The sequence below is a fragment of the Pseudalkalibacillus decolorationis genome (assembly GCF_024609785.1).
Taxonomy (GTDB): Bacteria; Bacillota; Bacilli; order Bacillales; family Fictibacillaceae; genus Pseudalkalibacillus; species Pseudalkalibacillus decolorationis.
Genome location: NZ_JANHJQ010000003.1, coordinates 115,344 through 173,014, shown reverse-complemented (window position 1 = coordinate 173,014; position 57,671 = coordinate 115,344). Strand labels below are relative to the sequence as shown.

Below are 57,671 nucleotides of genomic sequence, written 5' to 3'. Positions count from 1 at the left end.
TGTGATAATGTTTCAATAAATTGTTTAATCACGTTTATCCCTCAATTATTCTTATCATTTGTACATTCATCATACTCATTTTAACCATTTTGGTCAAAACCGTTTTAACATGTTTTTGAATACTAAAAACCACCAATAATTTGGCGGTTTCTCATAGATTAATATTGGAATGTTCACAATCAATGATTCACAATTACAGGTTTTTATTTTGAACAAGCAAGAAGGACGCTCTAATGGAACAATTATTAAATGACTTTTTCAACAGCTGTAATGGCGTCAGAAAAAATATTGATCATCTGATCGATTTCCTCTTTTTGAATAATGAGCGGAGGTGCAATTGCAATAATATTAGATCCGCCGAAAACAACTGGTCGTATGATCAATTTTCTATTTAAACATTCTTGAACAAGCTTTTGTGCCGCTTGGATCGACGGATCGAAAGGCTTTTCATTTTCCGGGTCTGCATATAATTCAAAAGCTCCTAATAACCCTGCAGATCTCTTTTTCGTTACAATGGAATGTTGTTCCTCTAGGTATTGAAGTCCATTCAAGAGCTCTGTTTCCATCCGATTTGCGTTTTCAACAAGCTTTTCATTTTCAATAATTTCAATATTTTTTATTGCGACGGCACATGCAACTGGATGGCCGCTATACGTAAATCCATGAAACAGAACATCATCTGACAATTCTGCTAGTTCATCTCTTAAACGTTCCGTTATAATAACTGCTCCGAGCTGAATATAAGCACTCGTTATCCCTTTTGCAACAGTCATAAGATCAGGTATAACATCCCAGTGATCAACCCCAAACATTTTTCCGGTACGTCCAAATCCACAGATGACTTCATCTGTAATCATGAGAATACCATATTCGTCACAAAGGGTTCGAATTGCCTGTAAATACCCATCTGGCGGAATATTAATCCCCCCGGCACCCTGTACTGGTTCGACAATAATAGCAGCAACCGTTTCCGGCCCTTCTTTCTCAACGATTCCTCTTATGCTGCTTTCATAATCAGGATCCGATTTATCTCCAAGCTCGCAATTCATTTTAAAAGGTTTTGCATGAAGAAAATCCGGCGCTTTTGCTGTAGCGAAGTTTTGGAATGGCATAATCCCTGTTGCGCTCGTAGCTCCCATCGTAATTCCGTGATATGCACGTTCCAAGCCAACGATTTTTGTTCGTTTTTCCTCCCCCTTTAGCTTCCAGTAATGGCGCACTAATTTAAAAGCCGTATCGTTTGATTCTGATCCACCTGATGTAAAAAAGCTTACATTTAAATCTCCAGGTGTTATGGAAGCGACTTTTTCCGATAACCGAATAACCGTTTCGTGAGAAAAATTTTGAAAAGATGAACTGAACGACAACCTTGCCATTTGCTGTTTTGCTACTTCTGCCATATCTTCCCGTCCGTGACCAATGTTTACATTCCATAATGACGATAATCCGTCAATATATCGATCACCATGAACGTCTGTTAAATAAATCCCCTTTCCTTCTTTGAAAATAAAAGAAGGACCGTTTTGTTGGTGCTGTTTAATAGACGTTGTAGGATGCAAGTAATGCTTTTTATCAAGTTCTTTCAATTGATTAATGCCTATTTCTTCTTTTAAAAAACTTTTTGTCATTCTTAAAACACCTTCCCTACACTATTTGGTTAATTTACTTTTCTAGTATTTAATAACTAATTGCGGGAACCTGTTGAAACCCTACTTTTTTGAGCCCGTAGTTTAGGCCATGTGATCGCCGCCGTTAACATCTAATGCCGTACCTGTAATGTAACCAGAGGAAGAATCAGCAAGAAATAGGAGCGCATTAGCGATATCATTTGGGCTACCTAATCGGCCGATTGGCACTTGCTCCATATGCTGAGATGTAAGCCCATCATTAACATCCCCCAGCATATCCGACTCGGTCAGCCCGGGACAGACGGCGTTAACGGTAATATCAAAAGATGCCAGCTCTACAGCAAGGCATCGTGTTAAACCTAAGATACCAGCCTTTGAAGCAACGTATTCCGCACCAATTATATTACCCGGTCGCTTCCTAGCAGCCTGTGAGGAGATGTTGATAATTCTTCCCCAGCGACGGGCTTTCATTTTTGGAATCACCGCTCGGCTAGTCAGGAATTGGCTTCGTAGATTGACAGCCATCACTCGCTCCCACTCTTCCAAAGTCATATCTTCAACTGTAACTTTGTTCCCATCCTTCCTCGGTGAGATGCCTGCATTATTTACTAGGAATATCAACCGGACCAATCTCTTCTTCAACAATCCGAATCATCTCAGCCACTGCTGCCTCATTTGATACATCTGCGGGAACCGCTAGCAATCGGTTTCCTATTTCGCCAGAATGGATGATAGTGTCCTTAAGTAAGCTTGAGTTGATGTCATTGAGTGCTACCGAAGCACCTTCAACAGCGAACTTTGTCGCTATTTCTTGGCCAATTCCTCGGGCGGCGCCTGTAACCAATACGACCTTGTCCTTGAATCTCATTGTAATTACCTCCTATGGTGATTATCCTGATTAAAAATCTCCCTCTGTTTTAGAGATGAGAATCTGCTTTGTTCGATCGCTCCGCATAATATACCGATTGTAATGAATCAGATTCAATGGTGCGTTCTTTGGGACGGACACCGATCCACAACAACCCGCCGAAAATGAGAAACATCAAAGCGACCAATTGAAACATATGACTGAATCCTTCTGCTTGATTCGCGGAGTTTTCAACGATCCATCCGGTGGCATAGGGTGCGATTATGCCTCCAAGCGTAACTAACGCCATTAACGTTCCTGTGACTTTCCCATGATGCTCTGGTGGTACGAGCTCCATCGCGATGTTAGGACCAACACTGAACCAAACCGCGTACAAGGCTGCCAGGGAAAGGAAGATAAGAGCTAACCACCCTGAATCAATTACAGCGGCTAAATAATAGCAAATACCAACCAGAATCATCAGCGGTCCTAACAAATGAACGCGGGATTTTCGAATACTTTGTGTTTTCTGGTAAATACGGTCAGAGAGTGCTCCGAATCCTACTTGTCCGAGTGCGGCAACGATCCATATCATCGCGACAAAACCGGCATTCACTCCGTGAACATTTACTAGGTAGTTCGGCACCCAGAACAAATTCAGAGCGACTCCGCAATAGGCAGCAAACCCACACAAGGTGATTAGGATAAAGTTTTTAGAACGAAAGGTTGGGAAAACTTCCGACCACGAAGCGGAGTGACTTTCCTTCTTTGCATTCGGTTTTAAGTCGCTCATATCTACCGATTCCGGCCTCTCTTTTGCCAACCACATCCATAGGACCAACCAAGTAACTCCAATGATCCCCATTGCCAGAAATGCGGAGCGCCAACCGTAGGACGAGATAAGGTGCGTAAACAGTGGAGCAAAAATAGCCGGGCCTAGGGAGCCAGCAACAACCAGCATAGCCAGACCAATTCCGACTCTGTGTCTTGGCAGCCATTTATTCGCTTGGGAGAACGCCACTGCAAGTGCAGGACCTTCCCCCGCTCCCAAAATGACTCTCGTAATCAGCAAATACGGGAAGCTGAAGGCGAACAACGTTGCGAATTGAATCACCGACCATACCGCCCCCATAACTGATAGAACACGCTTCGTTCCGGTATAGTCCGATAAAGCCCCTCCAATGATGGAAGAAACAGAAAATAACCAAAAAAACGCGCTGCCTATCAGTCCCCACTGAACCGAGGTTAGACCAAACTCTTTTATAATTGGAACCGATGCAAATCCGATGACAGCTTTATCCCCAAAATTGATAACCTGCAGGATAAACAAGAGTATCATCACTTTCCATCCGTCTTTCGACAATCGATTGTCATCCATACTTAGATTTGTATCTGTTTTCATATTAAACACTCCTAATAATGGACCGTATTGGTTTAAGCGTTTATTTTTGGCAGATTACATGTTTTCGTTTATGTCTGACAATGTAACTTGTTTCTTAAATACTCTTGTTTTAAGGATTAAATATAGAAAACCGATCAGCAACCAAGAAACACCGACAATTTTCCCAATGAATGGCATCCCGAATAAAATATAAACACATACTGCTGTTCCGGTTAGCGGTGATAAAAGATTTGAAAAGAAATAGATTCCTTTTCTCTCTTTACGTTTGATGAAGAATTCAACAATTACAGATATGTTCACTAAAATGAAGCCAATTAACGCTCCAAAAACTACGATTAAAAAGAATGCGCTTACAGGAATAAGAAGGGCTCCAATATAACCCGTTATAGCTAATATAAAAATACTGTACACAGGTGTCTTATGTTTCGGATGTAAATAACTTAGAAAAACGGGTAATACTTTATCGCGTCCCATTCCAAACAGAACCCGTGAACCAGATGCTTGCCCCGCCAATGCGGTTGCAGCACCTGTGACAATAAGCATTAAAGTAGTAGCAGCAGCTAAACCACTTCCTCCGGCCGCGATAGCAACCTCGTAAAATGCAGTATCGATGTTTTGAAACCCGTTAAAATCCGGCTTAATCAATGTCGCAAAATAGACCTGAATACCAATTAGAAAAGCGCTGATCAGACAAGTGATAATCGTTGCCCGTCCAACCGTTTTACCCGATACATTGGTATCTTCAGTTAAAGCGGTGATCGCATCAAAACCAATGTAAGATAGAACAGCGATGGAAGAACCAGCAACGAGAGCGTTTACGGAAAATGTTTCAGAATTATAAATACCATCTAAACTAATGATTTTTCCAGTTCCTACACCGTTTACAAGTGCATAGATGGCGAACCCTACGAACAGGAGCACACTTAATAATTTAATTATCAACATGACAAGATTAAGATGAGAAGTCAATTTCATTCCAAAATAATTAAAAAATGTCATCGGAATAATAAACAAGAATAACATGAGCCATAATGGAAAAAACGGAAGCAGTTCCATTGCAAAAGTTGAACTTAATTTATACACGAGCATCGGAAAAATCAAATAGTCTAAAAGAATTGCCCACCCTGCCATAAATCCAAGGCTCGGATTTAGCGAATGTGTAGCATAACTATAAGTCGAACCCGCTTTTGGGATTACACTTGCCATTTTTCCATAACTAAACGCGGTAAAAATCATCGCAAGCAGCCCCACAACAACAGCTAATACCCCGTGACCTTGGGAAGTATAGGTCAAACCGCCAAATAGAGACTGTGCCGAGTTCGGAGAGATAAAAATGATTCCAAATATGACCAAATCCCTTGTTTTTAACACCCTTTTTAATTCTTGCTTGTCACCTTTTGAACCTACATTGGAATCAGTATGATGGACCTGGTCAACGACTTCAGAATTGTTCTTACTCATTAACTGCCTCCTTGTCAAACCCATGATTATGGTCTCTTTTAAAAATCACACTCCAAAAGGATAATACCGTTACAATCGTTTAGACCAGGAACTTAGAGAAAAGGAGGTAGGCCCGCCCCTACACATCTAAAGCCCCACCATCCGCTTCCAAGCGGTAGCCTGTTCTTCTTCATCGTATAAGTCGATTTCCTTGAGGGCTGCCACAGCGTCATCCCCTACTGGGTAATGTACTGGAAACGGGCTCTTTTCGTTCGCTGCCTCTACAATGGCATCTGCAACAATCTGTGGATCAGCCGCTTTAGCCATATTTTTGGTTGCCGACGACTTTACTGCCTCTTCCAGCGTTCGATATGGAGAGTCGATACACTCCATCTCCCTTCGATCTTCTGAAACCCTACTTTCCCATACAACCCTGTTATCGCTGATCTTCGTTGCAAAAAAACCTGGCTCTATTAGCCTAACCTTGATCCCGAATGACTCCACTTCAAGAGCTAAAGCATCACTTAAAACGCCGAGAGAATGTTTTGTTGATGAGTAAGCCCAATTAATCGGCCTCCCAGGAATTCGCCCGTCGATAGACGAAACATTGACAACAACACCGGAATTCTGTTCTCTCATGGTAGGCAATACTGCCCTAAGCATACGCACGACACCGAAAAAATTGGTCTCGAAAACACTACGTAACATATCGTCGCTTAGAAACTCGACTGGACCGAGGCATCCCATTCCGGCGTTGTTCACGAGTACATCGATCCGCCCTTCAGATTTGAGCACATGTAAGACGGCCTGTTTGACAGACTCATCATCCGTAACATCAAGCTGTAGTGGCGTGATCGGAAGTCGTTCGGCCTCAATCACGGCCTTCAGATCTCCAGCTTTAGAGAGATTTCGCATTGACGCATATACTCGATCGCCTCGCCTTGCGAAGGCGAGTGCACTAACAAGCCCGAACCCGCTGCTGCATCCAGTGATAAGTACTACATTCAAAATATCTCCTCCTTCAAATTTAATGGTTTATCTTTTCGTATTGGAAACTCATTTAGGAAAACCCGTCATCCATCTGAATTCGCTTAGTTAGGCTAACTTTTCAATACACTCTCGGAAAGCCTCGGTATGCCGATTGACATCGTCCACGCTCGTATATGGGGACATCAATGCCATGCTGTGAAATGGCGTCAGCAGTACCCCCCTGTTAAGAAGAAAGAGGTGGATAGCAGCCTCCAATTCAGGCATGCGAACGGTTTTCGCCTCACCCCCGGTTGCCGGCGCCGTCTTGCTGAACATGTATTCAACTCGAGCACCAATCCGTGTGACGTGCCATGGAATTTGATAGTCTTGGATCACGGCAGCAACTCCCTGCACGAACTCCTTGGCTATCGAACACATATGTTCATAGTTTTCATCGGTCATCACCTTCTCCAATGTGGCGCGAATGGCTCGTAGTGTGAGAACGTTTCCGGCAAGTGTTCCACCAAATCCGCAATGACTGATACTGTAGCCGTCTTTCTGTGTGTACCTGCGCATCACTTCGGCCACCTCGGCGGTCATTCCGTAGACAGCCGCTGGGATCCCTCCTGCTATAGCCTTACCAAGAACAAAAAGGTCAGGTTCAAGTCCATAAGTTCCAGTGTACCCACGAGGGCTAGTTGAGATCGTGTGTGTCTCGTCCATAATTAAGAGGGTCCCCGTACGACGGGTTATATCCCGCAATGCTTCATGGAAGCCAGGTTTTGCTGGAACCATCCCTACGTTCGTCATGATCGGCTCAGTGAGCACGCACGCAACATCACCTGGTGCCAACGCCCGTTCTAATTCCTCCACGTCATTGAACTCAATTATCTTGGTCGTCCGTTCGAAATCAACAGCGTTTTGAGAAATACGAGGTTGTGGGATCATCCTGCCTTTATCAAGAGATACTTGTGTCTCATCAAGGGAACCGTGGTATTTACCATTAAACACAAGAACCTTTTCCCGTCCAGTCATGATCCGACTGAGCCGGATAGCAAACCGGTTTGCATCAGTTGCCGAAGTAGCAAGCTGCCAGTAGGGCAACCCAAAACGTTGCTGTAAATTCTCCGCGACCCAAATTGCGTCCTCGTTCGGTAACATCACCGTACTGCCGTTACCGACTTGCTCCCGAATATCTTCAGCAACATCCTCGTTACCATGCCCGAACATCGCACCGGTATCTCCAAGACAAAAATCAACGTATTCATGCCCATCCACGTCTTTCAACCGGGCACCCTTGGCCTTATCAAAGTAAATCGGATACGGAGAAGGCCAGTTATCCATCCAGTGCATTGGAGCACCACGAACGAGAGAGTGTTGAGCTCTCTCATATAGCGCACGTGACTCTGGATTCGCTCGGATAAACGCGGCCTCTTCACGGTCTAACATCTCAGCTACACTTTTCTCATTGATAAGATGTAACTTTTCCATAAGAATCACTCCTGTAGTAAAGGTTATTAGTCATCTGTTTGTTGTACTGAAATTGGAATACAATAAGAAAAGCGCAAGCGCCCTGTTCAGCCCCGAAGGTCACTGGAAGGCCAACGAGGAGGCTGTTGCCGCCGCAGGAGGACTGAAGTGAACCAAGGGGTTGGGCGCTGGAGCTAGACATTGCATCAATGCAGCTAAACTTTATACTTTCTTAACGTGTAAAGAAAACTTGGCAAAGCCAAGCCTTTGGCGCCGGCTGAGCTTTAGTTACGCTTATACTATAGAAAGTATTTTTATACTTTCTTACGTGTTAAATAACGGTCGAAATAAATTTCGTCTCAAGGAAATCTGCTAAACTATCGGGACCGCCTTCCCGTCCGATTCCACTCTCTTTTACACCGCCAAACGGACCTTGAACGGCTGCCAATGCATCATCATTGATTCCAACCATCCCGTATTCCAACGCTTCAGAAACACGAGTTGCCCGAGATAAATCTTGCGTGAAGAAGTAAGACGCTAATCCGTAATCTGTATCATTCGCTTTTTGAATCACTTCTTCTTCCGTCTGAAAACTGAATACAGGGGCAACCGGACCAAACGTTTCTTCATATGATATAAGCATGCTTTCCTTCACATCTGCCAAAATAGTTGGTTCATAGAAATAACCACATTCAAATCCTTTTACAACACATTTCTTTCCGCCAGTTACTAGAGTCGCACCTTTATGAACCGCATCTTCAACATGTTCTTTTATTTTTTGAAGACTACCCTCATTCACTACCGGACCTAGCTCTACATGTTCTTCCAATCCATTTCCGATTTTGATTGCTTCTACCTTCTCCTTAAAAAGGGCTAAAAACTTCTCTTTTATCGATTCCTGAACATACACCCTATTTGCACAAATGCACGTTTGCCCTGTGTTCCGAAATTTGTTCGCAATAACACCTGTCACAGCTTTCTCAAGATCGGCATCTTCAAAAACAATTAATGGTGCATGACCACCTAATTCCATTGAAACTCTCTTTACTTGATCTGCGGCTTTTCTTAATAGTTGCTTCCCAACCTCTGTTGATCCTGTAAACGTTACTTTGCGGATGCGTTTGTCCGTTAGTAAGGCATCTCCAATTTTTGAAGCACTTCCAGATACTAGATTAATAACTCCCTTTGGTAGACCAGCTTGTTCAGCAATCTTTAAAAACTGTACAGCACTTCCTGGCGTTTGACTTGCGGACTTCAGAACAACCGTACAACCAGCCGCAAGAGCAGGAGCTACTTTTCTAGTCACCATTGCGAGCGGAAAGTTCCATGTGCTAATTGCAGCGACAGGCCCGATCGGTTGTCGAATGGTTTTTAATCGTTTATTTTTAATGGAAGTAGGGATCGTTTCTCCATACGCCCTTTTTGCTTCTTCAGCATTCCAAAGCACATATTCCGCTGCTTGTCTCGCTTCCATGCGTGCCTCACGGATCGGTTTTCCCATTTCAGCTGAAATCTTCTGTGCTAACTCTTCTAAACGATCTTGCATGAGTTGATAAATTTTCATTAAAATGACTGCTCTGTCCCTCGCTGTCATTGCAGACCATTCCGAGAACGCGGCATAGCTTGCTTCAATCGCTCTTTTCGCATCGGATCCGTTTCCGTACGCAGCTTTTGCCACTACCTTACCGGTCACTGGACTAATCACCTCATAGTATTCTCCAGAGACTGGATCTACCCATTCCCCGTTGATGTACAACTGATGCTTTTCAATCGTTTGGACCATTGTCATTTATATCCCTTCCTTATCTTTTATTTCATTTCTCCTTGGACGTTTTAACTTTTTAAAGGTATGTATGGTAACTACCCGCTAATTCCCAAAATTGAGAATGAGTTTTCACCACCTTCTCCACAGCTTCTTTTTGATTCGAATACATCGGTGGTTCTGACACACCGGTTTTAAATGGGTCTTCAACCTCACTATTTACCCCGCTTAAAGATTCAATAATTCTTAACGTACAAAATGGTACATATGCAGCGCTATAACCGCCTTCATGAATTGCAATCAACTTTCCGTTACAATGTCGTTCAGCAATTTTTTTGACTACCGAAGCCATTTCACCGAAACCGTCTGCGCTCACTAACATTCGACCTAAAGGATCAAATTTACCAGGATCTTGTCCGGCTGAGATGAGTATAAGTTCAGGTTTAAATTGTTCGGCAATCGGTACTACAATCTTGTCTAGTGCATTGAAATAGCCTGCATTTCCGGTCCCAGCAGGTAAAGGAATGTTCACATTATACCCTCGTCCATCTCCTTCACCGATATCTTCTAAGGCCCCTCTACCGGCAGGAAACGTAAATTCTTGATGAAGTGAAATAAAAAGCACTTCCGGATCTGAGTAAAATGCGCTTTCAGTTCCATTGCCGTGATGAACGTCCCAGTCGATTATCATAATTCGTTTCAACCCATATTTTTCTCGTGCATATTTTGCGGCAATCGCAACATTATTAAATAAGCAAAAACCCAAGCCAAGCTCTTTTTCAGCATGATGTCCAGGTGGCCTCGTCAAGGCGTAAGCATTTTCAACCTCTCCACCCATTACGGCATCAACTGCCGTTATTGCACCTCCAGCGGACAACATTGCAATTTCATAGGAACCCTTTCCAACAATGGCTAGCTCCCCTGCATCGCCGCCTGAAGTATCACTTAATTCTTTAACCCGATTAACATATTTCGAGGTGTGATTTAATTCAATTTCATCACTGGTTGCCGACCTCGGGTGTATAGATTGTAGCTTTCTTATCATTCCACAACGCTCTAAAAGATTTTTTACCCGCCTTTTCGTTTCCGGGCTTTCAGAATGAGTGTCAGCCTCTATAAAACCCCCAATAGGCATCATCAAAGCTCCATTTCCAGTGTTGTGCCAAAAATAGCTTTCATCACACACAAATCCCGTTTTTAATTTCATTAGTAACCTCCTCACCTTTTTGGAAAACGCTTTCAATTTCTTTTTAAAGTGTACAAACAGGAAAACCCACTAAAAATCAGTGATCTTTTTTTGAATTAACATTCAGTAATCATATACCAAGTCATATATGATTGTGTTTATATTTTTAAATATTCAAAAAACAATATCCACCTAGAGTATACACATAAAACCCATTTTGGTCAAAACTTTTTTTTATTATTTAAATTTAATCAAGTAATACATATAATAAAATTAAAAAATAACAGTCTTATAACCATTTGGAATATAAGTGTTGAAGGCTCCTTTTATTGCTTGACGTAATCATTCTAAGAGTTAGCCAAAAATTATAAAATGAGAAACTGGTACGTGACGCAAAAGGATATATGTAGAATCAAGAAAGATTTAGCGAAGTCCTGAGATTATCAAGTAATTAAATCAAGGAGGAATTAAACATCCTGCAAGAGACTACGACAAAAATATAAAATTAACGTAAATAATTAGAAAAGCGCAAGCACCCTGCTTAGCCACGAAGGTCACTGGAAGACCGATGAGGAGGCTGTTGCCGCCGCAGGAGGTCTGAAGTGATCCAAGTGGCTGGGTGCTGGACTAGACATTACATCCATGCCGAAAACTTTTATACTTTCTTTACTAATAAAGAAAACTTGGCTCAGCCAAGCCTTTGGCGCCGGCTAAGCCTTAGCTGCGCTTATACTATAGAAAGTATTTTTATACTTTCTTAACGTGTAATAAAAAATGTACAATATCATATTCGATATTGTACATTTTTGATCGATTTTCGGTTTATAATTAGAGGCATAACTTCATTCGTTATGCCTCTATAAAAGGTAAAATTCACTCCCTTATTTTTTAGCGGGTTTTCTTCCAGTCGATTAACTTCACCCTATTCTATTTTTGTTTTTCGGCTTTGAAATGCACTTACCATATTCAGTTTATGCTGCCTCGCATATTCTTCGATTTTCGAAAAGTCCTCATGGTTTTTCATCATTTTGATGATAAGATCATGTTCCTTAACAGATTCCCTAATACGTTGTGGTACAAATGTAAACCCTGATTTACGAACCCTGTCCATTCGTTGCCAGATTTGTTTAATCTCTTTCTTTAAATAGGAATTTCCGCAGTTCTCATAAATCAACGTATGAAACTTGTTATTTAATTCCCCAAACTGCTCAAATTCAAAGTTAAATAGCGCTTCGTTCATACCGGTATTAAAATATTCCAATTTATTAATAGCTTCAACCGTGATTAATCTTGAACTTAAAGCTGTTGCATATCCTTCAAGTACAGCTAACACAGATAGCGTTTCCAGATATTCTTTTTCATTAATTTTGCTAACAATCGCTCCACTGTACCGCTTATATTGAATTAACCCATCAGCTTCAAGCTGTCGAATGGCCTCTCTAACAGGGATGATACTTAATTTTAGTTGTTTGGCTATTTGGTCGATTACAATTCGATAACCTGGACCATACGTTCCATCCACTATTCGGGAACGAATAAATTCGCGAGCATATTCCGTTTTAGACATCTTATCTTTTTGATTTTCCATATTTTTAATTATATATTTAATCGTATAGATTACAAGAGCATTTGTAGAATATTCGTATATGATAACAACAATAAATTTAATATGAAATAATATATGATTCGATTTATATAACAGCCTTTTTTATTTTCTACTCCCTACTAGTCATATGCTCAGTTTTTTAATAACTAAAAAACAGCTTAATTCCAACCCCAATTAAAAGAATAGAAAGCATTTGTATAATTAATTTTCCCGAAATCTTGTTCGATAAATAAACACCGAGTTGAGCACCGAATATCACACCTAGTCCGCCCCATAGTACAACCATCCAGTTAATGTTTCCATAATAAATATGCGTCACAACTCCAACAGTGGAATAAAGACAGAGTGAAAAAATCGACGTAGCTGTTGCATAATGAGGCATCACACGAAAAATGTAAATCAGAACCGGCACTAGTAACCATCCTCCACCGATACCAAAATAATTGGAAACAACCCCCAACAACACCCCGATTAACAGCAAGCAGACGGTATTTAATTTGGGAGAAACCTTCTTCTTTTCGAAAGTTTCATTATCCATAGTTGCAGCAGTCTCGGCTTTTTCTGAATTGTTATCGTTTGCCGATGGATTTTTTAACAGCAGGAAGACTCCTAAAGTAAAGAGCATCAGGGCAAATATCCAGTAAAATGACTGAGAATTACTGAACTGAACTAACCAGACACCGATAAATGTGCCGGGAACCGCTCCGATCGACAGCGTGATTCCCACCTTATAATCAATTCGGTTTTGCCGAACATATCCGAAAACCCCCGATAATGCGTTTATTAAGACAACGGCGAGCCCTGTGCCTGCCGCCATTTGCGGAGACAAATTCAAAAATATAAGAAGTGCGGGGACAAACACAAAACCGCCACCAGCTCCTACAATTACTCCGTAGCCTCCGGATAAAAAACCAATCAATAAAAGAAACAAACCCGTCACTATTTCTATTCTTACTCACCACCTTCCATTGATCCATGTTGTCTGGGGTTTATATTCAACATATCAGTTGGAAGCGATACAGTAAATTACAATAAAATCATGGGGTATAACAGATTTTTATATGTTAAAGGTCTCCATTTGAAATACTCATTGTATCGGTTCATTAGGTTTTGCATCCTATAATGACTCAACGGTGTTTTTCGGTTTTAAACTTTTACCAGAATTAACTGTTGTACTAATAACACCAGAAATGATAGCAACGACAATTAGAAATACAAACGCCGCATTATAAGATCCATTAAATCCAGAGATTAAAAAGCCCATTGTTATTGGTGAAACAATACCAGCTAACTGACTCCCCAAGTTTATCATTCCGCTTGCTGACCCCATTACATTGGAATCAAGCATTTTAAGGGGCATCGCCCACATAGCTAACCATGCGAATTTAATAGAAAGTATAAGTGTAATTTGACTAATTACTATTAAAACTAATGATTGGGTAAAAATCATCAAAAATAAACTTATAATTGCTACTAAAATACCTAAAATCACAAGTAATTTCTCTCTGTTATTAAAAAACTTATCTGCCAGCCATCCAGATAAAAGTACTCCTACTACACCTGCAAAGCCAGGTAGCGATGATAGAATACCCGCATCTAAAACATCTAGATTTTGGACATTAAGCATATAGGAAGGCAGCCAACTTAAAAATCCCCATAACAAGATATTAATACAGAAATTCAAAACAAAAATTTTTAAAAGAATTGGATTCAGTAGTAATTCTTTAAGCGGAACTTTTGGATTATCTTTTTCACTTTTCGTTTTCTCATCGGACGAAGGTATAAACAGCCAATATATTATTATCATCAAGAACCCTAGAAAACCTAATAATATAAACATACTTCGCCACCCTATCCAAAGAATCAGTGGGGCAGCAATTATTGGAGCAAGTGCTAGACTTAAGGCTTGCGCGGTTATTAATATTGACATAACCCTTGCTCTTTTTTTCTTTGCAAAATAGATCGCATTAGCTTTTACCCCACCTATAGCCAATCCACTTTCACCCATACCAAAAATAAATCGAATAGCTATTAGAGAAGCCACGGACCAAGCCATTCCGGTAAAGGCTGTAAAAAGTGAAAACATGAAAATTGAAACGAGTAAAGTATTTCTTATGCCATACTTATCTGCTAGCCAACCCGCGGGGATCTGCATCAAAGCATAACCCGCAAAAAAACTACTTAATATCATACCCTGGGTTGCCGCATCGAATTTGAATTCTTCTTCAATAAAGGGTACAGCGAAGTTTATGATGTATCGATCATGATAACTCAATGTCCATCCTATAAACAGAAGAAAAACCAAAAACTTTTTATTAGAGCGTAAATCCTGGATTCGAATAAACATTTCTACCAGCCCCTTTTTTCATAAACCATCATTAAATAGGCAACTCCTCCAGAAATTCCAGTTACAATTCCCGGAGGAGTATGTTGTCGAGCAAAATAGTATTACTTTTTATTGAAATAAAGTGGACTACTCCAAGCCATCTCACCGTCTTCTTGAACAAGACGTATCCAATAAGCATTTCGCCCCTCTAAAGGATGAGGATCTTTCCAATTGATATCCATAGTCATTGGACCCGATTTTTTTGGTTGTAAAGAAAACAAGTAATACTGATCTACCCCACCACATTCCTTTCGTATGGGGCCTTGCAATAAATCACGAATTTCTATTCGATCCTTCCCAAATTTTGTTTCAAAATTTATTATGGTATTCCCACATGTATCTAAGTCAAGTATTAGTCCGTCATGATCCCCCGAAGTCGTGGATTCCCATGTTAATGCATGTTGATTTTGAGATCGAATTCCTTGTTTTGAATGATCAAAAGCAAAAGTCTGGGCATCTTTAATTTGACCATTCTCTATCGAGAGTAATCCATTCCAATCCGTTTCTCTACCTCGACCTTTGATTGAAGCGCCTCCCCACTCTACACGAATACGTTCTGGGATAAAGTCTTCTTGTTGAAAAATTGGATGAGAATAAACAACATCTTGATTACGTATTATTTCAAGTTTTTCAATTGGTTTTGTGCCAGCCGCTTGGATGTTTATAACCGGTGAGTCGTTATCCGTCCATATATCACCCATCATTTTTCCATTCAAAGTTTCAACACTAAGCCAGATTCTTTCTCCCGTTGTTGCGTAGCAATGTCTGGACTTTAATGCTTTATAAATCCCTTCTCGAGTGAGTTCTTTTGCATATATACCGGCTAATCCACCTCTTGTTCCAAAATCGTTTGATGTAGGATAAGCTGCACCAGGACGACCAGTATGATCGTCACTTCCACCAATTACACCAACTGTATAACCATTTTCTAAAGCCTCATGTAATAGCCATTCAAATCTACCATGGACAGAACATATTTCTATAACTGGTTCCAAATCATGATTGAAATAACGACTTATATCACATCTTCTCCCACCAACATGTGGAACCAGAAATACATCATTTTTTCCTTCGAAGGACTGATATAAATTATCAAGAGGGTAACGATCCATCTCAACATCAGATTTATCGGTTACATGCCAATGACTCGTTCGATGTAAAGGGCCGTCATCTCCAAGAAAATGTACATTTCTATCTCCTCCGCCAGGTGTATTGCCCGACCATTCATATCCTAAAAACGGTATGAATTTACCAGGTTTATGGTATTTTTTCACTGCCCCTTTTGCCTCTTCCCACCCAGATTCGTACAGAAGAAAGTCATTCGGTTGATGGCCTGTAAAATCGATTCCAGCTGCATCACGGGCATAATGGAATGCTTCTTCAACACTACCTGTTCCTGTAGAATTATTGTATTGAGCATGTAAATCTCCCCAGTAATGCTTTAGGTCCTTCGGCTTATCATTAATATTGATGATATTTGATACAGCTGTTGGATGGGGTAAATTTTCCCCCTCAATTTTAAAACGATACATTCCAGTTTCTTTAAAAGAAAATCCCTCGAATCGGTGGCAACCCTTGTCTTCTTTGGTGAAACAATAGGTTTCTTTTCCTTCCAAAGTAGAACTACTACATTGAGTCAACTCTTTTTCATTTATTTGTTCAATTGATATCGTTACATTCCCGTAATAACTTGCAGATGGGTTTCCAAAATGATCCTCACATTTAACTAATAAATCAACTTTTTCATTGACTACACCTTTGGAGGGGGTTAAGGCAACAATTCGATACGGCTCAGCAGCTATAATTGATGTAATAGGGGAACTCTCAAGTTCCACCCAGGTACCCGTTTGAAAACACTCTACTTCAGTTAATAGTTTAAAATCAGATTCAATAAACGTTTGGGCCTGTTGACCTTTACTACCACCAGATTTATCCCCAAGGGTAATATAAATTTTATCTCCTTCATCTAATGTATCACCCTTAATCACAATCTCTAGTATCTTCATCCAGGGCCGCTTACCACCCATGGGCATATAAGTAATTGAGGTTGCTACATTCGGATTTGAAGTTGTAGCTGTAACATAATGGTCTCCCTTAGAGTCACTAACCTGAGGTCTACCCATGTCAGATGGTAATTTAAACAATAATCGGATCCTTCCACCGTTATCTAAACCATACCTGCCAACTGTATAAGTAAACTTCCATGTATTATAACTTCCGGCTATAATCGGTTTAAGAGGATCCATTTCAATAAAACCATACCATTTTGAATTTTCATCTGATTTGGAAAGAGAATTTTTGTCACAATCTATTATCTTTTGGCTCGACATAACCAACCTCCTAAGGACTTTGTTATGGATAGTATAGTGTTAAATTCAGAATATTTGAAACAGGTTTTTTTTGTATGTGCTATAGAAAACATCTATAGTAAATTTTGTAGAATAATCTATTGGACAAAAGTTATTTATGTTTTTAAAAAAAGGTGTGCTAAAGTAATGGGTAAACAGTAGTTCAAATTGAGTAAAACAGGGGGCCGTTCCCATCAATAAACAGTGGATTGAAGCTTTTATATGTGTTTCTAAAATGGAAAATGTGAGTAAGGCTGCAGAAGTTCTTTTTTTAACTCAACCCTCTGTGTCTAGCAGAATTCATTCATTAGAGAAAGAGATGGGTGAGCCTTTATTTATACGTTCGGGAAAAAAAATGATCTTATCAGAGGCAGGAAAAACTTTTCTTCCATCTGCTATTAAAATTTTAAGTGAATGGAATAATAGTAAAGTTGCCATACAACAACTTCGAAACAAAATTAAAGGAGAATTAACAATAGGTATGACCATTCATGCTGTTTCTACGTTCGTCCCTCACGTTATAACATTTCAAAAAAAATATCCTGATATCAAGTTGAAAATAAAAACAGGACATACAAGTGAAATTGGCGATTTAGTATTAAACTATATCGCTCATATTGGAATTACACGTTCTCTGGATCATAAATACCTCTTTTCAAAGCCAGTAATTATGGACCATTTTACATTGGTGGTTTATCCAGAACATCCTCTCGCTTTACGAAATAATGTAAATGTAGAGGATTTAATAAATGAAAAATTAATACTTTTATATAGTGATAATTCATTAAAGGAAAGGGTTAATACGTTCTTACATACTATAAAACCTAACATCATCTTGGAAACAGACAGTATTGAAATTACTAAAAGAATGGTGATTGAAAAACAAGGAATAGCATACATCCCACGTTTTTCTATAAGAGAGGAAGTTGAGGAAGGTCTGTTAGTTGCGGTTCCATTCAATTCAACTTATTTATCTTTGAATCTAGACGTAATATGGCATAAAGAACAGTCTAATAATTATCTTGTTTCTCTGTTCGTTGACCATATTTTTTCCCAATTAGAGCCTGTATAAAGAGTTAATTTAATAAATTTAAAAAGCTAACTAGGCTTTTTATATCGTTGGAATGTGAGATTAATAGAAATGGCAGTCAACCGACTTAAAAGTGGTAGACTGCCTATTTTACTCCAATACTTCTCATATTCAGCATTTCCTTTTTTTATATCCCACATTCCGCACCTGAGAGGCGAACTTCTGCTTAATTTTTAGGTGCGGTTTTAGGTGTGGTTCGTTTTTTTCTTTTTTCGATCTTGTTCTGAATCATTCCCTTTTATTCGACAGCATCCCTCCATACTTATCTTGGATGATCGGGTTAGTTCACGATTTTTTCTACTTGTTTCGACACATAGATGGTAAGATCATAGCCGGTTTGTTCACCAATGTTATCCGGAAGAAAGCGAAGAATCTGACCGTTTTGACGGATGTAAATGACGTTGATTTCTTGAAGTTGTTTTAACAATACTTGTCCTGTTGGCCGAAACAGTTTACGATTCCCTGCTAACACCAGTGGTTTTTCTTCTTGCTTCATGTTTTCTCTTACCCGATGTTCCAGAATGCCATATATCAAAAGTGCCATCACAAAGACGATCCCTAACGCTTCAACCCGACTCGGTTTTTTCACAAAGAAACCATCAATCATTTGGGGACTCTTTAATAAACGAAAACGCGTCTTGGCAGCTTCTTGCCCTTTGTACGTTTGAAGAATTTCTAAATCAGAAATCTCTCTGTGATTCCGTTTATCGGTGATCAAAACAAACGTGCTCATCTTTCGTTTCTTTTCTTCCAGGACCTCCTCGCTTTCCTTCCAGTATTGGAGTTGGGGACGGTACACCGTGATGACATTCGGTGTTTCTTCCTTTTTTGGCCGCCCTCTTTTGGTTCTTTTTTCGATGTGTTCTTCAGGTTCTAGAACGAATGAATAGTCAAAATAACGGCTGTTGTTGTTTTTTTGAAACCCTTCCAACGCTTCTTCCGCATCGGCTCTACAATGGTAGACAGTGTCCTCGAATCTTTTGATCGCTTTTTCGAGTGTTGTCCGTTCTTTTTTCAAGTGACGTTGAAAGGTTTTCTCCTTTTGTTCGTTTAATTTGTCGGAATAGACCACAACGAAACGATACGGATACTCATCAAGCTCCTCTATATCGGAGCTTTTGAATGAAGGTTAGATTCCAACTCTTGTCATCGGTATTTCCGTTTTCGATACTAGTTAAGATCGGGATACGTTCCGGTGTGACACCCATGCCAAGCACAATCTGTTTTAAATCGGGACGATGTTGCTTACTATATCCATAGGTAATGCGAAGATCTTCCGTTGTTTTTTCGGTTGTCTCCTCTTGTGTTTCTTACTCACCATAAACGGAATAAGAGGTGGTATCATTATGAAGGTTGCCGATCGGTAATCCCAGTTTCCGGCAGGTTGATAGGGACAACGTCGAGTACACTTTCCAGGGTTTTGCTTTATACAAAGCATCAAGTGCGCGTCCTAAAGCGTATTGAATGAAAGAATGCCCTGTTCCTATTTAATTAAGGCTTAATTTGGTCACAAAAGACTTGGGTCGTTAACCAACTTTGGCCCCTCTTTGGTCCTTAATAAAATAGGAAACTCATTTCGTGCATACTCCATTAAAGATATGGCTCCATTTGGTGTTTCAATTTGCACATCTACCACTACAGAAAGTTGGCTGAGTTTAAACATCAGATTCTTGGCCTTTTCTATGGGCAAAACATCTTCAGAATAAACGATTATATCTAAATCACTACTCTTTGTAACTATATTACTGTCACTAGCTATCTCAAACCCTACGCTCCCTGTAGGCCCCCACAAAAGTTTAAAGGATTTAAGTATACCATTCACACGATCCAATGCCTGAAGAGCAGGCATTGGATCATTTCGTACCTTCCTCATCCATTTTCTTTTAAAAACGATTTGATTTGGGGAAATATGTTCTATTACATCTTCCTGTGCTATATAGGCTCCAAATCGTTGATTACGTTGTTTACCACGCACCCCTATAGGGATCTTTCCTTCTATAATTGGTGCGCGGCGGACAACGACAAAAGGGATAGACTTCAAAGACTTGGTAACCCAATAAGGAACAGCGGGGCATATTTTAAGCTCTGTTGTATTTCTAATTCTCAATAGATCATGAGGTTTGATTACCATAACTCTTTTAACCTCTCTCTGACTTTAATTGATGCTAATCGGTTATCTATTGCTTGTAGAGATTGCAGACGGTTACTTAAATCTAATGGCCCTGATCGGGCACTGGCTATTGCTGCTATGATTCTACCTTCTATTTTCTCAATATCTTCACATTTTGGATGACTTGCCTCCACCCCATCAATCAGTTCATGAAGGGCACCAAGGGTAGCAAAAGATACAACATCATAAGCCATAGCAGGTATTTTTTTAGTAGCTTTCTCAAGCTCTTCAATGGTACGACGTGTAATACGGGCTGCAGATTGCTTCGACATGACATGGATGTTCACGCCCTCGTCATTTAAGGCAAGTATATGATTAGACTGGAGACCATGAGTTAAAAATGCGCCGGAAATTGCATTACCTACAATTAGGGTGATAACAGGGTGTCCAGCTTGCCTAGCTTTAGCATAAGCATCAACTGCTGCGGCACCCGCTTGATGCAACCCTAGTAACTCTTCATTGTATCCATAAGCCTGGCTAGGAACATCAACAATCGCAACAATGGCCCGACGGTTTCCATCTTCATCCTGCTCAATCACTTCTCTTACATAGTGGGCAATGGCCCATCCCTCTTCCAATCCTACCTCTCCCTTACGAGCACGGGGGAAGCGGTTATTCGAATCTGGTACAACGGCAATATAGCGGATGCGTTCGTCCCCAACTGTTTTGTCCGTACACAAGACAGAAGGTACATCATCACTTTTCGCTGTATCGGTCAAACCTGTAAACCAAGTTCTCCCCCTGCTTTCATCAGGGTTCTCCTCAGATCGATCAGATTCATCTCCAGCTCGTTTTTCCGCTACCGTTTCGTTCCACACCCTTCGCACATCTAATGGAGACAACAGCTGGGAAGGATCTATTTTTTGAATGCGAGAGCGATAAAGATCAACTTGCTCACTTCGAAAACGATGAGTGTCTTTATGGTCTAGCTGATTAACGATGATTTTTTTGATCGACTCAACATCATCATCGGCGAGTTTATCGACAAATCCCAATGAATAGCGCTGTTCTCCCCCAATTGTATTCCATATCAATTGCCGATCCTGAGAATCAAATTCTTCTATTCCGGCTTCTTGTTCAATCACTTCCGGTCCATTTAATGTGAGCCTTCCCTCCTTAGTCATTACAAGTGAACTGCATAATCCTGCTGTTAATGACATCCCTCCAAAACAGCCGATTTTACCTGGAATCACCCCAATGACAGAAGTATATTCTCGTAAGGCTACCATCGCAGCGCCGATTTCAGCTATAGCCAACAAGCCATAGTTAGCTTCTTGAAGTCTAACGCCTCCTGTATCATACAATAGGATTGGACGGGTAGGGATACCCTCTTTGTTGTCCCGGAGAGCCAACTCAAGAGCACCTGCTATTTTTGCTCCCGAAACCTCTCCAATGCCTCCGCCTTGAAAATTTCCTTCTATTGAAATGATAACGGCTGGTTGTTGGTTTATTTCACCCTTGGCTATCACTACACCATCATCACTTTGCGGGACGATATTCTGGCGTTCTAAGTGGGGGGATTCGAAACCGTCAAAAGGGTCAAGTAATTCACGGTACGTCCCTTCATCTAATAAAGATTTTATGCGTTCCCGTGCATTCAATTCAACAAAGCTTACCTTAAGCACGTTCATATTTTCCACTCACCTCCAAAGCTTGAGCTAATCGTAAGGAGACAACCCCAGGAGTTGCTCCGAAATCGTTCACTTGTATGTTAGCCTGTACTGCGTATTGATTAAAAAAACGCCCGAGGACCTTTCCCCAGGTCTCATCGAATCCTGTCATGCCTGTTCTTACTTCCACTTTGGTTCGAGGTTCATCGGAAGGAATAACCAGTACTTCTAAATCTCCAGACCCAACTACACCTACATGCGCTTTGTTTGCTAATTCTTTTGTGGCTGGATATTCAAAAAACATTGTTTCCAATGGACGCCCTCCTTTAAATAGTAGATATGGCTTTTTTATCGACAAAACGAACGTTTCGTAACTGATCGAGAAATAAAGTCGCAGCTAACAAATCTGCACTTCCCCCAGGAGAAACATTAAGTTGTATCAACGTTTGATTAAGTTCTTTTAATTTCATCCATCCTTTTGAGGTGGACACCCCTCCACTTTGCAATACAGCTTTCGCCTTTTCCTTAGCCATCTTTAAAGCGAATAATCCGCCTCGATAAAGAATACATGTATCGTCTAAGTAGGCAATCAATACCACAAGAGCTTCTAACCTTGCCAGGGATTCAGGAAGGCTTCTTTCCCTTGATTCCACAAGCTTAGGTAATGCAACATTTATGAGATGAGGGAAACCTGATTGAGCCTCTCCCCTAGCTCCTTTTACTCCAAATTTTGCATAAACGTTAGAACCATGGGTTGGAATGTTGGGATTATAACGATCTGGAAAGCAAGCAAGCTTAGAAGCCGTATGAACAATACGCTTGATGTCCGTACCCGGTTGGTTCACTGCTGCACTAGATGTCAGAAGACCAAGCACCCAGATCGCTCCTTTATGCGTGTTGATACCATCAGTGACATGCATCATTTTTCTTTCGCCATTACGCCCGATGGCAGCTATTTCTTCACGAAGCCGTTGAGTAGGATCCTCCAAGTAGGAAAGCTTAGCAATCGATCCAAAGGTTTCTCGTAAAGACTTAGCCGAACGAATCATTAAATCAAACGTCATATCCGAGTGTGAGCCTTTGTCCTCTGAATCGACAAGTCCTGGCTTAGGTGCGAGTTCAGCCTCTTCAATGAGGGCCTGAACAGCCCAGTCACTAAGTTGTTCACGACATTCTTTTGAATTACTCCAAGTCATGGATTCACACTCCTTTTACCAGCTTCGAAATTTTTCTGGAGGTTGGTAGAGTCTTCCTGACCACTCCACTAGCTCTTCAACGTTTTTCGCGGCAAGCAACGAGCGATTGGCCTCTGTTCGACGGATACCTAGATCTTCAGGCCACGCCACAATACCTTCTTGCCGAAGACGATCAATATTCCTTGGAGAATGCTTAATACCTACGGGAGTCACTCCAGCAACAGCAGCTATAGCTTCTCGTCGTTCTTCTAAGCTCTTAGCTTTATATAAATAAGCGATGCCTTCCTCTGTTACAATATGAGTAACGTCATCCCCATAAATCATAACTGGAGCTATAGCTAGATCGGCATCTTTTTTCACATCAATCGCATCTAAGGATTCTACGAAAACAGGTGTATTACCTGTTAGGTGTGTTTCTACTACTTGAACCACTAGTTTCTTTCCTCGTACAAGTGGCTCATCAGAATTTATCATATTTAACCATGCTGGAGTGGAGTGCCTTCTTCCCCCAGGATCGTGACCCATATTCGGAGCTCCTCCAAACCCAGCAAGCCTTCCCTTAGTAACTGTCGAAGAGTTTCCATAAGAATCTATTTGCAGACTAGAACCAACAAACAAATCAACGGCATATTGACCTGCCAACTGAGAAAGAGTTCGATTTGAACGAAGACTTCCATCTTGGCCAGTAAAAAACACATCAGGGCGCTTCGAAATATAATCCTCCATTCCCACTTCTCCCCCAAAGCAATGAATACTTTCTACCCAACCTGATTCGATGGCTGGTATCATGGTAGGGTGAGGATTTAGCGCCCAATGTTTGCAGATTTTACCCTTCAATCCTAATGATTCCCCGTAGGTAGGGAGTAACAACTCAATGGCTGCCGTATTATAACCAATTCCATGGTTGAGAGACTGTACTTGATGTTTTTCATAAATACCACGGATCGTCATCATAGCTAATAAAATATGTATATCCGTAATATGCCTTGGATCTCTTGTAAAAAGTGGTTCCAATTGATACGGGACATCCGCTTCAACAACTAAGTCAATCCACGAGCCAGGGATATCCACTCGAGGCAAATCATCTGTAATTTCATTTACCTGAGCTATGACAATACCATCTCGAAATGCAGCAGCTTCTACAAGCGTAGGTGTTTCTTCTGTATTTGCACCCGTAAATAGGTTCCCTTTCCTATCAGCCTTATCAGCGGCAACTAGTGCTACTGAAGGAATTAGGTCAATAAATAAACGTCCATACAATTCGATATATGTGTGGATTTCTCCCATGGTTAGTTCTTTATCTTCAATCATCTGGGCCATCCGAAGACTTTGAGGGCCGGCGTAAGCAAAATCCACTTTCTCTGCAATACCAGCCTCAAAGATATCCAAGTGCTCCGGCCTTGAAATACTAGATAATATCATATGCAGATCATGGACCTTAGCAGAGTTCACTTGAGCAAGTGCACTAGAAAGGAATGACGCCTGTTTTTGGTTATTCCCCTCTAATACTACTCGGTCACCTGGAACAAGAACTTCCTCTAAGACTTCAATGATTCGATCCGTTGGTATTACCCTTCCGCCTGTAATGTTCATGACTCTATTCATCCGTCTATTTTTGGCATCCCGTCTTGTTGTCCAACTTCTATTGGTTTGATCTGTTTGCGTAATATCCGTCATGCCCATTCGTTCCCTTCCATTTAGTTATTTCGTGTACGATGAACAAGAATGGCAGCTGTTTTCATACCATTGTCTGATATTGAAAGTGCTCGTGCCGTTGGAAAAGCATTTTTCACAAGTCCCATAAGCACATTTCCAGGCAGCATTTCAACGAATAATCGAGTTCCCAACTCGTATAACAAGCATATTGCTTCGTGCCATCGAACGGAATGGGATACATTCCATGCCAAGTCTTTTTTAATAGCCTCACCTGTTTTTAAAACTCTAGCAGTACGGTTGCTTGCATAGGGGATATCGGGGTCTCTAAAGGAAATACGTTGAAGCTCCGTTTCTAGGTATAAAGAGACTTCATGTAGTAGTGGACAATGTGACGGTACACTCACATCCAAGAGTTCCGTCCTTTGGGCACCGTTTGCAAGAGCTAACTCCATAAACCTTCTCAAATCTGGAATGGCTCCAGCTATTGTCATTTGGCGTGGACAATTTATATTAGCAAGATAAACAGGGTTCGCTTTAGTTACGTGGACATCTATTAACCTTTTCAGCTGTACTTCACTGAGTCCTAATACAACTCCCATTCCATACCCTTTTGGAAATGCCTTTTCCATCCACTCGCCGCGCATCCTGACTAATCGAACCGCATCTTTGAAATCTAAAGCACCGGCAACAACGGCAGCTCCGAAAGCTCCAACAGAATGGCCAGCAACAAAATCAGGAAAAGCCTTTTCTTCTTTCAACAGACGTGCCGATGCCACTCCAGAGACAAGTAGACATACCTGAACGGCTACAGTCGACTCCAACTCCGATTCTGCATCCCAAAAGGCAACGCTTTCATTTAATTCCTCACTAGCCTCTGCTAATGTTCTAGTGATGACAGGGTGAGCAGGCAAATCGCGTAGCATATAAGGATGTTGTGACCCTTGACCAGGGAAAAGAAATGCAGTAGTCATCTTATCGTCCTTTCTGTACACGAACCAATTTGGTCGTCAGTCGACTAAATATATTTTTAAAGAAAGAAGGTAACTCTACCCTTCCTTCTAATACACATCATATTGGGGATCCTGGCTTTGTTGCTCAAAAAGTCGCTTTTGAATGCTTGTGATTACATCCTGGTTATGTTGCTGCAAGACGGTTGTCGCTTTCTCTATTTTGCCTTCCTTAAGAAGATTCACAAGGGCAAAATGTTCTCTAACTGACTTCACTATATTTCCTTCAGTTGCAAAAGAAATATTCTGTACCCTCAGTAATGGTAATTCTAAACGGTTGTACATTTTCTTAATCGTTTCACTTTTGCTCATTTCAATAAAACACAGATGAAAGGTATGATTAAGCTGGGTGTAACGCTTTATATCTTTCTCCCCACTCATCTCCTGATATAACGTTCCCATTTTTTTCAGAACCTCTTCGTCGATCCCGTTCTCCTTAATCCGTTTCATGGCAAGGGATTCAAGCATGATTCTTATTTCGAGTAAATCATAAATTTCGTTTTCTGTATGCTCTTTTACAACGGCTCCCCTTCTAGGAATTCGCTCAACCAATCCCTCAATTGTGAGGAGATATATGGCTTCACGAACCGGAGCACGACTCGTTCCATACTCGGTAGCATACGTATTCTCAACAATTTTGTCCCCAGGCTGCAATTCTCCTGTGAGAATTTGTTCGGTAATGTGTTCAGCAATATGATTAGATAATGCGTTATGATTTAGATTTTGGGGACTCACAGTAAGACCTCCTAACGTTCCCATTGTCGACTGTCGGTTAAATTGTACAACAAATCAATTCATTATTCAAGAATTTAGAAAATTTGAAAAAGTGTTTGCATTTCTAAGTTTTTTTATCTATGATGAGGAATAAGAAACAGTCGACAGTTGATTATCGCCAAATTGTAAGCGCTTTTTTAAAAAGGGGGGACATATACTCGGTGTTTCACTTTTACAATTCAAACAGTACAGTCTAATTGAATATTGCTAGGGTTTCTTTGTTTTTTTGGAGATATTGGTCCGACTACTGTACCGGATGTTCTGTTTGGAGTGGTGAACAAAGGGGGTAATAAAACCATGTCGGCGACATCAATGGGGGAACAGCGCATGATTCTAAGCAAACTTATTTTTAAAGCCTATTATAGAAATAACAAAAAGTACTAAAAGGAAGTGATACGAATGTTTGCAAAACTATTTGCGAAACTCGAAACATTACAGCCGGAGTTAGTAAAATTTCGTAGGGATCTCCATATGTATCCTGAATTATCATTTCAAGAGGAAAACACACCAAAAAAAGTCGCTGACTTTTTAATAGATCTTGGGTTTGAAGTAAGAACCGGGGTCGGCGGCAGAGGGGTTGTGGGTGTGTTAAAAGGTAAAAAACCAGGTAAGACAGTAGCTTTACGAGCTGATTTCGATGCCCTCCCTATCCAGGATGAAAAGGAAGTTGAATACAAATCCCGTGTACCCGGTGTCATGCACGCCTGTGGGCATGACCTTCATACCGCTGCTTTGCTCGGGGTTGCAAAAGTACTTAGTGAGGTAAAGGATCAGATTGAAGGTACCGTCATTTTTATTCATCAGTTTGCAGAAGAACAACTTCCGGGCGGAGCCAAATTCATGATAGAAGACGGTTGTCTTGACGGTGTAGACGTGGTTTACGGGGCGCATGTCATGTCAAATTTGCCACTAGGACAAATAGGTATCAGAGAAGGGCATGCCATGGCTGCGTACGATGCATTTGAAATTGAGATTTTTGGAAAAGGCGGACATGCTGCAATGCCTCATGTTGGGGTAGATCCGGTTGTACTTGGGAGTCAACTGGTTACAAACCTGCAACAAATCGTATCAAGACGTATTGACCCGATAAAACCAGCAGTTGTTACGGTGGGTTCAATTAACGGGGGACAAGTTTTCAATGTTATCCCAGATACTGCAAAAATCACCGGCACGGTACGCACGTTTGATGACGATATCAGAGACCAAATCGAGAAGGCGATTGGACAAATCACAAAATCAACATGTGAGGGGGCCGGGGCGACTTCACATTATACATACACCAAGGGATATCCTCCATTGTGGAATCATCCGGTAGAAGCAAAAAGGGTGGAAGATCTGGCAAAGTGTCTTGTAGATGAAGAAAAAGTCATACATGTTCCACAGGTAATGGGTGGAGAAGATTTCGCCTATTACGTTAAGGAAGTACCGGGTACATTTTTCGTTGTTGGCGGTCAAAACCATGAAATTAATGCAACCTATCCACACCATCATCCGAAATTTGACGTCGATGAGCGCTCAATGCTCCTAATCGGAAAGCTGTTCATTTCGGCTGTTTTCAATTATCTTTCCGACGGTGGAGTCAAACCTGACCACGTAAAAATAGAAACAAATGTCTAAATACAAAAAGGGGGGAACATAATCATGAAAGAAAGAATAAAAAATCGCCTTAGAGATTTAACGGGATTGGTTGGGGTTTCCGGTTCAGAACAGGAAGTCGTCAAATATTTGTATGAACATCTGTCTTTGATTGCCGATGAGGTGAAAGTGGACAATAACGGTAACGTCATCGCAGTTAAAAATGGTACAGCACCTGGCCCTAACTTAATGGTATCTGCACACTCTGACGAAGTTGGTTTTTGTATCAAAAACATCTTGGAGAATGGTTTTATTGTGTTTGATAAGGTTGGCGGAGTTCCTGACTCACTATTACAAGGAAGAAAAGTATGGATTACAACAAATAAAATCCCAGGTATCATTGGTGTGAAATCAGGTCACATGCAAACAGCGGAAGAAAGTAAGCGGGTTAAAACCGTTCGTGAATGTTATGTCGATGTAGGCGCTGCATCAAAACATCAGGTGGAAAACATGGGTATTAAAGTTGGAGACCCCATTGTTTTTCAAAGTGATTTTATGGAAATGCATGATAAAGACCTCATCTGTACGAAATCGATCGATAACAGGGTGAATTGCGCGATTTTAATCGAATTGTTCCATGAATTGAAAGGTAATGACTTTGCCGGTACCTTATTTGGTGTTGTCACGGTTCGGGAAGAAGTCGGGCTTCAAGGCGCTGTGATGGTAGGTGATACGATCAAACCAGATTACGCCATCGTTCTCGACACGATTCCAGCGGGTGATGTACCGGACATTGACACGGAAAAGTCACTCCCTGTTTACATTGGAAAAGGACCCGCTTGTCCTGTTTCCGACGGCGTCGCCGCAATGGCTTTTACGTACATTCATCCGAAGGTAAGAGAAATCATAGTGGAACAATCGGAAGAAGCGAATGTACCGATACAGTACCTTACACTAAATGGAGATGCCTATACAACTGATGCGGCTAAATTAGCATTAACGAATGGTGGCGTACCACTTGGAATTGTAGCCACACCCCGGAGGTATTCGCATTCCCCTGTGGAACTGTTGAATTTAAACGATGCAGTAGGTGTTTTGAAAGTTGTTAAGGGGATCATCCTTCACAACGGGGAGAAGGATTTGAATTTTATTGAAATAAAGGATCGGTATTCAACTGATCAAGAAAAACCTTAAACAGGTAGGAAGAAATTCTTATTGAGCCAAATGATATATCAAGGTATAGAAGGAGGAAAAATATGTCGGCTTTTACCGCAAAAGCTCCCAATAAACATTTTATTCTTGGACTATTATTCGTAGGCTGGCTGTTGGATTATTTGGATCGAATGGTTATGAGTGTCGCTATCGTGTCTATCAAGGAAGATTTCAATCTGGATCCGGCGACAGTGGGTGTTGTTCTCAGCAGTTTTTTTCTCGCCTATGCAATCATGCAAATTCCAGGCGGCTGGTTAAGTGATAAGTTCGGGTCAAGAAAAATTGTGCTCTTGTCTATTATCGTTTGGTCGGCTTTTACTGTAATGACAGGTTTGGCCTGGGGGTTGGTTTCTTTGATTGTGATCCGTTTTCTTTTCGGAATCGGGCAAGGTGGTTATCCTTCAGCAAGTCAAAAAGGGATTTCCGACTTCTTCCCGAGGAACGAAAGGTCAAAAGCATCAGCGACGATGATGTCATCCAATTATTTTGGTATTGCCCTTGCCCCATTAGTGGCTGCCCCGATGTTGATTTGGTTTGGATGGAGAATGATGTTCGTTATTATTGGAGCCGTTGGCATTTTAATGGCCCTCGTATTTTGGTTTAAATTTCGTCCCCCGAATCAGTCGGGCACATCGGATGAAATGAAAATGACAAATAAAGTACCATTAAAGGAATTGTTAAGGAACGCGGCGCTGTGGAAAATTGTCATTATGTGGTTTGGTGCAGGCATTGTCAACTGGGGTCTTGCCACATGGATGCCTACCTATTTGTCAGATGTACGGGGAATGGACATACTTGCAATAGGATTTGCAGCTTCCCTACCAGGCATTTTAGGCGGTCTCGCTGTCGTTGTAAGCGGTCCGATATTGGAAAAATTTTTTGTGAATCGTGAAAAGTATTTCGCCGCTATCGGAATGATTATCTCCACCATATTCTTATATTTGATGTTTACAACGACATCGCTTATACCCGCTATGATTTACTGGAATTTATGCATTATCTTTAAAACAACTGCCTTTACAGTCGCCTTCTCTCTACCGCATAAAATGTTGTCCAAAAAAGCAATTGGTTCGGCAATGGGAATGGTCAATATGGGAGCGCAGGCTGCGGGTTTCATAGCTCCATTGGTTATGGGTTTATTAATCAGCGCAACCGGTACGTACAGCGCAGCTTTCTGGTTCCTGATTGCATCAGCACTAGTGTCAATCCTCGGAGCCCTGTCGATCAAGCACGAGGAACAATCGGTGGATAATCAAGAATACGAAGCATCTGCACAGTAATTACGTAAAGAAAACTTGGCTAGCACCAAGCTTTAGCGCTGGCGATCGCCTTAGTTGCACTTATACTATAGAAAGTATTTTTATACTTTCTTAACGTGAAAAAAAGGACTATTAGGATAGTAATGGTCACTCGATTACAAGAAATGTTCCCGAACAAGAGATAAACAAGCAGCCAAGCGCTTTTTTAAGAAAGCGTTGGCTGCTTCTCATATTTACTCAATTTCGTGTGAAACAGTAGACAAGTACCCAGCCTATCCTGTAGCGATTCAAGAGTTAAAAGGTTTTTAAACATCCCAATAGTTTGATATATTCGCCGTTATTTGAATTAAAAAACTGTTAATTACTTTGATTCGACTACTTCTCTTTCTACTATTTCTTTTGATGATTTTTTTAGTTTTTTACGCGGGTTTGTCTCAATCAAACCAAATCCTAATATTGCCATGATTAATGCTGCTGCCGCTGCTACTATCATCACAAAAGACAACCCAAAGGAATCTGCAAGTGTACCTGCTCCCCCTAATATGAATGAACCTATCACTTCGCCTACTCCAATAATAAAAGCACTAGTAGTTGCCGTTAAATGAACAGGCATCGTTTCCTCCGGAATAATATTCATATAAATAGGGGCAATGGAACCTAAAATCCCCCCAAATATAATTAACGCTCCGCTGCCACCCCATCCGCTTGGGAATAAATATAAACCAACAGGAGCTAAAACAGCTAAAAAGGAAAACAAAATCAATGCTGTTTTCCTGCCAAAATAATCAGAAAAAAGTGGAACACCAATAGTCGTTAAAATGGCCACAATTCCCATTGATGACATGATCAATCCCATTTTCCCAAGTGAAAACTTCCCTACTGAAGTTAAATATAGTGGAGCAAATGAATATAATATCCATAAACCAGCCATACAACAAACAGAAATGAAGAGACTTACAACAACGTTTCTATACTTTAGAATCTGAAGATAATTAACCCTAGTTTTTTCTTGTTTTTCCTTTCTGTCCACTTTTGAAGGTTGTACTTCGGTCGTAAATTTCCAGATTAAAAATGCTAAAATAAAACTTGGAACACTTACTATTATGAACGCCCAATGCCAATTGGTAATTGAAACAAGTTGCGTCACTAAAATTGGACCAAGGGTACTTGAGATAACCGCAACCCCTGAATTAACAATTCCAGCATTTCTTCCAAAACGTCCTTTAGCTGATGCTATAGCTACCATGGTCATCGCCAACGGTAATATAGGTCCTTCACTTATCCCTACCAGGAATCGTACTATTACTAAAGAAGCGTAAGAATTCGCTAGTGCTGATAAGGCTGAGAAAACAGAAGTTGCAATGATGGCTCCAACCAAAAATGACTTTCTTTTTCCAGTTCTATCGGATAGGATTCCAATTAATGGTCCAGCTATTGCATAACCAATGGTTTGCCACATATTAATTTGGCCAATTTCTCCATTAGTTAAATTTAGGTCCTCGACTAGAGAAGGAACTATATAAGATAGTGCTGTTCGGTCTAAAAAAACGAATCCCCACGCCAAAAACATAAGAGCCACTAACCAATATTCATAAAAACGTGAATGGGTATTATCCACAATTATGTTTCCCCCTAGTAAAATTTACCGTTACCGTTAGTCATAATATCCATCCGGCAAAGGCTGACACGCACCCCATCACATAAAGGCAGCCATACCTATATCAACAATTAACGATCCACCATCAACTGGAACTACAGCTCCTGTGATGGAAGAAGCGTCAGATGAAATTAACCATGCAACAGTATTTGCTACCTCCTCCGGGTTAGATGGACGACGAGCTGGAATTAAGTTAGTTACCCGCTCATAAGCTTGTTCTACTGTTTCACCGGATTCTTTAGCTAAGTTTCCCATTTCTTCATTAGCCATTTCCGTTTTCACCCAGCCAGGACATACTACATTTGCTCTGACATTCTTCTCCGCATAATCTAGAGCGATCGACTGAGTAAGTGCAATGATACCAGCCTTTGAGGTACAGTAAGCCGGCACTGAAGGTGCCGTTCTCAGTCCTCCAACAGATGAAATTGTTACAATTGATCCTCTATTTAGTGATAAATAAGGTAATGCAGCTTTTGCAACTAGAAATCCTGAAGTAAGATTAATACGTAAGACTTTCTCCCAGTCTTCAATACTAGTTTCAGTCACTTTTCCCTCATGATGTATACCTGCATTTAATACCAGTGCATCTAGTCTCCCGAAATCTGCCATTATTTTGTTAATTAGATTGTCAACCTCATTTTCATTTCCAACATCCGCTTGAATAGCAGTACCGTTTATTTCAGCGGCAACATCTTCTATACGATTAAGTCTCCTGCCACATATGAAAACGTGATGAGTTTCCGACAATTTTCGAGCGGCAGCAGCGCCAATACCTGATCCGCCCCCCGTAACGAGTACAACGGGTCGTTCATTATTATTTCGATTCATCATAATCCTCCTCATCTATAGACGAAGCTACATATTCCTCCGAATATTCAGTCTTTTCTTTTAAAAGCTCTTCTAAAGGCGTAATTTTAAAGAGTTTCTGTTTCATTGCAAATTTCACCCAAAAAGCTGAATAAGTAATCGTAATTACTAAAAAAACGAACGCATATTGATAGATTTGAGCTTTTACAACGGGATCTGGGAATATGTTGAGCATCATATATACAATTCCTATGATCCCAATAATTTGAAAGGTGATTCCGAAGGGTGACTTAAACGTTCTTTTCACATTTGGATACTTAAAACGCATGATGATTACATTTAAATGAGCAATGATATAGGTAATCATCCAACAAAAGGCTCCGGCTAATATAAAGGTAGTGATGGAGCTAGACCCTGTAACGCCGACAATGAGGAAAATGAGAAATAGGCTGGACATGAATACAATACCGACCCATGGGCTTCCCCATTTATTTAACTTACCAAATATTTTTGGCATTTGACCTCTTTTTGCCATAGAATAAAGCATTCGTGGAATTGCACAAATAAGAGTGTTGATTGTACTTCCTGTCGCAAAGACGGTAACAATCCCAATCCAAATTTGACCTGTTCTTCCTAAAATGGCCGTAGATGCCTCAACATGTGGAGCTCCTGATCCCGCTAAAATGTCTAAAGATACATATTGAATGGCAGCGTTTCCAAAAATAAAATCAGCCACTAAAATAATTAAAAGTCCCATGATCATGGACAAAGGAATGTATAACTTTGGTTTCTTTATTTCTTCCGCCATTGGGCAAACAAATTCTATTCCAACAAACAACCAAAACGCTAATGCTGATAATCCAAGTACTCCCCACCCCATTGAATTAAATTCCAGTGATGTTTTGATCGGTTCACCGCTGCCTGTACCTGTCAGTCCAATAATTCCAATAACAACCAATGAAAGAATCATAACCCCTGTTAAAATCATTTGTGCCCAGCTATAAAATTCTATCCCGCGTATATTAATTAAACATAATATAACGATTAGGGAAATCGAAATGAAGAGTGGAGGGACAGAAGGGGCAAAGATGTCATGAATAACTGTACCAGCAATATGAGCTTCTGCACTCCCGGCAAACATATTCACCAACACATAGCCACTAATAACAGAAACCATCCCTATGAAAGGGCCCATAGTAGGAAGTGTATAATGGTTAATACCACCTGCACGTGGAATGATTGATGAGAGTTCTGCAAATGAAAAGGCCACAAATAAATTCAATACCATTGCAACAACCATGGCTATAATAAAACCGGGTCCGGCAATTCCAAAGCCTTGGCCTAAAGAAACCATTGCAGAGGAGGCGACAACAATACCTACAACCGTTGCAATTGCAGGCCATAACCCAACCGTTCTTTTTAATTGATTACCCATTATTTTATAAAACCACCTAACATATGAATTTTATGTCTTTTCTTCCGTGTAGGGGTACAGGCAACTTATTATCATTCAACCCACGCTAATCCATTTTCTTACAAAAACGAGTGTGAATTAGCGTGGATGTGGTATTCTACGATAAAATTCAGCTTCAAAGAGACATAAACACGTTCTTTTATACCTTTTCAAAGACATTAACGGATTAAAATTTTTGCGTGGAATTATAAAATCATACTTTAGCGTGGGAGAAAACGTTTATGGTTCCATGCTTTGTTCCTTACTATTAAGTATTTTGGCGTAAGATCCAACCGGAAAGTTTGACACACGACCAATCGAATACCCTTCATAACCATAGATTTTTCCATACGAACGCATGGCATCAAGGTCTTCAATCACAATACCTGCCGTAGGAATAACCTTTTCTAACCAGACAAATAAATAAAGGTTATTGTCAAGTTTATAATAGTAGCATCGATCACTGTCACACAAACCTTCTTCATTTCCAGCCGTACAATGCCAGGTGTAATGATTCTCATTTAAATAATTGTGCTCATAGACATCTTTAGCACTATAAACAAATTCAATTGTCTTTCCAATTAAATCTTTTGTCTTCTCGTGCTGTGGAGTAAGATTGGTCATCGGATTGTCAATGGACACATGTTCAAATGATGCATTAACTGCTGTGAGTGGCATTCCTCGTTCAGCACGTTGAAGCATTGGTGTTGACGTTTCCTCTTCAGTTGGAAGAACGCTTGTAATGACGGTAGCAATTTTTTGTCGAAGGTCAAGGACAATAGAAATTGATTTAGTATCACCATATGAAACGATGAAATCGATAAAATAAATATCCTCTCTTGGCATGACTGCTGTATAAGTACAAGTGAATTTTTCTTCAACTCCCCCATTCTCAATCAACCACTTAAGCGCTTCGATATCCATGAAAGATATTTTACATTTCTTGTTATCCTCATAGTAAAGCGAAAATTCTTTACCCACTAACTTATCTATCGGTTCCATCATATTTTCACTAAATCCAACAGAAAGCTCACCAACACTAATGAAATCTTTTTCTTTAGCATTCATATTTCATTAATCCTCCTCATGTATATATCTTTATAATTTTTCTATAGTTACTTTTCTTTCATTACACAAATTGAAGCAATGAAGAGCCCCTTCTCCTCTTTCATCATAAGATTTCCACCTGAAAACCACTGATGATGGAGCGAGCGTCAAGCCAAAATTGCTTGACCCCACGCTCTATTATTGGTTTTAGTGAAAAGTCCCTCTTCTTTCTAATAAAAAGAATAAAGGTTTTAAACTCCATACCAATTGAAATGTTCGTCATTTAAATCTACCCATACATTTTTTGTTTCTGTATACATATCCATTGCTTGCATGCCTAATTCCCTTCCGAACCCACTCTGTTTCGTACCACCAAAAGGGGCAGTACTATCAAGCATACTAAAAGTATTAACGTACACGGTTCCTGCTTTTAGGCCTTTTGCCATTCGGTGTGCTCTTTTTAAATTCTCTGTCCAGACTCCTGATGTTAAACCGTATACGGTATCGTTGGCTTTTTTCAAAACATCTTCTTCATCTTTAAAACGAATAACCGATAGAACAGGACCAAAAATCTCTTCTTGAGCAATTGTCATCTCATTGGTCACATTTTCAAAGATGGTAGGTGTAAAGAAATATCCGTTGTTTTCTGTTGTATTTCTCTCGCCTCCAATCACTAGATTAGCCCCTTCTTCTAATCCTGCTGCAACATAGTGCTCAACGCGTTCTAACTGCTGTAATGAAACTTGTGGACCCATTTGTGTTGTTTGGTCCAACGGGTTTCCAACCTTAATGGTTTTTGCTTTCTTAATAAATGCATCCATGAATTGGTCATATATACTGTCCTGTACAAACAATCTAGAACCCGAGGCACAGACTTGTCCCTGTCCAAAATAGATGCCAAACATCGAACCATTGACAGCGTTTTCAATATTCGCATCATCAAATATGATATTGGGTGATTTCCCTCCAAGTTCTAAGCTAACAGGCTTTAAACCTTTGCTTGCTGCCTGCATAATTAACTTCCCCGTGGAGGTAGAACCCGTAAATGCTATCTTATCAACCCCAGGATGAGAAGAAAGTGCATCTCCGGCATCATTCCCATAACCTGGTACAACATTGATAACACCATCTGGGATGCCTACTTCTTGAAAGATTTTAACCATTTCTAAAATACTAATAGGTGTTTGTTCTGCAGGTTTAATAACTATTGTGTTTCCTGCTGCTAAAGCGGGAGCTAGCTTCCACATTGTTAACATCAGAGGAAAATTCCATGGTACGATTGCTCCTATCACCCCTAATGGTTCTTTTAGTGTATAGTTGAATCTCCCGGCAGGAGAAGCTAATGTTTCTCCCTGAACTTTATTCGCAAGACCAGCATAGAACTCTAGAACATCAATCATAGTCGGTATTGCAATAAATTTCGTTTCATTAATAGGAAGCCCATTGTCCTTGGATTCAACTTCAGCTAAGTAGTCTGCTTTACTCCATAATTCCTGAGCAACTTTATTTAATAAACGTCCTCTATCACTGGGTGCCATGTTAGCCCAAGGGCCAGATTCAAAAGCTTTCCTTCCTGCCTTGACTGCCAAATCAACATCTTCTTTCCCTCCTTCAGCGACAATGCCATTTACTTCTCCAGTCGCAGGATTAATCGACTCAAATGTTTTTCCAGATAAAGAATCTTCCCATTTTCCATCAATAAATAATTGATATGATTTACTCATAGCTGTGCTCCTTTGGGTTATTTTTGTAATTATATAGACCTTGGGAATGTACTTTTACAGCTTGTTCAACTGCTTCTTTTTGATGGTTGGCCAAAACATTTGAAGGCAGTCCCTTGATTGCTTCATAGTATGGATCCTCTGTGACCTTGCTTTGTAACCCACTCAACGACTCCATTATTTTTAAAGTACAAAACGGAACATAAGCAGGACTATAACCACCTTCATGACAAACTACTAAACGACCTTCACAGTGACGTTCAGCTATCCCCTTCACAATAGAAGTTAATTCACCAAACCCTTCCGCAGTAACTATCATCTGACCAAGGGGATCAAAAACACTTGCATCTTGACCAGCAGATACGATAACGAGCTCTGGTTTAAATTCATCCGCTTTAGGAACAACTGCTTTCTCTAACGCATATAAATATCCGGCATTTCCAGTCCCTGCTGGTAACGGTATGTTTACGTTGTATCCCTTTCCTTCACCTGCACCTATATCTTCAGCAGATCCTCTATCAGGTGGGAAATTAAATTCTTGATGAAGGGAAAAAAACAGTACGTTAGGATCATCATAAAAAGCATTTTCAGTCCCGTTACCGTGATGAACATCCCAATCTAAAATCATAATACGTTTTAATCCATATTCCTCTCGCGCATAACGGGCGGCAACTGCTACATTATTAAACAAGCAAAAACCCATTCCTTGTTCTCTTTCCGCATGGTGTCCTGGGGGTCTTGTTAGAGCATAGGCATTTTGAACCTTTCCTTTCATTACCGCATCAACACTTGTAATTGCCCCTCCAGCAGATAGTAGAGCTATTTCATAGGAGCCCCTGCCCACAAGTGCTAATTCTCCTGCATCTCCACCTGTCGTATCACTTAATTGTTTCACCTTATCCACATAAGAAGGAATATGATTTAACTCAATCTCTTCTCTGGTAGCTGGCCGTGGAGTGATTACCGTTAACTCGTTAATAAATCCACTTCGTTCTAATAGATTTTTCACACGTCGTTTGCTTTTTGGACTTTCACCATGTTCATCTGCCTCTATCCATCCACCAGGTGGAAGAAATAAGGCTCCATTTCCCGTATCATGCCAAAAATAACTTTCATCATAAAGAAACCCAGTTTTTAATTTCATATAACCCCTCCTTACAATTTCCGTAACAACGCTTCCAATAAATAGAACGGGTTTTATTTATTCCATAATATTAGGAAATTCTTCTATTCTATAACGCTTTGTTTTCAAATGCTTTAATAGCATCAGAAAGTCTTTCAACTATTGTTTCGATATCCCCCTTATTAACTATTAAAGGAGGGGCAAGGGCAACAGCGTTCATTCCTCCAAAAGAAAGAGGTCTTAAAAGAAGATTTCGGCTTAAACATTCTTCTACAACTTGCTGTGCAGCATGCAAGGATGGATCAAATGCTTTACCGTTGTCACGATCTGCAAACAGTTCAATTGCCCCTAGTAAACCTGATGTTCTGGATTTTGCTGTTACCTGATGTTGTTCTTCGAGATACTTTAAGCCCTTGAACAATTCATCCCCCATGTTCTTGGAATTATTGACAAGCTGCTCATTTTCTATAATCTCTAGATTTTTTAATGCAACAGCGCAGGCGGTCGGGTGTCCACTGTAGGTAAATCCATGGAAAAATACGTCATCTGACATTTCTGCTAGTTCATCCCTAAGTTCTGTTTTAAGAAGGACTGCACCCAACTGCATATATCCACTTGTTATTCCTTTTGCTACTGACATTAAGTCAGGAACGACTTCCCAATTATCTACCCCAAACATTTTTCCTGTTCTACCAAAACCACAGATTACTTCGTCTGCAACCATATAAATTCCGTATTCGTCACACAATTCACGTACAGCCTTTAGATATCCTTCAGGTGGTATGTTTACTCCCCCTACACCTTGAATGGGTTCTAGAATGACTGCTGCTACTGTTTCTGGATCTTCTTTTTCGACAATGCCTCTGATACTGCTTTCATAATCAGGCTGGGACTTGTCTCCTTTTTCGCAAGCTGTGAGAAAGGGTTTTGCGTGCAAAAATCCTGGAGCTGAAGAAGTAATCATATTATCAAATTCGCGTACACCTGTTGCGCTCGTTGCCCCCATAGTTACCCCGTGATAGCTTAAATCAAGGGCAATGATTTTTGTCCGTTCCGGTTTACCTTTTAGTTTCCAGTAATGACGTACAATTTTGAATGCAGTTTCATTGGATTCTGATCCACCAGAAGTAAAAAAGCTTACATCGAGGTCACCGGGTGTTAGCTCTGCAAGTTTCTCCGAGAGCTGTATAACCTTATCGTTAGAGTTATTGTAAAATGAAGAACCGTAAGATAGTCTCATGATTTGTTGCTTAGCTGCCTCAGCCATTTCCTGGCGCCCATATCCTATATTTACATTCCATAGGGAAGAGACTCCATCAATATAAACATCATCATACACATCCGTTACATTAATACCTTTACCTTTTTTAATAATTAACCCAGGGCCATTTTGCTGATGCAATTTTAATGGGGTTGTTGGATGAAAATAATGTGCCTTATCTAGTTTCTTCAAATAATCAGGGTGGTTTGTTTTCTCCACGAATTGTTCTTTCATTTTTCATTTCTCCTTTTTTAATAATTTTGTACCTCGTTTACCTGACGAACGTTCGTCAGTTTTAATTGTACACAATTTTCCGAATACTTTCAATGAAATATTTATACCTTTTTATTTCCGTACCTATGTTGAATAAATAATTATTACTTTATTACTCTGTTACTTAAATATGTCTAAACTACTTTATGGAGACTTTTCTATTTTTTTATTCCCCGCCAATAAACCTCCCAGGATGCATTAAATCTTTCTTCGAAGCTTTCAATATTGGTATAAACTAGTTCTACAAGCAGTCCATCTATAAAATTCAAAAAAGAAATAGTTCCCTTCTCTGCATCTATAATTAAAATTTCTTCATGGGAAACAAACACTTCCTCTACATATTCACGTAACTTTTTATAATAAGTAAAAACTCTTGAAATAACAGTTTCTTGTAAATGGTTTGGCGGTGTAAACATCATTTTAAGCAAAAATTTCATATTCCTTTCTCCATTAGATATATATCTTTCTTTTAAATGAAGTATAAAATTATACAATAGGTTATAAAGTGACTCATTTTTTTGTTGGTAAAAGTAATCACTCAACTCTAAAATTTCTTCCTGGATCACTTGGTTCATGACTTGTAAAAACAGGTCATCTTTACTTTTAAAATGTCCGTATATCGACTGCTTTTTTATTCCCACTTCTTCCCCAATGTCAGTAAGAGAAGCTCCCTCATACCCGTATTCAACAAAAAGAGTTAATGCACTCTTCTTAATTTTTTCTGCAGTTATATTAGTCATTGTTTTCCTCCTATGTCCCCATTGTAGTATCTACATACAAAGCACTAGAATACTAAATGAGAAATATTGTTGTTTAAATTATACTACCTTAGACTTCTCATTTACTAGCTTTCTAGCGCTTATAAATTTCATATATTTTAAAAGTCCAGGTTTGATCGATGAGCATAAAGAGATTGTTACGACTATAAAAGAAAGAGATACTGAACGAGCTGAGAAGCTTATTGTGGAACATTTGAAAGCGGATTTGGAGTTTGGATTGTATTATTTGCGGGATGATGAGTAGGGGTTAAGAGCCTTAATCAAGCATTAACTTGTCATGGCCTCTTTACTATCATTCTTTTTATTTTAAAGAAAACTTGGCTAGCACCAAGCCTTAGCGCAGGTGATCGCCGTAGTTGCGCTTATACTATAGAAAGTATTTTTATACTTTCTATACGTGTAAAAAATGTCACCCGCACCAAGTTGTGCTAAGTGACATTTTTGTTCCCTAAGATTCCTGATAACAAAACACTATTTATAGCTGTCCTACTGGCTCTTGAAATCTTGTTATGGAGTAATCATCAATTGGAATCGATGTCTCACCATCTAAAATTAATTCCGTCATTAGAGTACCAATAAGCGGGGCTAAAGTGATGCCGCTGTGCATAGCAGCAACATATAAATTTTGAACTCCAGGAACATGACCTATAATGGGATATCCGTCCTTTGGCATTGCTCTTATACCTGAAAAACACCGTACAACATTTGCATTTGCAAGACTCGGAACATACCTTATAGCCATGTTTGCCGTTTCTTGAATAACATCTAACGTTCCTCTTCGATCAAACCCAACCTCTTCCATTGAATAACCAATTAATACTTCTCCGTTAATAGCTTGACGCATACCACTTATCGTATAATTAAGTAATGGCGCAAGCGGTTCTGTCACCATAATTTGCCCTCTTACTTGTTTAACAGGGACATGTATTCCTAAGTAGGAGCCAAGTTCTTTCGACCATGCTCCTCCAGCTAAGATTAATTTTTTACAAAGATAGGTTTCCTTTTGCGTATGAACGATAAATGCATTTTCTGTTCGCTCAATATCCAAGACACGGTTGTAATAAGAATAAGCGACTCCCTGCTTTTTAGAAGCTCTTATTAACAGATCGACCAGACGAAACGGATTGATATTACCATCAACTTTACTAAACGTAGCTCCTACTACATCAGGACTTAAGGACGGTTCCTTTGCTAATACTTCTTCTTTATTAAGCACTTTTATTTTTATTCCTAATTCAGAATACTTTTGTGCAAGTTTATGTGCTTTCTCCAAATCTTTTTCGGTAAAAAATGGCGAAAGTCCACCCGTTCTTTTATATTCTACGTCCCCTATCTTCCGAGATAAATAAGGATACAATTCAGCACTGTACATACTAAATTCTGCATAAGATGCTGGTGTTTTATTGTGTACCCAAACCCAAGCCTGTGTAGAACCTGAAGTTCCTGATAAGGGAAAGTTTTTATCAATTACTAAAATCCCTTCTTGATCTCGTTCCGAAAGATGGAAAGCGATACTGTTTCCAATAACACCTCCACCAACAATAATCGTCTCGTAAGAAGTATTCACTTTTGTCACCGTCTTTCATCAAGTTCAACTTCATCCATAACAGACTTAACTGAACTAAAATTTGAGCTCCCAGTTGCAAGTGTGCTAATTTGAATTGGCCTTAAAGGAATACGCAAACGAGGAACAGGAACTTGGGAAAGAGGATGAGATGTTTTTTCGCTTATAATACTACTTACTAAATTCATGCAAATCTTAGATTGACAGGGACCCATACCGCATCGAGTCAATCTTTTAATATCATCAAATGTTTCCGCTCCGATCTGAATGGCTTCTTCAATCTCTTCTTGATTAATTTCCTCACAACGACAAATGATAGTTGTGTTATCCATTTATCTTCCTCCCTATCCCGGATAATGATTGGTGTGAGTTGGGCCCCATATACCCCTCGATGTGTTTCAATCTAGAATTCCATCCTTCCAGGTTAACCTGTTGTTCAACTTGATAAAGTTCTTCCCAAAAGAGATTTTTCATTTGAGAAGCTTCAGTAGAATTAATTTTTCCTAAAGATTCACAAACACTGATACCAGATAGTGAACCCGTTAAAAAGATAGCTGCCTTGGATGTTATTCCTGTACTATTTCCGGCCACATAAACTCCTTCGCTACTCGTTTCAAAGTTCAAATCATAATCAGGCACCCACCCCCCTAATATTTTCCTATAAGAAAGGGAACAGTTAGCAATTAAAAATGCCTCTAAAATTGGATTTCTTCCCCCATCAAGGCAGACAAAATCAACATCAATCCGTTGTGGACCTTGATTAGATTCTATAACCAATGTTTCTACCTGGCCTTTTCCTTCTGCCTCAATCACTTTAGTATTCTTTAAAATGGGGATGTTCAACTTTTCAATTTCATCTATTAAACAATTGTTTTGTAGAACAATATCTGATTGTTGTTCAACGATTCCCTTTACTTCGATGCCTACTTCATGTAATTGCTTCGCGAGTTCAAAGGCAAAACTACTAGAACCAATCAATATCGTCTTTGTCCCTGGTAACACTCTATCCCTATTAATCAAAATCTGCGCAGCCCCCGCAGTCATAATTCCAGGTAAAGTCCATTTTGGGAAAGGAACGGCTATTTCAGCTGCACCAGTCGCCATAATGATCTTTGATGCTTTAACTGGAAATACATCTCGGTCATTACTAATTCCCATTTCTCCATTTTCATATAAACCAATAAGTGTATGATCCGTTAATACGTGTATTCCAAAAGGTTCTACTTTTTTAATCAGATTTTCAGCTATTTCAAATCCGCATAATTGGCGATAGTGATTAGGCATATCCTCAAATGATTGGGTTTGTTGGACGAGCTGTCCTCCTAAATACCATGTCTCTTCTATTATAGTGACATTTAAACCTCTTGAAGCGGTCTCATAGGCTGCAGATAACCCCGCTGGCCCACCACCTATAATTAAAACGTCTGTCTCCATATTTATCATTTCCTTACGTTCGGATCACTGTTATTTTGTAGCACATTCATCCCATTCTGAACTAAAGTCATGCAAGACCGTACGTGTTCCTTACCATCTATCGTCATAAAACAACTGCAACACCGTCCATTCGCGCAAAATAAACCACGGGGTTGAATTAATTTACGACTAACACCAAGCTTTCGAACACGATGAGTCATTAAAGCTGCTGCCACGGTTTTGCCTTTTTGTACAGTTAATGGCATCCCTTCAAACGTGAAAGTTACCTCTTCATCTATTTGTTTGCCTAAAGTCGGATGATTGGTTATCTCCATCCCTACTTCTCCTCCTATTTCTTATTAACTGCAAATAACTTTCCAACGCCAAGAACTTTTTCAATAACGAGCATCAATACTACGGTTAATACAATCATGACACTGGATACGGAAGTTATAATCGGATCATATTGATATTGCATATAGGTGAAAATACGTACAGGCAATGTCACCACATCTGTACTAACAATAAACAAGGCAACTGTTAAATCATCGAATGAAGTGATAAACGCAAAAATTCCTCCAGCGAGCACGCCTGATCTGATGACTGGCAGGGTAATGTGGAAAAAGGCTTTTATCGGTGTAGCGCCTAAATTCATTGCAGCATATTCGATGGATCGGTTAAATCCAACCAGACTTGCCACCACTAGTCTCATTACAAACGGAATTGTAATAATGATATGTCCTATAACCAATGCAAGAGGACTGGTAGACAACCCAATCCAAGAATAAAACTGCAATAATGCAACCCCAAGTACAACGGAAGGGATAAGCAGTGGAGAACCTGTTAATTGAATGACAGCTTCTTTTCCTTTAAATTCATATCGGACAACCGCAATCGATGCTAACGTGCCGATTAATGTGGAGAGTATGGCTGTTCCAAGAGCGACAGACACACTTAACCAAAATGATTGAATAAATTCTGGATGATTCAATAATTCACTGTACCAGCGGAACGTTATTCCTTTTGGAGGAAAAACGATATATTCCGTCTTTGTTAAAGAGGAAAGTAAAATAACAATAACTGGAGCCATCAAGAAAATAAAAACAAGCCAAACATACAAATTCAATAGGGCTTTTGGCCATTTCTTGCTCATTGAATTGCCACCCCTTTTTTAGATGCTGTTAATAACTTACTGTATACTACAATGGTAATAGTAGATATCAGGACAAGTATAAAACCAATGGCAGCACCCAACGGCCAGTTTAAAATAACGGCCACTTGCTCATAAGTAAGATAAGACATTACTTTCACCTGTGGTCCTCCCAAAATAGCTGGTGTTACAAATGAACTTGCAGTTAAACTAAACACCATGACAGAACCTGCGAAAATTCCTGGTAAACTAAGTGGCAACGTAATTGCAAAGAAGGTTTTAAATGGATTGGCTCCTAGATTTCTAGATGCGTTGATGATAGAGGAGTCAATTCGTTCTAAGGAACCAACAATACTCAAAACCATATATGGAAACAAGACATGTATCATTCCAAGAATGACACTGAATTCTGTATAAAGTATGGTAAGTGGTTTATCAACAATCCCTAAACGGAGAAGTGTATCATTTATTAAACCATTCTTAGACAATAGAATGACCCATCCATAACACCGGATAACCATGCTAATTAATAAAGGTGAGAGAATCAATAATGTTAAGTAGTTTCTTTTTCTCCCTGACGAATGAGAGATATAATAGGCTACTGGGTATGAAATCAAAATAGAGATAAATGTTGTAATTAAACCAATTTTGATCGTTCTCCAAAGGACATTTAAATAAAAGGTATCTGAAAGAAACTTTTTATAATGTTCAAGTGTCCAAGATTCTCCAATTCCAAGAATCGGATCAAATGTTTTAAAACTATTAATAAATAGAAATAGTAAAGGAATTAAGAAAAAGAAAATAAAGATAACTAATGTTGGTAGAAGTAATAAAAGAATATCTCTTCTTTTTTTTCTTATTTTCCCAGTGTCACTTGTTGTAAGGGGTACATTTTTTTGAGTCATTATTTTAGAACTCAACTGACGACCTCCTTACTTGAAGTAAATAGATCATTAGAGTACCAAGTCGCGTAAACTGTGCTTCCTTCCTTTAAGGTTGCTGGGTCAAGTTCGCTATTTCCTATATCTGCAATGAGACGAGCGTTTTCAACCTTTAAAATATAACGCGTTTTTGATCCTAAAAACATTTTTCTCTCTAGCGTGGATTCATAACAAATCTGGTCTTCCCTTATAGTTTTTGATATTCGGATTCTCTCAGGTCGAATAAACAATGTAATATTAGATCCCTTCCCTATATTCACTTCAGGAAGAGAGAACGAAGAACCTAGTACCCTAATATTTGATGCATGACCGTTTGTTTCAAGAACGGTTCCTTCTAATTGATTTACTTCACCAATAAATTGGGAAACAAAAGCACTTTGAGGGTTGTTGTAAATGTTTTCCGGTGTGTCGATTTGTTCAATTTTCCCTTTATTCATGACAGCAATCCGGTCAGAAATTGCCAGTGCCTCCTCTTGGTCATGTGTAACAAATATGGTAGTTATCCCAACCCTCTTTTGAATTTCAACAATCTCTTCTCTCATTTTTTGACGTAGTTTGGCATCCAAGTTACTCAATGGTTCATCTAATAACAGGACGAGGGGCCGGATAACAAGGGCCCTCGCCAGTGCTACTCTCTGTTGCTGACCCCCAGATAGTTCTTTAGGGTACCTTTTTTCATACCCTTCAAGGTTTACCATTTCTAAAGCCTCTTGTACTCTTTGGTGGATTTCTGACTTTGTGACCTTCCTTAACTTTAATCCATAGCTTGCATTTTCAAATACAGTCATGTGGGGGAATAGCGCATAATTCTGGAATACCATGCCCATATTTCGTTTATGAGGTGGGAGGAGGTGAACAGGTTTCCCTTCCACCTCAATTGCGCCCCCATCTACATCCAAGAATCCGGCAATCATATTCAATGTGGTTGTTTTCCCACAACCGGAAGGACCTAAAAATGAGATAAGCTCTCCTTTTTTAATGTCCAAAGAAAGTCGTTTTACAACATCAACTTGGTTGAACTTTTTCACAACACCTTTTAGCTGTAAATATGCCATTTTCCCACCCCCTAATTACTGACTTACAATTTCTTTACTAAACCGCTCTGTCCATTCTGAACGCTTTTCATTTATCACTGACCAGTCTACTTTTATAAGTCGGTCCACATTTTCTTGACCATATACAACCTTTTTGGCTAGTTCACTATCCAACTCTACGTTTTTATTAACCGGACCATTAAATATCCTTTCCGAGAGAGTTTTCTGAACTTTTTCAGTCAATAGAAAATTGATAAACTTTTGTCCTAATTCAGAGTTTGGGGCGTCCTTAACCAGGTTTGCAGTAGATATTAACGCGACTGCACCTTCCTCAGGATAAACATATTTGATTGGAAATCCAGAGTCTTGCAAGGTATACACTCGGCTGCTTCCCCAAGCTGATGCTACAGTTTGTCCTTGTAAAAAGTAGTTAGAAACGTCAGCTGTTTTATCGAAAGTAACCGCATTTTTTGCGATTTCTTTCATCTTATCGAAGCCAGGCTCAATATTAGATTCATCTCCACCATTCGCTCTAGCAGCCATTACGAGTAAGTGGACACCATAAGTATTTGTAATAGAGGGCAAAACTAGTTTTCCTTCGAACTTAGGGTCTGCCAGATCGTTCCAAGATGTTGGCGGATCCCATCCATTTTCTTCAAACGTTTCAGCATTGTAAGCGAGTCCAGTTGAAATGATTCCTAATCCAACCCCAACATTTTCTTCGTATTTAGCAATGTCATAAACGTTTTTCAAGTTGGTTACAATTTTTTCATCTAGAGGGGCCAATAGTCCGAATGAATTAGCCTGAGCTTGAGGGCCATCATCTAAAAAGGCAACGTCAATTTGGGGATTATCCTTTTGAGCCTGTAATTTTGACAGTGTATCGACTGAACTACCAGTAATGTACTTCACGTTTACACCATGTTCTTTTTCGAATTCAGGGATAATCGATTCTTTCAAACCTTGTTCGTAACTGCCACCATATGCTGCAATTACTAATGTCTTTCCATTATTGGAGGCTTTACCACCTGTCTCCTCACTGCCACTACATCCCGTCAAAAATATAAATAATGCAATAAAAGAAATCATACCTACCCTAACTTTCACCACTAATTCCCCCTACATTTTAGATTTATGAAGCTGATCATGGTCGAGCTAAACAACTTCCTTAAGAATTCCTCCTTCCTATAAATTGAATATCATATATTCTTTCTTACAATAAAGCACAAAAGTTATAATATTATAATTTAATTAAAAACACTTATTTAAAAGAACTATAAACTATGCAACTTTTACATCATTCATAAATACTGTTGAATTTTTACTTTCGTACATTAAAGTTATATTATTATATTGTATGTAATACTACCATTATTCAGAATTATTTGTCAATATAATTTAAACATATTACTAAGCATTATTTACAATCATGGTTCGACTATTTATCCCCATCTCTACAATACGGTTGTGGTCGATATTCCACAACTTGAGATAACGCAACTCCACCATTATCTCGAAGTTATGTCTTAATACAATATAGACCAACAATGTTGTTCATTAGAAGGAGATAGAAATTACAACTGGACTTCTATGAAGTAGTTTGCCTTGTCTTGCCTCACAATAAATTTTGAATATTCAAGCACGTCTCGTTCATCGGTGTAAGTATATCTTTCCAAAATGAATAGCTGCGATCCTTTATCAATCTGCATAAGATCCGATTCGAAATCATTTGCTAATGTCGTAGAAAAGTAAATTTTTGCTCTTTCAAACTTCAACTGATAGTTATTTTGAAAAATGTTGTATAACAATTCATCTTCAATCATTGTTTCAGTAAGATCGGGGCAAAGAGCCTCAGGAATATGAGAATATTCAATGCCAATTGGTAAATCACCTTCTATTTTTAAACGATGAATTGTATACACCTTATCATATTGATCAAGATTCATTTTTTTTGCCAAAGTGGGTCCCGCTAGTTCCTTCTTAAAGCTTAACGTTTTATGAGGATGATTTGCGTTGTCTTCCGATTCGTTTCGAAAAGTGACTAATCCATAAATGTCTTTATCTTCTTTTTTAGAAACAAAGGTCCCTTTTCCTCTTTGTCGATAAAGAAGTCCTTTGTTAACAAGATCATGAATAGCTCTTTTGATCGTGATATTACTTACTTTAAATTGCAGGGAGAGTTCTTTTTCAGTTGGCAACTGATAGCCTGGTTCCCATTGACCAGAGTTAATCTTTTCTTCTAAATAAAATTTTATTTGATGATATAAAGGTATTGGTAATTCCTTATCTAAGTCCATAAGCTTCTCCTCTAATTCATTAGTATAATGTTATAACTTTTCACTGATGAATATATAGAACTTTCTGGCTAAAGTCAATTTTTTTCAGAATCTTTAACTAATTGATTGATAGTATTACGGAGAAAGCACCTTAGACTTCGCTTCAAGTCGACGGCGGTGTAAAATCGGTTCTGTATAGCCACTTGGTTGGTCGATACCCTCGAAAACTAATTCACACGCAGCTTGGAATGCAAGGGAATTGTCAAAGTTATCCCCCATTGGTCGATACTCAGGATCTCCAGCATTTTGATCATCCACTACTACCGCCATGCGTTTCAAAGTCTCCATTACTTGTTCATTTGTACATATTCCGTGACGAAGCCAGTTAGCCATGTGTTGACTAGAAATACGCAATGTAGCACGGTCCTCCATAAGGTTTACGTTGTTAATATCCGGTACTTTAGAACAACCAATTCCTTGTTCGACCCAACGAACGACATATCCAAGAATACCCTGTGAATTGTTATCTAGCTCTTCCTGGACTTTTTCGGGACTCCAATTCGGATTAACTATTACCGGTATTTGCAGGATTTCATCGGAGTAGTCATTAGAAATTTCCGTTAGCCCTTTTTGAACCTTCGTTATATCAACCTTATGATAATGTAAAGCATGCAAGGTAGCAGCAGTAGGTGAAGGCACCCAAGCCGTGTTCGCTCCTGCTAAAAGTTGGCTGACTTTTTGATTCACCATGTCGGCCATCAAGTCCGGCATTGCCCACATTCCTTTACCTATCTGAGCCCGCCCCTGTAAGCCACTATCCAATCCTATATTTACATTTGACTTTTCATAGGCCTGCAACCAATTAGAAGCCTTCATCTCATTTTTACGAATCATAGGACCTGCTTCCATAGACGTATGGATCTCGTCCCCAGTTCTGTCTAAAAACCCAGTATTTATAAAGACAATTCTCTCTTTTACTTCATTAATACAAGCTTTTAAGTTTAAAGTGGTTCTGCGTTCTTCATCCATTACACCAATCTTAAGCGTATTTCGTTCCAGACCAAGTATGTCTTCTGTTCGATTAAATAGCTCATTGGCAAAAGCCACTTCTTCTGATCCATGCATCTTTGGCTTAACGATGTAGGCTGAACCTTTATGGGAATTTTTATATCGGCCATTTCCTATTACATCATGTTTAGCAAGAAGTCCAGTTATAACTGTATCTAATATACCTTCTGGAACCTCCTTATCCTCCTGATCTAGCAGTGTATTACTTGTCATTAAATGTCCAACGTTTCGAGCAAACATGAGGGATCGTCCAGGCAAGGAGAATGTCTCACCATTAGGAGAAGTATACGTTCGATCGGGATTAAGAGTCCTTATAACTGTTGTATTACCTTTTGTAAATGAAGTTGATAAATCGCCTCTTATCAGGCCTAAAAAGTTTCGATATACAAGCACCTTGTCTTCGGTATCAACCGCTGCAACGGAGTCCTCAAAGTCCATAATTGCAGTCAAAGCCGATTCTATGAGAATGTCTTTTATTCCAGCCTTATCTGATTGTCCTATCAGATGGTTACGATCAAGTTGAATTTCTAAATGGATCCCATTATTTTTTAACAAAACTGCCTTGGGTTGTTTTTGGTTTCCTTGGTAACCGACTAACTGCGAATCATCTTTTAACCCGGTCGTCTCACCGCTACTTAAAGCAACAGACAATTTCCCATCGACAAGAGTATATGCCTCTATTTCTTCATGTTTTGCTTGTGCTAATGGTATGGCTTGATCTAGAAACTCTTTGGCATAGGTAATAACTTTCTCGCCACGAATCGGATTGTAGAATCCTTTCTGTTCTGCGCCGCCTTCTTCACTAATTACATCTGTTCCGTAAAGTGCATCATATAAACTTCCCCAGCGTGCGTTTGCAGCGTTAATTGCATACCTTGCATTATTAACAGGCACTACTAACTGTGGACCCGCCTGGACTGCTATTTCATCATCTACGTTTTCTGTAGTAATCTTAAACTCTTCTACTTCCGTTTCTAAATAGTTGATGTCCTTTAAAAATGATTTATAATTTTCAAGTTCAAAATTCTCTTTATTCTCTTTATGCCATTCATTTATCTTTTTTTGAAACTTAACCCTTTTGCCTAACAATTCTTTGTTCTTTGGAGAAAGCCCTTGGACGATTATTCCTAGATCATTCCAGAATTTTTTGCTCGACAACCCGCTTCCTGGGATCGCTTCATTATTAATAAATTCATATAAAACTGGAGCTATTTGAAGATTACCTACTTTTATGTAATCTTTCATGAAACATTCCTCCTTAAATAATTATCTAGAGTAAGAAGCAATTAATTTTACTTTTTACTAGTATCAATAAAATTTTCAGTTGACTTCAACCGCTTCTTTTGTTGTTACAAATCGATTTGTCAAAATCCCGATTTCTTTAATTTCACATTCAATGAAGTCTCCTTCACCAACCATCTCTGCTCCAATTGGGCTTCCGGTCAAAATGACGTCTCCTGGTTTAAGTGTCATAACTTTTGAAAGAAAAGAAATCATTTTCTGAATGGAAACGATCATAAGTTCTGTTGAACTATTTTGCTTTTCAACATCATTAAGCCTTGCCTCTATTTTTACTTTAGAGGGAACAAGATCCGTTTCAATAAAAGGACCGAGTGGGGTGAATGTGTCAAAAGACTTTCCGATTGTCCAGTGACCGTCCTCATGGAAAAATTGAGGGGCGGTTACGTCATTACCAATTGTATAACCGAAGATATAATCGAGAGCAGACTCCTCTGACACATTTTTTGTTTCTTTCCCAATAACAACCGCTAATTCTGATTCGAACTTTATTTTCTCAATCCCATGAGGAATAACAATGCTTTCCTCATGTCCGATGACTGATGAGGTCGGTTTAAAGAAAAAGACTGGCATTTTTGGTGGTACAGAAGGAAGGTCCTCAATTTCCGAGACATAATTTGCACCGATTCCGATAATATTATTTGGCTCTAAAGGAGAAAGACACTTTACTTCCTTTAGGGAAAAAGATTGTCCGGTATACTCCCACTCACCAAATATATCACCCTCAATCTCTTTAATAAGTTGATCAACTACAACTCCTTGGAATTTCTTTGTACCACTGATAAATTTTCCGAATTTCATTTCAAATCTCCTTTTGATAACAGATTACTAACAAAATAATTATATTTAAATCGTTTATCTTACAAGTGTATCTCTAAGAGGGTTATAAGGAGTAAGGTCGAGTTCAATTTCTTCACCTAATGCAAGATCACCTGCCAGTAATCCTACATATGGCCCGAGTGTCAATCCGGATGCTCCAAGTCCAGTGGCAATCACCAATCCATCCAACGAAGAAATTGTCCCTAACAATGGTAAAATATCTGGTCCTGCAGGTCTAAAACCAATTCTCACATCATGTAATGTACTGTCAGATAATCCCGGCGCCACTAATAGAGCCTCTTCCATTATTTCCTTTATACCAGCTGCAGTTACTCGGTAGTCGAATCCTGAACCTGTTTCTCTCGTTGCTCCAACTACGACACGTGAATCATCAAAACTCACAAGATAATGACTACTTTGTGGAAGAACGACAGGCCATTTGGAAGTATCTTGATCATCTTGTAGTTTAAGATGGGCAATTTGTCCACGCTGCGGCTCTACTTGAAGGTCGATTCCTAATGGGGAAAGTAATTGTTTTGACCATGCACCTGCCGTAACAATGATCGAATCTGCGGAAATAACATCACCATTCAATTGGATACCAGTTACTTTATTGTTAGTGACGATAATACTAGCTTCACCTGTATGGAGAATCGCTCCATGCTTTTCAGCAGCTCTTAATAAAGCATTTGTTAGAAGTCTGCCATCCACTCTGGCTCCTCCTGTCACATGTACAGCTTCTAAATCATCCCGTAATGGAGGAAAAAGGGTTTGTGCTTCCTTAGAAGTTAACCGACTTATTTCTCCAACTTCTTTCCTATCTTCTTTATTTCTTCTTACCTTTTGTTCAATATCATTTAATTCATTAGGATCATTACTCACTGCTATTGCACCTACAAGACTATAACCTACACCACTTTCACCATCTTCTTTTAGATCAGTAATCAGTGTTGGATAATAGCCGGCACCTCTATTTGCCAATGCATACCAATCCGGATTCTCCACCTTTGAAATCCATGGGCATACAATTCCTGCTCCAGCAGCAGTAGCTTGACCTTGATGAAACTTGTCAACAATAATAACTTCAGCACCTTTTCTTGCTAAATGGTATGCAGCACTTGATCCAACAATCCCTGAACCTACAATAATTACCTTCATTTGTGTTCACTTTCCTTTCCATATTCATCTCTTGGTGAGAAAAAACTAGCTGTTTAATAAAATGTGATTTTTATCATGATACGTAACACTAAATTGTATAATTCAATTTAACGGATAATGGCAAGCTACTCCACTACAATAAAGTGGAAAAAAATTATAATATTATAATCTTTAGGACAAAAATTAACGCTTCCTAGAAAATAATAAACAGAACTTTTATGTATCACCGTTCTGGAAAGAAACTTAGTTTATACGCACTTTTAAAAGGATCTTTCTCTTTTTCTTAATAAATAATATAATATTATAATATTTGATGTTTTTACTATTATAAACGTAAACACTTTTGTATTTCAACAAAACCATTTAAATTTTCTAAATTTTTCAACGTTTTTTGACCGCTAACAAAAATTGTTAGCGGTCTAATATATCAATATAACCAGAACATTAATGTTTGATGTTATTCCCCTTCATAAACAATCTTCCCATCAACAATAGTGTAGGCCACCTTAGTTTCAGAGATGTCTTTAGGATCGGATTTGGTGATGTCTTGACCAAGAACGACGATGTCAGCTTTCTTGCCAACCTTAATGGATCCCAAATCATCTTCGCGGAACAATTGGTAAGCAACATTCTTTGTGAACGACTGAAGCATTTCCTCAACTGTTAGCGCATAAGCTGCATTGCGAACCATATTGGTGTCCTGTTCTTCCGGATAAGGACTATTTCGAGTGACTCCAATCTCTATACCGTTAAGTGGGCGGTAGTCAGGGGTTGGAGGATAGTCGCTGCTACTAGCAATCGTTACACCCGCATCCCACATCTTCCGGGCCGGATACATTTCCAGTGCACGGTCCTTACCGACCATTGCTTTCTCCAATTTATAATACTGATCCTTGTAAAACCAGAAGGGCTGCATACTTGCAATGACATCCATTTCGGCCATACGTGTGATATCTTTATCTTGGATAGCGGAGATGTGTGTAATGGTATGACGAGAATCACGTTCTCCATTAGCTTTTCGGGCATCCTCAAAGGCATTGAGACCCGTGTTAACAGCTCCATCACCGATTGCATGAATATGCAACTGTATGCCCTCTTTGTCTAGCGAGGAAACCATTTTATTGAAAGCTTCAACTTTCCAACTCGCTTCACCATGATGGTGCCCACCCATTCCTGCGTTCTCAGTATAAGGTTCAAGGAAAAGGGCGGTTTTGCCTTCCGTTACACCATCTGCAAATAGTTTGGCAGTATTAATTTGAAGCCAATCCGAATTGTACTTTTTATGAGCATCAAGTATCGTTTTAACCGCTTCATCTGGCTCTGTACCTGGGTCGAATTTAATGGCATTCGCAACCCGCATGGTTAATTGCCCGTCCTCTTCCAACTCATGCAGTATTTCCATGTTCTCAGTACTGCCAGACATGTTCAGAATACCCGTTATACCAAAGCTGTTTGCTTCTTCTTGATATTTTAAGAAAGCCTGTTTATATTGCTCCTTAGTTAGGTTAAACAAAGCTTGTACATCGGCGAGCAGGTCAGTTGCACCTTCACGTAAAACACCGCGGGGGGAGCCGTCCGGGTTTTGTTCGATCATGCCGCCTTTTGGAACCTCTGTATTTTCGTTTATCCCGGCCATTTCAAGTGCTTTGGAGTTTACCCATACGGAGTGGCCATCAATGGAGTTAAGAATTACTGGAATGTCGGAAACCACGGCATCCAGATCCTCTTTCTTTGGACCGGGGTTTGTACCATCCGTTTGTTCATACGGTCCATTTTTCCAACCACGGCCAGTGATTATTTTCGCATCAGGATTATCCTTCCTAAAGTCAGCGACAGCCTGAATGTATTCTTCATGACTTTTAAGATTTGTAAGGTCTACTTGAAAAAGCTTAGTCGTCCATTGGCCCGGAGGATGGGTGTGTCCATCCATAAAGCCAGGGGAAACCATCTTCCCTTCCAGATCAATTACCTGAGTCTCGTCGCCTACATATTTTTCCACATCGGTGTTATTACCAACAAAGATGATTTCACTATCCTTGACGGCCACCGCTTCAGCGGAGGGCTGATCATCTTCCATGGTATATACACTTCCGTTTTTAAGAATAAGCGTGGCCTTTTCGTCAGACTCTTCCTTAGCTTTGTCATCAGTCACTTCAGTTTGTTCGGTACAACCCGATAGTAGTAGCAATACCGACAAAATAATGGCTGTCAAAAACGTCATCTTGGGATTGATGCAATTCATACATTCACTCCTCTAATTTAGTACTTTCATTTCAAAATCGGTACTATTTTGGAAAACGGCAGAAGTACACGAATCTTCCAGATCCAAGTCTCACAAGACCCCCTTTTTTGAAATCATTTCTTCGAACAAAACTATTGCAATTTTCATGCCAATGATTTCACCCTTCTACGAACACATATCCTTTGCTTACAAGATGCGTTTTCTATGAAAATTTGCATAATCTACCACTTTATGCATAGAAATTTGTTCCAGGATACCAGGATGAAGAAGCCCTAAGCTAAGCAAAATCGCATAGAAAAAACCCCGTTATCGCGTACGTTAAGCGTTATTGGCAAAAGAGTTCTTTAAAGTTATGTTTTAACCTTGTACCTGTGTTCGGTAAAGACATTCAGACTTAGCCCACAAAAGTGTTAAAAGTCAGCGATACCCCTTAGTGTAGATGTACCAGCGTGGACTTCCCAAACCGAACCACAATAATAAACCCCTGTTATGTGAACGCCAGGGTTTTTGAAAGACATAGCGTTTTATTATGTTCATTTTAAGTGTTACTTTAATACATCGGGCGCTTCCACTTTTCTTATATTCCTGGCAGTACTGGTGACAACAAGAACAGACATATACAACTGCAAGCGCCGTCAATCCAGTCACGAATCCTCCAAGTGTCCATGTTTTCATGGTTTGAGGGATTGTAAGATTACCAAGTCTGTTAAGCACCCAGAATCCAGAGTCGTTCGGTAAGGACAATCCAATTGCACCAGCACATATTGCAAGACTTAGTAAAACAGGCGAGATACCGAGTTCCGCGAGAACCTAGTGATGCTCTTAAAATTTGTGTAAAAATGAATGCTAGTAAGAAAATCTTCTAGTTTATTCCGAGCCCCACTATATGTATACCTTATTCAAACGTTTGATAAATTCAAAACTGATAAACTATTAGTATATATTCGTAGCGTTATCGCGAGATTATTACTATGGTCATAAAAATATTTTATGAGTTGTCTAAATTTTTTCAATTTTACTAATTAACAGTTGTACTTTACGATTTAAGTAGTAGAACAGTTATCCGGATAATTATTACTTAAATGAAAACGTTACCATCTTGGTACTAGAATGTATTGGAGTGTTCATGTTGATGGATAAAAAGAAAAAGTTATTTTCGATTGTAGACAGCTTACGAGAAGTTTTGTGCAATGTCAGTGATTATATATACGATAATCCTGAATTAGGTAACCAAGAATACAAAGCAGTAGAAAAAATAACAAGTACGCTAAGAGAGTACAATTTTGAAATTGAGAAAGAGATTGCTGGATTAGACACTGCATTTATTGCTACCTATAAAAACGGATCGGGCGGTCCTACAATTGGATTATTATGTGAATATGATGCATTAAAAGACCTAGGGCATGGCTGTGGACATAATCTACAATCTGCAGCTGTTATTGGCGCTGCAGTTGCATTGTCAAAACAATTAAGAGATCTACCTGCCACAATTCAAGTAATAGGTACCCCTGCAGAAGAATCAACAAGCGGTAAAATCCCAATGACTAAGCAGGGTTATTTTGATCATCTTGATGTGGCTTTAATGATGCATGGAGGAGACAGAACAACTGTTGATGGAAAATCATTAGCAGCAGATTCATTTGAATTTGAGTTTTACGGGAAGGAATCACATGCAGCGGTTGCACCTGAGCAAGGGATAAGTGCATTGGACGGAGTACTAATGACCTTTAACGGAATGGAATATTTAAGGGAGCATGTTCGCTCTGATGTACGAATTCATGGAATTATTTCAGATGGTGGAAAAGCACCTAATATTGTTCCGAAGAGAGCTGCTGCAAAGTTCTCAATCCGAGCTGCTGATCGCAACTATTTAAATCAAGTTGTTGAACGTGCATTAAATGTTGTAAAGGGTGCAGCAATTGCAACGGGAACCGAACTAAAGATTCATAAGCATAAGTCTCTCGAAAATAAATTGAACGTACAAAGTCTTAAC

Annotated in this window: 49 protein-coding genes and 1 pseudogene (2 of these 50 cut by a window edge); 6 read left to right on the top strand and 44 right to left on the bottom strand. The window is 39.5% G+C overall.

Annotation, left to right across the window (positions count from 1 at the left end):
* The 14 genes from NON16_RS04460 to NON16_RS04395 form a co-directional block, all read right to left on the bottom strand.
* Nucleotides 1-32 carry the start of an ROK family transcriptional regulator gene (locus NON16_RS04460; protein WP_257347398.1) on the bottom strand. It extends 1,183 nt beyond the left edge of the window, so only the first 32 of its 1,215 coding nucleotides appear in the window; the start codon lies at nt 30-32; its stop codon lies off the left edge, out of view.
* A gap of 213 nt (nt 33-245) precedes the next feature.
* A complete protein-coding gene (locus tag NON16_RS04455) occupies nt 246-1,628 on the bottom strand; it encodes an aminotransferase family protein (protein ID WP_257347397.1) in 1,383 nt (460 codons plus the stop codon).
* Between the two features lie 102 nt (nt 1,629-1,730).
* Nucleotides 1,731-2,249 (bottom strand): SDR family NAD(P)-dependent oxidoreductase, encoded by a 519-nt coding sequence (locus NON16_RS04450; protein WP_257347396.1) that lies wholly within the window; start codon nt 2,247-2,249, stop codon nt 1,731-1,733.
* Nucleotides 2,230-2,496, bottom strand: a complete 267-nt coding sequence (locus NON16_RS04445) for an SDR family NAD(P)-dependent oxidoreductase (RefSeq protein WP_257347395.1) — start codon at nt 2,494-2,496, stop codon at nt 2,230-2,232. Before NON16_RS04445 ends, NON16_RS04450 begins: the two co-directional genes overlap by 20 nt.
* 49 nt (nt 2,497-2,545) lie before the next feature.
* Nucleotides 2,546-3,877: an MFS transporter gene (locus NON16_RS04440; protein ID WP_257347394.1), complete on the bottom strand. Its 1,332-nt coding sequence runs from the start codon at nt 3,875-3,877 to the stop codon at nt 2,546-2,548.
* Between the two features lie 54 nt (nt 3,878-3,931).
* Entirely contained in the window at nt 3,932-5,338 is a 1,407-nt protein-coding gene (locus tag NON16_RS04435; RefSeq protein WP_257347393.1) for an APC family permease, read from the bottom strand.
* A gap of 126 nt (nt 5,339-5,464) precedes the next feature.
* On the bottom strand, nt 5,465-6,325 hold the full coding sequence (locus tag NON16_RS04430) for an SDR family oxidoreductase (protein WP_257347392.1): 861 nt from the start codon (nt 6,323-6,325) through the stop codon (nt 5,465-5,467).
* An 87-nt stretch (nt 6,326-6,412) separates the two neighbouring features.
* Nucleotides 6,413-7,777 carry an aspartate aminotransferase family protein gene (locus NON16_RS04425; protein WP_257347391.1) on the bottom strand — a complete coding sequence of 455 codons (1,365 nt, stop codon included), beginning with the start codon at nt 7,775-7,777 and terminating at the stop codon, nt 6,413-6,415.
* 310 nt (nt 7,778-8,087) lie between these two features.
* Nucleotides 8,088-9,545: an NAD-dependent succinate-semialdehyde dehydrogenase gene (locus NON16_RS04420; RefSeq protein WP_257347390.1), complete on the bottom strand. Its 1,458-nt coding sequence runs from the start codon at nt 9,543-9,545 to the stop codon at nt 8,088-8,090.
* Nucleotides 9,546-9,597: 52 nt separating this feature from the next.
* A complete protein-coding gene (locus NON16_RS04415) occupies nt 9,598-10,725 on the bottom strand; it encodes a class II histone deacetylase (protein ID WP_257347389.1) in 1,128 nt (375 codons plus the stop codon).
* Nucleotides 10,726-11,626: 901 nt separating this feature from the next.
* Nucleotides 11,627-12,292, bottom strand: a complete 666-nt coding sequence (locus NON16_RS04410; RefSeq protein WP_257347388.1) for a GntR family transcriptional regulator — start codon at nt 12,290-12,292, stop codon at nt 11,627-11,629.
* 157 nt (nt 12,293-12,449) lie between these two features.
* Nucleotides 12,450-13,250 carry a sulfite exporter TauE/SafE family protein gene (locus NON16_RS04405; RefSeq protein WP_308216582.1) on the bottom strand — a complete coding sequence of 267 codons (801 nt, stop codon included), beginning with the start codon at nt 13,248-13,250 and terminating at the stop codon, nt 12,450-12,452.
* A gap of 177 nt (nt 13,251-13,427) precedes the next feature.
* On the bottom strand, nt 13,428-14,657 hold the full coding sequence (locus NON16_RS04400; RefSeq protein ID WP_257347387.1) for an MFS transporter: 1,230 nt from the start codon (nt 14,655-14,657) through the stop codon (nt 13,428-13,430).
* A 101-nt stretch (nt 14,658-14,758) separates the two neighbouring features.
* Nucleotides 14,759-17,026 carry a DUF3604 domain-containing protein gene (locus NON16_RS04395; protein WP_257347386.1) on the bottom strand — a complete coding sequence of 756 codons (2,268 nt, stop codon included), beginning with the start codon at nt 17,024-17,026 and terminating at the stop codon, nt 14,759-14,761.
* Nucleotides 17,027-17,237: 211 nt separating this feature from the next.
* Here NON16_RS04395 and NON16_RS04390 point away from each other — a divergent pair, with 211 nt between their 5' ends.
* Nucleotides 17,238-18,116 (top strand): LysR family transcriptional regulator, encoded by an 879-nt coding sequence (locus NON16_RS04390; RefSeq protein ID WP_308216586.1) that lies wholly within the window; start codon nt 17,238-17,240, stop codon nt 18,114-18,116.
* Between the two features lie 298 nt (nt 18,117-18,414).
* Here the strand turns inward: NON16_RS04390 and NON16_RS04385 are convergent, their stop codons facing one another.
* The 8 genes from NON16_RS04385 to NON16_RS04350 form a co-directional block, all read right to left on the bottom strand.
* On the bottom strand, nt 18,415-19,242 hold the full coding sequence (locus NON16_RS04385) for an IS1634 family transposase (RefSeq protein WP_425589724.1): 828 nt from the start codon (nt 19,240-19,242) through the stop codon (nt 18,415-18,417).
* A 399-nt stretch (nt 19,243-19,641) separates the two neighbouring features.
* The gene (locus NON16_RS04380) at nt 19,642-20,265 is read right to left on the bottom strand and encodes a malonate decarboxylase holo-ACP synthase (protein ID WP_257347384.1); all 624 of its coding nucleotides are present in this window, start codon (nt 20,263-20,265) and stop codon (nt 19,642-19,644) included.
* On the bottom strand, nt 20,259-21,935 hold the full coding sequence (gene mdcD / locus NON16_RS04375) for a biotin-independent malonate decarboxylase subunit beta (RefSeq protein ID WP_257347383.1): 1,677 nt from the start codon (nt 21,933-21,935) through the stop codon (nt 20,259-20,261). The genes NON16_RS04380 and mdcD overlap by 7 nt, the downstream gene beginning before the upstream one ends.
* Nucleotides 21,922-22,227: a malonate decarboxylase subunit delta gene (locus NON16_RS04370; RefSeq protein WP_257347382.1), complete on the bottom strand. Its 306-nt coding sequence runs from the start codon at nt 22,225-22,227 to the stop codon at nt 21,922-21,924. The genes mdcD and NON16_RS04370 overlap by 14 nt, the downstream gene beginning before the upstream one ends.
* Before the next feature lie 13 nt (nt 22,228-22,240).
* On the bottom strand, nt 22,241-23,110 hold the full coding sequence (locus NON16_RS04365) for a triphosphoribosyl-dephospho-CoA synthase (protein WP_257347381.1): 870 nt from the start codon (nt 23,108-23,110) through the stop codon (nt 22,241-22,243).
* Nucleotides 23,111-23,125: 15 nt separating this feature from the next.
* The gene (gene mdcA / locus NON16_RS04360; protein ID WP_257347480.1) at nt 23,126-24,787 is read right to left on the bottom strand and encodes a malonate decarboxylase subunit alpha; all 1,662 of its coding nucleotides are present in this window, start codon (nt 24,785-24,787) and stop codon (nt 23,126-23,128) included.
* Nucleotides 24,788-24,807: 20 nt separating this feature from the next.
* Nucleotides 24,808-25,737 carry an ACP S-malonyltransferase gene (locus tag NON16_RS04355; RefSeq protein WP_257347380.1) on the bottom strand — a complete coding sequence of 310 codons (930 nt, stop codon included), beginning with the start codon at nt 25,735-25,737 and terminating at the stop codon, nt 24,808-24,810.
* 87 nt (nt 25,738-25,824) lie between these two features.
* On the bottom strand, nt 25,825-26,508 hold the full coding sequence (locus tag NON16_RS04350) for a GntR family transcriptional regulator (protein ID WP_257347379.1): 684 nt from the start codon (nt 26,506-26,508) through the stop codon (nt 25,825-25,827).
* A 438-nt stretch (nt 26,509-26,946) separates the two neighbouring features.
* Here NON16_RS04350 and NON16_RS04345 point away from each other — a divergent pair, with 438 nt between their 5' ends.
* The 4 genes and pseudogenes from NON16_RS04345 to NON16_RS04330 all read left to right on the top strand — a co-directional run.
* Nucleotides 26,947-28,164: an amidohydrolase gene (locus tag NON16_RS04345; protein ID WP_257347378.1), complete on the top strand. Its 1,218-nt coding sequence runs from the start codon at nt 26,947-26,949 to the stop codon at nt 28,162-28,164.
* A gap of 24 nt (nt 28,165-28,188) precedes the next feature.
* Complete coding sequence (locus tag NON16_RS04340) at nt 28,189-29,316, top strand: M42 family metallopeptidase (protein WP_257347377.1); 1,128 nt, start codon at nt 28,189-28,191, stop codon at nt 29,314-29,316.
* Between the two features lie 62 nt (nt 29,317-29,378).
* Nucleotides 29,379-30,614: an MFS transporter gene (locus tag NON16_RS04335; protein ID WP_257347376.1), complete on the top strand. Its 1,236-nt coding sequence runs from the start codon at nt 29,379-29,381 to the stop codon at nt 30,612-30,614.
* A gap of 147 nt (nt 30,615-30,761) precedes the next feature.
* A pseudogene (locus NON16_RS04330) lies at nt 30,762-30,893 on the top strand (DDE-type integrase/transposase/recombinase); the annotation flags it as partial.
* Nucleotides 30,894-30,954: 61 nt separating this feature from the next.
* Here the strand turns inward: NON16_RS04330 and NON16_RS04325 are convergent.
* The 22 genes from NON16_RS04325 to NON16_RS25435 all read right to left on the bottom strand — a co-directional run bounded on the left by NON16_RS04325 (nt 30,955) and on the right by NON16_RS25435 (nt 56,422).
* Entirely contained in the window at nt 30,955-32,211 is a 1,257-nt protein-coding gene (locus NON16_RS04325) for an MFS transporter (RefSeq protein ID WP_257347375.1), read from the bottom strand.
* Between the two features lie 78 nt (nt 32,212-32,289).
* Nucleotides 32,290-33,078: an SDR family NAD(P)-dependent oxidoreductase gene (locus NON16_RS04320; RefSeq protein WP_257347374.1), complete on the bottom strand. Its 789-nt coding sequence runs from the start codon at nt 33,076-33,078 to the stop codon at nt 32,290-32,292.
* Nucleotides 33,065-34,492: an APC family permease gene (locus NON16_RS04315; RefSeq protein WP_257347373.1), complete on the bottom strand. Its 1,428-nt coding sequence runs from the start codon at nt 34,490-34,492 to the stop codon at nt 33,065-33,067. Before NON16_RS04315 ends, NON16_RS04320 begins: the two co-directional genes overlap by 14 nt.
* 258 nt (nt 34,493-34,750) lie before the next feature.
* Complete coding sequence (locus NON16_RS04310) at nt 34,751-35,578, bottom strand: molybdenum cofactor biosynthesis F family protein (protein WP_257347372.1); 828 nt, start codon at nt 35,576-35,578, stop codon at nt 34,751-34,753.
* A 230-nt stretch (nt 35,579-35,808) separates the two neighbouring features.
* Nucleotides 35,809-37,281, bottom strand: a complete 1,473-nt coding sequence (locus NON16_RS04305; protein WP_257347371.1) for an aldehyde dehydrogenase family protein — start codon at nt 37,279-37,281, stop codon at nt 35,809-35,811.
* Complete coding sequence (locus tag NON16_RS04300) at nt 37,274-38,422, bottom strand: class II histone deacetylase (RefSeq protein WP_257347370.1); 1,149 nt, start codon at nt 38,420-38,422, stop codon at nt 37,274-37,276. Before NON16_RS04300 ends, NON16_RS04305 begins: the two co-directional genes overlap by 8 nt.
* Nucleotides 38,423-38,510: 88 nt before the next feature.
* Nucleotides 38,511-39,896, bottom strand: coding sequence for an aminotransferase family protein (locus tag NON16_RS04295; protein ID WP_257347369.1), 1,386 nt, complete (start codon nt 39,894-39,896; stop codon nt 38,511-38,513).
* 197 nt (nt 39,897-40,093) lie between these two features.
* Nucleotides 40,094-40,675: a TetR/AcrR family transcriptional regulator gene (locus NON16_RS04290; protein ID WP_257347368.1), complete on the bottom strand. Its 582-nt coding sequence runs from the start codon at nt 40,673-40,675 to the stop codon at nt 40,094-40,096.
* Nucleotides 40,676-41,189: 514 nt separating this feature from the next.
* Nucleotides 41,190-42,281: an NAD(P)/FAD-dependent oxidoreductase gene (locus tag NON16_RS04285; protein ID WP_257347479.1), complete on the bottom strand. Its 1,092-nt coding sequence runs from the start codon at nt 42,279-42,281 to the stop codon at nt 41,190-41,192.
* Between the two features lie 5 nt (nt 42,282-42,286).
* The gene (locus NON16_RS04280) at nt 42,287-42,610 is read right to left on the bottom strand and encodes a (2Fe-2S)-binding protein (protein ID WP_257347367.1); all 324 of its coding nucleotides are present in this window, start codon (nt 42,608-42,610) and stop codon (nt 42,287-42,289) included.
* Nucleotides 42,603-43,712 (bottom strand): NAD(P)/FAD-dependent oxidoreductase, encoded by a 1,110-nt coding sequence (locus NON16_RS04275; RefSeq protein WP_257347366.1) that lies wholly within the window; start codon nt 43,710-43,712, stop codon nt 42,603-42,605. Before NON16_RS04275 ends, NON16_RS04280 begins: the two co-directional genes overlap by 8 nt.
* 5 nt (nt 43,713-43,717) lie before the next feature.
* A complete protein-coding gene (locus NON16_RS04270) occupies nt 43,718-44,026 on the bottom strand; it encodes a (2Fe-2S)-binding protein (RefSeq protein ID WP_257347365.1) in 309 nt (102 codons plus the stop codon).
* A 14-nt stretch (nt 44,027-44,040) separates the two neighbouring features.
* On the bottom strand, nt 44,041-44,844 hold the full coding sequence (locus NON16_RS04265; protein ID WP_257347364.1) for an ABC transporter permease: 804 nt from the start codon (nt 44,842-44,844) through the stop codon (nt 44,041-44,043).
* Complete coding sequence (locus NON16_RS04260; protein ID WP_257347363.1) at nt 44,841-45,761, bottom strand: ABC transporter permease; 921 nt, start codon at nt 45,759-45,761, stop codon at nt 44,841-44,843. The genes NON16_RS04265 and NON16_RS04260 overlap by 4 nt, the downstream gene beginning before the upstream one ends.
* Nucleotides 45,758-46,837, bottom strand: a complete 1,080-nt coding sequence (locus NON16_RS04255) for an ABC transporter ATP-binding protein (RefSeq protein WP_257347362.1) — start codon at nt 46,835-46,837, stop codon at nt 45,758-45,760. The genes NON16_RS04260 and NON16_RS04255 overlap by 4 nt, the downstream gene beginning before the upstream one ends.
* Nucleotides 46,838-46,852: 15 nt before the next feature.
* Nucleotides 46,853-47,905, bottom strand: a complete 1,053-nt coding sequence (locus tag NON16_RS04250; protein WP_486660014.1) for an ABC transporter substrate-binding protein — start codon at nt 47,903-47,905, stop codon at nt 46,853-46,855.
* Nucleotides 47,906-48,390: 485 nt separating this feature from the next.
* Nucleotides 48,391-49,113 carry a GntR family transcriptional regulator gene (locus tag NON16_RS04245; protein ID WP_257347360.1) on the bottom strand — a complete coding sequence of 241 codons (723 nt, stop codon included), beginning with the start codon at nt 49,111-49,113 and terminating at the stop codon, nt 48,391-48,393.
* Between the two features lie 114 nt (nt 49,114-49,227).
* A complete protein-coding gene (locus NON16_RS04240) occupies nt 49,228-51,405 on the bottom strand; it encodes a malate synthase G (RefSeq protein ID WP_257347359.1) in 2,178 nt (725 codons plus the stop codon).
* 75 nt (nt 51,406-51,480) lie between these two features.
* Complete coding sequence (locus tag NON16_RS04235; protein ID WP_257347358.1) at nt 51,481-52,260, bottom strand: fumarylacetoacetate hydrolase family protein; 780 nt, start codon at nt 52,258-52,260, stop codon at nt 51,481-51,483.
* 54 nt (nt 52,261-52,314) lie between these two features.
* Nucleotides 52,315-53,436, bottom strand: coding sequence for an NAD(P)/FAD-dependent oxidoreductase (locus tag NON16_RS04230; protein ID WP_257347357.1), 1,122 nt, complete (start codon nt 53,434-53,436; stop codon nt 52,315-52,317).
* A 457-nt stretch (nt 53,437-53,893) separates the two neighbouring features.
* A complete protein-coding gene (locus NON16_RS04225) occupies nt 53,894-55,657 on the bottom strand; it encodes an amidohydrolase (protein WP_257347356.1) in 1,764 nt (587 codons plus the stop codon).
* A gap of 438 nt (nt 55,658-56,095) precedes the next feature.
* Nucleotides 56,096-56,422 (bottom strand): GntT/GntP/DsdX family permease, encoded by a 327-nt coding sequence (locus tag NON16_RS25435; protein ID WP_308216581.1) that lies wholly within the window; start codon nt 56,420-56,422, stop codon nt 56,096-56,098.
* Nucleotides 56,423-56,810: 388 nt separating this feature from the next.
* Here NON16_RS25435 and NON16_RS04215 point away from each other — a divergent pair, with 388 nt between their 5' ends.
* A protein-coding gene (locus tag NON16_RS04215) for a M20 family metallopeptidase (protein ID WP_257347355.1) crosses the window boundary here: on the top strand, nt 56,811-57,671 show its 5' portion. It continues 345 nt past the right edge of the window; only the first 861 of its 1,206 coding nucleotides appear in the window; its start codon is at nt 56,811-56,813; its stop codon lies off the right edge, out of view.

Excerpts from the sequence above, each read along its gene's own strand:
- NON16_RS04230 (WP_257347357.1), bottom strand. The coding sequence starts at position 53,436 with ATGAAGGTAATTATTGTAGGTTCAGGGATTGTTGGATCAAGTGCTGCA.
- NON16_RS04355 (WP_257347380.1), bottom strand. The coding sequence starts at position 25,737 with ATGACTACTGCATTTCTTTTCCCTGGTCAAGGGTCACAACATCCTTAT.
- NON16_RS04245 (WP_257347360.1), bottom strand. The coding sequence starts at position 49,113 with ATGGACTTAGATAAGGAATTACCAATACCTTTATATCATCAAATAAAA.
- NON16_RS04300 (WP_257347370.1), bottom strand. The coding sequence starts at position 38,422 with ATGAAATTAAAAACTGGGTTTCTTTATGATGAAAGTTATTTTTGGCAT.
- NON16_RS04310 (WP_257347372.1), bottom strand. The coding sequence starts at position 35,578 with ATGAATGCTAAAGAAAAAGATTTCATTAGTGTTGGTGAGCTTTCTGTT.
- NON16_RS04280 (WP_257347367.1), bottom strand. The coding sequence starts at position 42,610 with ATGGATAACACAACTATCATTTGTCGTTGTGAGGAAATTAATCAAGAA.
- NON16_RS04415 (WP_257347389.1), bottom strand. The coding sequence starts at position 10,725 with ATGAAATTAAAAACGGGATTTGTGTGTGATGAAAGCTATTTTTGGCAC.
- NON16_RS04420 (WP_257347390.1), bottom strand. The coding sequence starts at position 9,545 with ATGACAATGGTCCAAACGATTGAAAAGCATCAGTTGTACATCAACGGG.
- NON16_RS04455 (WP_257347397.1), bottom strand. The coding sequence starts at position 1,628 with ATGACAAAAAGTTTTTTAAAAGAAGAAATAGGCATTAATCAATTGAAA.
- NON16_RS04340 (WP_257347377.1), top strand. The coding sequence starts at position 28,189 with ATGAAAGAAAGAATAAAAAATCGCCTTAGAGATTTAACGGGATTGGTT.
- NON16_RS04440 (WP_257347394.1), bottom strand. The coding sequence starts at position 3,877 with ATGAAAACAGATACAAATCTAAGTATGGATGACAATCGATTGTCGAAA.
- NON16_RS04295 (WP_257347369.1), bottom strand. The coding sequence starts at position 39,896 with ATGAAAGAACAATTCGTGGAGAAAACAAACCACCCTGATTATTTGAAG.
- NON16_RS04445 (WP_257347395.1), bottom strand. The coding sequence starts at position 2,496 with ATGAGATTCAAGGACAAGGTCGTATTGGTTACAGGCGCCGCCCGAGGA.
- NON16_RS04365 (WP_257347381.1), bottom strand. The coding sequence starts at position 23,110 with ATGACTTGGAGTAATTCAAAAGAATGTCGTGAACAACTTAGTGACTGG.
- NON16_RS04315 (WP_257347373.1), bottom strand. The coding sequence starts at position 34,492 with ATGGGTAATCAATTAAAAAGAACGGTTGGGTTATGGCCTGCAATTGCA.
- NON16_RS04255 (WP_257347362.1), bottom strand. The coding sequence starts at position 46,837 with ATGGCATATTTACAGCTAAAAGGTGTTGTGAAAAAGTTCAACCAAGTT.
- NON16_RS04275 (WP_257347366.1), bottom strand. The coding sequence starts at position 43,712 with ATGGAGACAGACGTTTTAATTATAGGTGGTGGGCCAGCGGGGTTATCT.
- NON16_RS04400 (WP_257347387.1), bottom strand. The coding sequence starts at position 14,657 with ATGTTTATTCGAATCCAGGATTTACGCTCTAATAAAAAGTTTTTGGTT.
- NON16_RS04425 (WP_257347391.1), bottom strand. The coding sequence starts at position 7,777 with ATGGAAAAGTTACATCTTATCAATGAGAAAAGTGTAGCTGAGATGTTA.
- NON16_RS04240 (WP_257347359.1), bottom strand. The coding sequence starts at position 51,405 with ATGAAAGATTACATAAAAGTAGGTAATCTTCAAATAGCTCCAGTTTTA.
- NON16_RS04305 (WP_257347371.1), bottom strand. The coding sequence starts at position 37,281 with ATGAGTAAATCATATCAATTATTTATTGATGGAAAATGGGAAGATTCT.
- NON16_RS04380 (WP_257347384.1), bottom strand. The coding sequence starts at position 20,265 with ATGGTAATCAAACCTCATGATCTATTGAGAATTAGAAATACAACAGAG.
- NON16_RS04265 (WP_257347364.1), bottom strand. The coding sequence starts at position 44,844 with ATGAGCAAGAAATGGCCAAAAGCCCTATTGAATTTGTATGTTTGGCTT.
- NON16_RS04290 (WP_257347368.1), bottom strand. The coding sequence starts at position 40,675 with ATGACTAATATAACTGCAGAAAAAATTAAGAAGAGTGCATTAACTCTT.
- mdcA (WP_257347480.1), bottom strand. The coding sequence starts at position 24,787 with ATGACGGATATTACGCAAACAGATCAAACCAATAGAAGTTGGACAACA.
- mdcD (WP_257347383.1), bottom strand. The coding sequence starts at position 21,935 with ATGAACGTGCTTAAGGTAAGCTTTGTTGAATTGAATGCACGGGAACGC.
- NON16_RS04335 (WP_257347376.1), top strand. The coding sequence starts at position 29,379 with ATGTCGGCTTTTACCGCAAAAGCTCCCAATAAACATTTTATTCTTGGA.
- NON16_RS04320 (WP_257347374.1), bottom strand. The coding sequence starts at position 33,078 with ATGAATCGAAATAATAATGAACGACCCGTTGTACTCGTTACGGGGGGC.
- NON16_RS04435 (WP_257347393.1), bottom strand. The coding sequence starts at position 5,338 with ATGAGTAAGAACAATTCTGAAGTCGTTGACCAGGTCCATCATACTGAT.
- NON16_RS04235 (WP_257347358.1), bottom strand. The coding sequence starts at position 52,260 with ATGAAATTCGGAAAATTTATCAGTGGTACAAAGAAATTCCAAGGAGTT.
- NON16_RS04270 (WP_257347365.1), bottom strand. The coding sequence starts at position 44,026 with ATGGAGATAACCAATCATCCGACTTTAGGCAAACAAATAGATGAAGAG.
- NON16_RS04225 (WP_257347356.1), bottom strand. The coding sequence starts at position 55,657 with ATGACGTTTTTGACAGCCATTATTTTGTCGGTATTGCTACTACTATCG.
- NON16_RS04250 (WP_486660014.1), bottom strand. The coding sequence starts at position 47,905 with ATGATTTCTTTTATTGCATTATTTATATTTTTGACGGGATGTAGTGGC.
- NON16_RS04345 (WP_257347378.1), top strand. The coding sequence starts at position 26,947 with ATGTTTGCAAAACTATTTGCGAAACTCGAAACATTACAGCCGGAGTTA.
- NON16_RS04395 (WP_257347386.1), bottom strand. The coding sequence starts at position 17,026 with ATGTCGAGCCAAAAGATAATAGATTGTGACAAAAATTCTCTTTCCAAA.
- NON16_RS04410 (WP_257347388.1), bottom strand. The coding sequence starts at position 12,292 with ATGGAAAATCAAAAAGATAAGATGTCTAAAACGGAATATGCTCGCGAA.